Annotated in this window: 52 protein-coding genes and 1 pseudogene (2 of these 53 only partly in view); 29 read left to right on the top strand and 24 right to left on the bottom strand. The window is 60.7% G+C overall.

All coding sequences use genetic code 11. From position 1 onward, the window contains the following. Positions 1-101: the 5' portion of a cytochrome-c oxidase, cbb3-type subunit I gene (gene ccoN / locus CER19_RS15500; protein ID WP_034128402.1), read on the bottom strand. 1324 nt of this gene lie to the left of the window's left edge; the window shows 101 of its 1425 coding nt (coding positions 1-101); its start codon is at positions 99-101; the stop codon falls past the left edge of the window. 79 nt (positions 102-180) lie between these two features. Here ccoN and CER19_RS15495 point away from each other — a divergent pair, with 79 nt between their 5' ends. Next, complete coding sequence (locus CER19_RS15495) at positions 181-876, top strand: alpha/beta family hydrolase (RefSeq protein ID WP_116667042.1); 696 nt, start codon at positions 181-183, stop codon at positions 874-876. A 104-nt stretch (positions 877-980) separates the two neighbouring features. Here CER19_RS15495 and CER19_RS15490 read toward each other — a convergent pair whose 3' ends face one another. Both CER19_RS15490 and CER19_RS15485 read right to left on the bottom strand, forming a co-directional pair. Beyond that, positions 981-2546, bottom strand: coding sequence for a PAS domain-containing methyl-accepting chemotaxis protein (locus CER19_RS15490; RefSeq protein ID WP_014719440.1), 1566 nt, complete (start codon positions 2544-2546; stop codon positions 981-983). A gap of 216 nt (positions 2547-2762) precedes the next feature. After that, a complete protein-coding gene (locus tag CER19_RS15485) occupies positions 2763-3554 on the bottom strand; it encodes a CPBP family intramembrane glutamic endopeptidase (RefSeq protein ID WP_116667041.1) in 792 nt (263 codons plus the stop codon). A 421-nt stretch (positions 3555-3975) separates the two neighbouring features. Between CER19_RS15485 and CER19_RS15480 the strand changes: the two genes are divergently transcribed. Beyond that, the gene (locus CER19_RS15480; protein ID WP_116667040.1) at positions 3976-4836 is read left to right on the top strand and encodes a DMT family transporter; all 861 of its coding nucleotides are present in this window, start codon (positions 3976-3978) and stop codon (positions 4834-4836) included. Between the two features lie 131 nt (positions 4837-4967). Here the strand turns inward: CER19_RS15480 and CER19_RS15475 are convergent, their stop codons facing one another. Then, positions 4968-5852: a DMT family transporter gene (locus tag CER19_RS15475; protein WP_116667039.1), complete on the bottom strand. Its 885-nt coding sequence runs from the start codon at positions 5850-5852 to the stop codon at positions 4968-4970. A gap of 161 nt (positions 5853-6013) precedes the next feature. Between CER19_RS15475 and aceK the strand changes: the two genes are divergently transcribed. The 5 genes from aceK (at position 6014) to CER19_RS15445 (ending at position 14236) form a co-directional block, all read left to right on the top strand. Beyond that, complete coding sequence (aceK, locus tag CER19_RS15470) at positions 6014-7723, top strand: bifunctional isocitrate dehydrogenase kinase/phosphatase (protein WP_116667038.1); 1710 nt, start codon at positions 6014-6016, stop codon at positions 7721-7723. A gap of 205 nt (positions 7724-7928) precedes the next feature. Next, a complete protein-coding gene (hrpA, locus tag CER19_RS15465) occupies positions 7929-11840 on the top strand; it encodes an ATP-dependent RNA helicase HrpA (protein WP_116667037.1) in 3912 nt (1303 codons plus the stop codon). A gap of 287 nt (positions 11841-12127) precedes the next feature. Then, the gene (locus CER19_RS15460) at positions 12128-13249 is read left to right on the top strand and encodes a beta-ketoacyl-ACP synthase III (RefSeq protein ID WP_116667036.1); all 1122 of its coding nucleotides are present in this window, start codon (positions 12128-12130) and stop codon (positions 13247-13249) included. Between the two features lie 145 nt (positions 13250-13394). Beyond that, positions 13395-14009, top strand: coding sequence for an RNA polymerase sigma factor (locus CER19_RS15450; RefSeq protein WP_116667034.1), 615 nt, complete (start codon positions 13395-13397; stop codon positions 14007-14009). Continuing rightward, complete coding sequence (locus CER19_RS15445; protein ID WP_116667033.1) at positions 14003-14236, top strand: anti-sigma factor; 234 nt, start codon at positions 14003-14005, stop codon at positions 14234-14236. Before CER19_RS15450 ends, CER19_RS15445 begins: the two co-directional genes overlap by 7 nt. A 118-nt stretch (positions 14237-14354) precedes the next feature. Here CER19_RS15445 and CER19_RS15440 read toward each other — a convergent pair whose 3' ends face one another. Next, entirely contained in the window at positions 14355-15677 is a 1323-nt protein-coding gene (locus CER19_RS15440) for a putative porin (protein ID WP_003193136.1), read from the bottom strand. 284 nt (positions 15678-15961) lie between these two features. Here CER19_RS15440 and CER19_RS15435 point away from each other — a divergent pair, with 284 nt between their 5' ends. Then, positions 15962-17095, top strand: coding sequence for a GNAT family N-acetyltransferase (locus CER19_RS15435; RefSeq protein WP_116667032.1), 1134 nt, complete (start codon positions 15962-15964; stop codon positions 17093-17095). Between the two features lie 120 nt (positions 17096-17215). Here CER19_RS15435 and aqpZ read toward each other — a convergent pair whose 3' ends face one another. The 5 genes from aqpZ to CER19_RS15410 form a co-directional block, all read right to left on the bottom strand. Further along, positions 17216-17917, bottom strand: a complete 702-nt coding sequence (aqpZ, locus tag CER19_RS15430) for an aquaporin Z (protein WP_116667031.1) — start codon at positions 17915-17917, stop codon at positions 17216-17218. A gap of 175 nt (positions 17918-18092) precedes the next feature. Further along, positions 18093-19925, bottom strand: a complete 1833-nt coding sequence (locus CER19_RS15425) for an ABC transporter ATP-binding protein (RefSeq protein WP_116667030.1) — start codon at positions 19923-19925, stop codon at positions 18093-18095. An 83-nt stretch (positions 19926-20008) separates the two neighbouring features. Continuing rightward, positions 20009-20572, bottom strand: a complete 564-nt coding sequence (locus CER19_RS15420) for a peptidylprolyl isomerase (protein WP_116667029.1) — start codon at positions 20570-20572, stop codon at positions 20009-20011. A gap of 3 nt (positions 20573-20575) precedes the next feature. Next, entirely contained in the window at positions 20576-21379 is an 804-nt protein-coding gene (locus CER19_RS15415; RefSeq protein ID WP_116667028.1) for an alpha/beta fold hydrolase, read from the bottom strand. Positions 21380-21393: 14 nt separating this feature from the next. Further along, entirely contained in the window at positions 21394-22317 is a 924-nt protein-coding gene (locus CER19_RS15410) for a LysR family transcriptional regulator (RefSeq protein WP_116667027.1), read from the bottom strand. A gap of 49 nt (positions 22318-22366) precedes the next feature. On the opposite strand from CER19_RS15410, the gene CER19_RS15405 reads away from it, so the two are divergent. The 3 genes from CER19_RS15405 to CER19_RS15395 all read left to right on the top strand — a co-directional run bounded on the left by CER19_RS15405 (position 22367) and on the right by CER19_RS15395 (position 24505). Beyond that, positions 22367-22681 carry a 3-phosphoglycerate kinase gene (locus tag CER19_RS15405; protein ID WP_116667026.1) on the top strand — a complete coding sequence of 105 codons (315 nt, stop codon included), beginning with the start codon at positions 22367-22369 and terminating at the stop codon, positions 22679-22681. Between the two features lie 151 nt (positions 22682-22832). Next, positions 22833-23432 (top strand): FMN-dependent NADH-azoreductase, encoded by a 600-nt coding sequence (locus tag CER19_RS15400; RefSeq protein ID WP_116667025.1) that lies wholly within the window; start codon positions 22833-22835, stop codon positions 23430-23432. 203 nt (positions 23433-23635) lie between these two features. Further along, the gene (locus tag CER19_RS15395; protein WP_034136149.1) at positions 23636-24505 is read left to right on the top strand and encodes a carboxylate/amino acid/amine transporter; all 870 of its coding nucleotides are present in this window, start codon (positions 23636-23638) and stop codon (positions 24503-24505) included. Here CER19_RS15395 and CER19_RS15390 read toward each other — a convergent pair. After that, the gene (locus CER19_RS15390) at positions 24462-25490 is read right to left on the bottom strand and encodes an NADP-dependent oxidoreductase (protein ID WP_116667024.1); all 1029 of its coding nucleotides are present in this window, start codon (positions 25488-25490) and stop codon (positions 24462-24464) included. The genes CER19_RS15395 and CER19_RS15390 overlap by 44 nt on opposite strands. Positions 25491-25552: 62 nt before the next feature. Further along, positions 25553-26340, bottom strand: a pseudogene (locus CER19_RS15385) (SDR family NAD(P)-dependent oxidoreductase). A gap of 125 nt (positions 26341-26465) precedes the next feature. Here CER19_RS15385 and CER19_RS15380 point away from each other — a divergent pair. Further along, entirely contained in the window at positions 26466-27032 is a 567-nt protein-coding gene (locus CER19_RS15380) for a TetR/AcrR family transcriptional regulator (protein WP_116667023.1), read from the top strand. A gap of 16 nt (positions 27033-27048) precedes the next feature. On the opposite strand, the gene CER19_RS15375 is transcribed toward CER19_RS15380, so the two are convergent. Beyond that, complete coding sequence (locus CER19_RS15375; RefSeq protein WP_014719419.1) at positions 27049-28341, bottom strand: mechanosensitive ion channel family protein; 1293 nt, start codon at positions 28339-28341, stop codon at positions 27049-27051. 192 nt (positions 28342-28533) lie between these two features. Here CER19_RS15375 and CER19_RS15370 point away from each other — a divergent pair, with 192 nt between their 5' ends. Beyond that, positions 28534-29880, top strand: a complete 1347-nt coding sequence (locus CER19_RS15370) for a DEAD/DEAH box helicase (protein ID WP_003193110.1) — start codon at positions 28534-28536, stop codon at positions 29878-29880. Between the two features lie 47 nt (positions 29881-29927). On the opposite strand, the gene CER19_RS15365 is transcribed toward CER19_RS15370, so the two are convergent. Continuing rightward, positions 29928-30203 (bottom strand): hypothetical protein, encoded by a 276-nt coding sequence (locus CER19_RS15365; RefSeq protein ID WP_116667022.1) that lies wholly within the window; start codon positions 30201-30203, stop codon positions 29928-29930. Between the two features lie 153 nt (positions 30204-30356). Between CER19_RS15365 and CER19_RS15360 the strand changes: the two genes are divergently transcribed. The 5 genes from CER19_RS15360 to copD all read left to right on the top strand — a co-directional run bounded on the left by CER19_RS15360 (position 30357) and on the right by copD (position 34741). After that, positions 30357-30746, top strand: coding sequence for a transcriptional regulator (locus tag CER19_RS15360; protein ID WP_116667021.1), 390 nt, complete (start codon positions 30357-30359; stop codon positions 30744-30746). A gap of 126 nt (positions 30747-30872) precedes the next feature. After that, complete coding sequence (locus CER19_RS15355) at positions 30873-32588, top strand: copper resistance system multicopper oxidase (protein ID WP_116667020.1); 1716 nt, start codon at positions 30873-30875, stop codon at positions 32586-32588. Positions 32589-32598: 10 nt separating this feature from the next. Next, positions 32599-33426 (top strand): copper resistance protein B, encoded by an 828-nt coding sequence (locus CER19_RS15350; RefSeq protein WP_116667019.1) that lies wholly within the window; start codon positions 32599-32601, stop codon positions 33424-33426. 50 nt (positions 33427-33476) lie between these two features. Further along, on the top strand, positions 33477-33863 hold the full coding sequence (gene copC / locus CER19_RS15345) for a copper homeostasis periplasmic binding protein CopC (RefSeq protein ID WP_116667018.1): 387 nt from the start codon (positions 33477-33479) through the stop codon (positions 33861-33863). Next, on the top strand, positions 33860-34741 hold the full coding sequence (gene copD / locus CER19_RS15340; protein ID WP_116667017.1) for a copper homeostasis membrane protein CopD: 882 nt from the start codon (positions 33860-33862) through the stop codon (positions 34739-34741). The genes copC and copD overlap by 4 nt, the downstream gene beginning before the upstream one ends. Here the strand turns inward: copD and CER19_RS15335 are convergent. The 3 genes from CER19_RS15335 to CER19_RS15325 form a co-directional block, all read right to left on the bottom strand. After that, positions 34738-35604 carry a DUF6279 family lipoprotein gene (locus CER19_RS15335; RefSeq protein WP_116667016.1) on the bottom strand — a complete coding sequence of 289 codons (867 nt, stop codon included), beginning with the start codon at positions 35602-35604 and terminating at the stop codon, positions 34738-34740. The genes copD and CER19_RS15335 overlap by 4 nt on opposite strands. Before the next feature lie 66 nt (positions 35605-35670). Continuing rightward, entirely contained in the window at positions 35671-36393 is a 723-nt protein-coding gene (locus tag CER19_RS15330; RefSeq protein ID WP_116667015.1) for a TorF family putative porin, read from the bottom strand. A 212-nt stretch (positions 36394-36605) separates the two neighbouring features. Further along, positions 36606-36785 (bottom strand): hypothetical protein, encoded by a 180-nt coding sequence (locus CER19_RS15325; protein WP_003193095.1) that lies wholly within the window; start codon positions 36783-36785, stop codon positions 36606-36608. A gap of 323 nt (positions 36786-37108) precedes the next feature. On the opposite strand from CER19_RS15325, the gene CER19_RS15320 reads away from it, so the two are divergent. Both CER19_RS15320 and CER19_RS15315 read left to right on the top strand, forming a co-directional pair. Next, a complete protein-coding gene (locus CER19_RS15320; RefSeq protein WP_116667014.1) occupies positions 37109-37945 on the top strand; it encodes a S1 RNA-binding domain-containing protein in 837 nt (278 codons plus the stop codon). A gap of 156 nt (positions 37946-38101) precedes the next feature. Next, complete coding sequence (locus CER19_RS15315; RefSeq protein ID WP_116667013.1) at positions 38102-38500, top strand: DUF2177 family protein; 399 nt, start codon at positions 38102-38104, stop codon at positions 38498-38500. Here CER19_RS15315 and CER19_RS15310 read toward each other — a convergent pair. After that, a complete protein-coding gene (locus CER19_RS15310; RefSeq protein WP_116667012.1) occupies positions 38444-39622 on the bottom strand; it encodes an MFS transporter in 1179 nt (392 codons plus the stop codon). The two genes, CER19_RS15315 and CER19_RS15310, sit on opposite strands and share 57 nt — an antisense overlap. Positions 39623-39726: 104 nt before the next feature. Here CER19_RS15310 and CER19_RS15305 point away from each other — a divergent pair, with 104 nt between their 5' ends. Next, positions 39727-40620, top strand: a complete 894-nt coding sequence (locus CER19_RS15305) for a LysR family transcriptional regulator (protein WP_116667011.1) — start codon at positions 39727-39729, stop codon at positions 40618-40620. A gap of 142 nt (positions 40621-40762) precedes the next feature. After that, positions 40763-40885, top strand: a complete 123-nt coding sequence (locus CER19_RS29085; protein WP_003193089.1) for a PA1414 family protein — start codon at positions 40763-40765, stop codon at positions 40883-40885. 206 nt (positions 40886-41091) lie between these two features. Here CER19_RS29085 and CER19_RS15295 read toward each other — a convergent pair whose 3' ends face one another. Then, positions 41092-42474: a sodium:solute symporter gene (locus tag CER19_RS15295; protein ID WP_116667010.1), complete on the bottom strand. Its 1383-nt coding sequence runs from the start codon at positions 42472-42474 to the stop codon at positions 41092-41094. A gap of 162 nt (positions 42475-42636) precedes the next feature. Further along, on the bottom strand, positions 42637-43587 hold the full coding sequence (speB, locus tag CER19_RS15290; protein WP_116667009.1) for an agmatinase: 951 nt from the start codon (positions 43585-43587) through the stop codon (positions 42637-42639). A 257-nt stretch (positions 43588-43844) separates the two neighbouring features. On the opposite strand from speB, the gene CER19_RS15285 reads away from it, so the two are divergent. From CER19_RS15285 to CER19_RS15255, 7 genes are all read left to right on the top strand, one after another. After that, positions 43845-44738, top strand: a complete 894-nt coding sequence (locus CER19_RS15285; protein WP_116667008.1) for a LysR family transcriptional regulator — start codon at positions 43845-43847, stop codon at positions 44736-44738. 7 nt (positions 44739-44745) lie between these two features. Continuing rightward, complete coding sequence (locus CER19_RS15280; RefSeq protein WP_116667007.1) at positions 44746-45345, top strand: tRNA-uridine aminocarboxypropyltransferase; 600 nt, start codon at positions 44746-44748, stop codon at positions 45343-45345. Between the two features lie 105 nt (positions 45346-45450). Continuing rightward, a complete protein-coding gene (gene cysM, locus CER19_RS15275; protein WP_003193080.1) occupies positions 45451-46353 on the top strand; it encodes a cysteine synthase CysM in 903 nt (300 codons plus the stop codon). Further along, positions 46353-47705: a 23S rRNA (uracil(1939)-C(5))-methyltransferase RlmD gene (gene rlmD / locus CER19_RS15270; protein ID WP_116667006.1), complete on the top strand. Its 1353-nt coding sequence runs from the start codon at positions 46353-46355 to the stop codon at positions 47703-47705. Before cysM ends, rlmD begins: the two co-directional genes overlap by 1 nt. A 121-nt stretch (positions 47706-47826) precedes the next feature. Continuing rightward, positions 47827-50070: a GTP diphosphokinase gene (gene relA / locus CER19_RS15265; protein ID WP_116667005.1), complete on the top strand. Its 2244-nt coding sequence runs from the start codon at positions 47827-47829 to the stop codon at positions 50068-50070. A gap of 153 nt (positions 50071-50223) precedes the next feature. Next, entirely contained in the window at positions 50224-51057 is an 834-nt protein-coding gene (mazG, locus tag CER19_RS15260) for a nucleoside triphosphate pyrophosphohydrolase (RefSeq protein ID WP_116667004.1), read from the top strand. Positions 51058-51082: 25 nt separating this feature from the next. Beyond that, the gene (locus CER19_RS15255) at positions 51083-51628 is read left to right on the top strand and encodes a DUF2058 domain-containing protein (RefSeq protein ID WP_014719402.1); all 546 of its coding nucleotides are present in this window, start codon (positions 51083-51085) and stop codon (positions 51626-51628) included. Positions 51629-51695: 67 nt separating this feature from the next. Here CER19_RS15255 and CER19_RS15250 read toward each other — a convergent pair whose 3' ends face one another. The 4 genes from CER19_RS15250 to CER19_RS15235 all read right to left on the bottom strand — a co-directional run. Then, positions 51696-53816, bottom strand: coding sequence for a TonB-dependent receptor (locus CER19_RS15250; protein ID WP_116667003.1), 2121 nt, complete (start codon positions 53814-53816; stop codon positions 51696-51698). A 2-nt stretch (positions 53817-53818) separates the two neighbouring features. After that, positions 53819-55039: an MFS transporter gene (locus tag CER19_RS15245; protein WP_116667002.1), complete on the bottom strand. Its 1221-nt coding sequence runs from the start codon at positions 55037-55039 to the stop codon at positions 53819-53821. Then, complete coding sequence (locus CER19_RS15240) at positions 55029-56954, bottom strand: IucA/IucC family siderophore biosynthesis protein (protein WP_116667001.1); 1926 nt, start codon at positions 56952-56954, stop codon at positions 55029-55031. Before CER19_RS15240 ends, CER19_RS15245 begins: the two co-directional genes overlap by 11 nt. Before the next feature lie 188 nt (positions 56955-57142). Continuing rightward, on the bottom strand, positions 57143-57295 hold the 3' portion of the coding sequence (locus CER19_RS15235) for a hypothetical protein (protein WP_003193064.1). Its footprint extends 36 nt past the window's final position; the window shows 153 of its 189 coding nt (coding positions 37-189); the start codon falls outside the window, past its right edge; it ends in the stop codon at positions 57143-57145.

Here is a 57295-nt window from a genome sequence, read left to right as displayed (position 1 = left end):
AAAACCCCGAGCCCCATGCCGACGATGCCCCACACCACCGTCATAATGGCGAATTGGCGGACCACCTTGTAGTTATAGGCGGTACTTAAAGTAGTGTTCATGGTTCCCCATCCACGGTTCAACCCAAGCAAGTGCGGCACTTGGGCTGGAGTTATAGGCAGACTAAAAAGCGAGGCAAGCATGGGCAAAGAGCACAAGGCCAGTATTGACGGGGATCAATGGGCGCAGTGTGTACGGGAACACGGCTGGTTGTGGGATGTCGCTGCGGGCACGACGTCGGGTGAGCCGGTCACGCTGATCCTGGCCCACGGCGCCGGCGCGCCGATGGACTCGGCGTTCATGAACGACATGGCTGCACGCCTTGCCGGGCATGGCGTGAGCGTATTGCGCTTCGAGTTTGCCTACATGGCCCAGCGCCGTATGGACGGCGGCAAACGCCCGCCGAATCCGGCACCGAAACTGCTGGAAGGCTGGCGCGAGGTACATGCCCAGGTGCGACGTCATGTCGCTGGGAAACTGGCGATTGGCGGCAAGTCCATGGGCGGGCGGATGGCGAGTCTTTTGGCTGATGAGTTGGGTGCTGACGGGCTGGGGTGCCTGGGTTATCCCTTCTATGCGGTGGGTAAACCGGAGAAACCACGGGTCGAGCATCTGGCCGGGCTGAAGGCGCCGACGTTGATTGTGCAGGGTGAGCGCGATGCGCTAGGCAATCGAGCGGCGGTTGAGGGGTATGACTTGTCGCCGAACATCGAGCTGATGTGGCTGGTGGCGGGGGATCATGATTTGAAGCCGTTGAAGGCGTCGGGATTTACCCATGAGCAGCATCTGGCGGCTGCGGCGGTGCAGGTGTCGAGTTTTTTGCTGAGTCTTGAATGAAACCTGTGGCGAGGGAGCTTGCTCCCGCTGGAGTGCGCAGCGGCCCCAAAAGTCTTGGGAGCGCTTCGCACTCCAGCGGGAGCAAGCTCCCTCGCCACAGTGGTTTATCGGTTAAAACGCTCCACCAGCGAATACTGGGTATTGGCGGTATGCGTCAACTCCTCACTCAACTGCGCCGAGTTCATCGCCTGCTCCGAGGTCTGGTCCGCCAACAGCGCAATGGTGCTGATGTTGCGGCTGATCTCCTCGGCCACCGCACTTTGCTCCTCGGTTGCGGCTGCGATCTGAGTGGTCATGTCGGTGATATTGGCCACCGCCTCACTGATGCCCACCAACGCCTGGTCCGCTTCCATCACCCGCGCTACACCTTCTTCAGCCTGGCGGTGCCCGGCGTCCATGGTTTGCACGGCCGCAGCTGCGGTGTGTTGCAGCTTGGCGATCAGGGTATGGATCTGCCCGGTGGATTCGGCCGTACGCTGCGCCAGTTGGCGCACTTCATCGGCGACCACTGCAAAACCACGGCCCATCTCACCGGCCCGCGCGGCTTCGATAGCGGCATTGAGTGCCAGCAGGTTGGTTTGGTCGGCAATGCCTTTGATCACGTCGACCACGCCGCCGATTTCATCGCTGTCCTTGGCCAGTTGCGTGACGGTCACACCGGTCTCCCCAACGGCTGCCGAAAGACGCTGAATCGCCTCGCGGGTTTCCCCGGCGATATCGCGGCCGCGCCCGGTCAGGCGGTTGGCTTCCTGGGTGGCGTCGGCGGTGCGCTGCACGTGGCTGGCCACTTCCTGGGTGGTCGCCGCCATCTGGTTTACCGCAGTGGCCACCTGTTCGGTTTCCACGCGCTGGCGTTCCAGGCCGCTGGAGCTGTTGTGCGCCAGGGTGTTGGACTGCGCGGCCTGGTCGTTGAGGTGCTCGGCGGTGTCCTGCAGGCGGGTAAGGCAGGTCTTCAGACGCGCTTCCTGGCTGAGGATCGACATTTCCAGGCGCGCCTGTGCGCCACGGCTGTCGGTGTACATCTGCGCGATCAACGGGTCGGATGTGGTCTGTTCGGCCAGGCGCAGCAAACGCTTGAGGCCGCGCTGCTGCCAGCTCAGGCCCAGCAGGCCCAATGGCACCGACAGCGCCGCTGCCAGGGCAAAACCCCATTGGGAGGTGAGGGTGGCGCCGATCATGAAGCTCAACTGGCTGACCAGGATAAACGGCAGCCAGTCCTGCAACACCGGCAGCCATTTGTCCCGCTGGGGAACGGCCGACTTGCCTTGGTTGATGCGTTGATAGAGCGCCTCGGCCCGGCGGATCTGCTCGGCGGTGGGCTTGATGCGCACCGATTCGTAGCCGATCACCTGGTTACCGTCAAAGACCGGCGTCACATAGGCGTTAACCCAATAGTGGTCACCGGTCTTGCAGCGATTCTTGACAATGCCCATCCATGGCAAGCCTTGTTTGAGCGTGGACCACATATGCGCGAACACGGCCGGAGGCACATCCGGGTGACGCACCAGGTTGTGTGGCGCGCGCACCAGTTCTTCGCGGGTGAACCCACTGATTTCGACAAAGGCGTCGTTGCAGTAGGTAATCACACCCTTGGCATCTGTGGTGGAGATCAACCGTTGCTGAGCGGGGAAGGTACGTTCGCGCTGGGTAACGGGTTGGTTATTACGCATGATTGTTCAATCCGCAAGGCTTTCAGGGGGTATCGGCCATGCGGGGCATTTATTTAACTTATTTTTGCAACAATCCTGCGAACAGTGGGCTGGCTGTGGCGAGGGAGCTTGCTCCCGCTCGGGTGCGTAGCGCCCGCAAGTTTTCTGGGGCCGCTTCGCAGCCCAGCGGGAGCAAGCTCCCTCGCCACAACAGCTCGCTCCTACAGTAAGAAATGCTCAGCCGGCGAGCATCGGGTAGGTAAACAACCCGAAGTGCAACAGATTCAAGCCAAAATGCGTGGCAATCGCCGCGCCTAGCCCGCCGAACCGATACGCCAGGCCGTAACCCACACCGGCAATACCCGCCAGCAGCATCCACTGCCACCCCGCAGCAAAATGCACCAGGCCAAATAACAGCGAGGCCAGCAGCAGCGCGAGGTTCTCGCCATAGGGCAGGTGTTTGAAGCGTTGGCTCAGACCGCCCTGGATATACCCGCGAAACAGCGCTTCTTCGACCAACGTCACCAGCAGCAGGTTGTTCAACACCCACAGCCACGCCTCGTCCGGCCACTTGGGCGCCCAACTGATCATCCCCAGCAGGGCCGCGCCACCCAAGGCGGCGATGGCGGCCAGGGTCAGGGCCACGGCCGTGACGCAGATCGACAGGCGCAATGAGCGTCGCGCCACGATCCACGGGCAGGCCAGCAACAGCCAGAAGCCGATCAGGGGTTTGTCCTGGTTCAGGTACATCGAGAAGGGCACTGAGTCGGGAGTAAAACGCTGGGGCGCAATACCGCGGCCGTTATAGAAACCCGGCAGCCAGTGCATCGCCAGGCCCAGGGCCAGGACAATAAACAAGCCGTGGCCCAGGTAGCGCGCCCAAGGGTTGCGTTGCTGGCGCACGGCGTACCCGGCCACCAGCAGCAGTGCGATGGATACCGCCGCCAGTACGCCCAGTTGGCCGTAGATCAAAGCCACGACATAGCCAATGGAAAGTAGGCTGAGGTACAGCCAGGGCAAAGCAATCATGTGAAATCCTTCGAAAAATCCGGGCAGCATTATAGCGAGTGGCCAGGTTCTAGGGCATGAAAACGCCTCCACGTACAAGGCAAGGGGGAAAGGATTGCAAAGTATGTTTGCGGCTGGTTATAGTCGTCGCGTCTTAATCCCTTCAAAAAAGATCAGCACATGCCAGCTTCCCAGCGCATAGCGGTAGTCGATTCAGCGGTCAACGCTGTGGTCGTGCCGTGCCGTGGCAAGCAGCCTGCGCAGATCAGTCATTACCCCCCACCTGTCAGTAGCACGCCGGTGCACGCAGTCGTAGCACCGCCGGGTGTTGGCATTTCGGGCTGATCAGCGATTCGCTGTTGCCCGTGCCTGCCTGAAAAAAACCTACTGAAATTCAGTTTTTTACTGAGTCGGCTTTTTTGCCTGATAACAGGTGGCAACCATGTCTGTGCTTTCAAAACAATCCGTGGCCGCGGCGGCCTCGACGAGCGTGTTTGTCTTGCTGTGGAGCAGCGGGGCGATCTTCTCCAAGTTAGGCCTTGCCCATGCTTCGCCCTTTGCCTTTCTGTTGATCCGGTTTGCCATCGCCCTGATGGGGTTGGTGGTACTGGTACCGATCCTCAAGTTGAAGCTGCCACGTCCCGGCAAGCCCCTGCTGTATGCGGCCGCGACGGGCCTGGTACTGCTAGGGGCCTACCAGATCTTCTATCTGCTGGCCCTGGACCTCAACGTCACCCCCGGGGTGATGGCGACCATCATGGGCGTGCAGCCGATCCTTACCGTGGTACTGATGGAGCGCCAACGCTCCTGGCGCCGGCTGTTCGGCCTGGGGTTGGGGTTGGCGGGCTTGATCATGGTGGTGTATCAGGGCATCGGGCTGGCGGGCATGTCCCTGGCGGGGATGCTGTTCGGGCTGCTGGCGCTGGCGAGCATGACGTTTGGCTCGATCATGCAAAAACGCATCACCGACAATCCCTTGGGCACGCTGCCACTGCAATACCTGGCCGGGTTGCTGCTGTGCGCGGTGTTCGTGCCGTTCCAGCCGTTCCACTTTGAACACAGTGCACGTTTTTACCTGCCGGTACTGTGGATGGGGCTGGTGGTGTCCGTGCTGGCGACGTTGTTGCTGTACCGCCTGATCGCCCGGGGCAACCTGGTGAATGTCACCAGTCTGTTCTATCTGGTGCCGGCGGTAACCGCGGTGATGGACTACCTGATCTTCGGCAATCGCCTGGCCCTGTTGAGCGTGCTGGGAATGACGTTGATCATCGTCGGTTTGATCTTCGTGTTCCGTAAGAACTAAAAACCACCCCCTGTAGGAGCGAGCTTGCTGTGGCGAGCAAGCTTGCTTGCGCTGGGGTGCGAAGCACCCCCAGGAGCTTGCGACTGCTACGCAGTCGAGCGGGAGCAAGCTCCCTCGCCACAGGGGCGCTCCTACAGTTTTTGCGGGCGCAGCACCAACCACAACGCCCCGGCAATCAACACCCCGCCATACAGATGGGCCATGGACAATGGCTCATCCAACAGCAGCGCCCCCCACAACACGCCGAACGGCGGGATCATAAAGGTCACGGTCATCGACTTGACCGGGCCAATGGATGACAGCAGGCGGAAGTACAGGATGTAGGCAAACGCCGTACACACCAGCCCCAACCCCAGCAGCGACGACCACACCTGCCAGCCGCCCCAGCTCGCCGGTGGATGGCTGATAGCGCTGTAGGCAAAGAACGGCAACAGGAACAACGTCGCCCCCAACATGCTGCCCAAGGCCGAGAGGCGGCTATCCAACCCGCCGCGCTGGTCCAGCCAACGCCGCGCCAGGAAACCGGCAAAGCCATAGCAGGTGGTTGCCAGCAGGCACGCCAATGCGCCCATCAATAATTCCAGATCAAAGGCCACCGGCCCCGCACGCGTGAGCACGGCAACGCCAAACAGCCCCAAGGCGACACCTGCGATTTTCGACGGCGTCAGGCGTTCGCTGAAAAACAATCCGCCAATCAGCACGCCCATCAGCGGTGTGGTGGCGTTGAAAATCGCCGAATAACCCGCCGGCAGTACCTGCGCCGCCACTGAATACATGGTCGCCGGAATCCCGGAGTTGATCACCCCCAGCAGCAAAACGGTTTTGAACTTGCCCTGGAAATCCCAGCTCACGCGCATCATCGCCAGGATCACCAATAAACCCGCGGCGGCAATCGACACGCGGAAAAACGCGGTGGGCACTGTGCCGCTTTCCGGCGCGATAATGCGCATGAACAGGAAACTCGCGCCCCAGATGGCAGCCAGCCCCAGCAGATACAGGGTGTCAACAGGTCTCACGGAAAACTCCTACGCCAATCGGGCGCAGAAGTGTTGCCCAGCGGGCAGGTCGGCACAATGGCTAATTGCAGTCAGTTCACCCCTGCGCAAAATCATTCTTCTCCTGCCTCGGTTCACTGGCTAAGCTCTGGGCTTCCAGATACCCGTTCGAGGTTTCCCGCATGTCGCAGTCCGCCCTCGCTATCGCCCGGATGATCCTCGACGGTTTCGACGATTACCGTGAGCACTTCCGCCAGATCACCGATGGCGCCCGTGAGCGTTTCGAGAAGGCCCAGTGGCAGCAGGGGCAGGCCGCGTCGGCCGCGCGCATCAACCTCTATGAAGAGAAAGTCGCTGAGGTCACGACCCGCCTGCGCGCCAGTTTTGACCCTGCGGCATTGCAGGACATCGGCCAGTGGCCCCTGGTAAAAAGCGCCTATATCGGCCTGATCGATCTGCGTTTTGACGATGAACTGTCCGAGACCTGGTACAACTCGATCTTCTGCGGCCTGTTCAGCCATGACCTGATCAGCGACGGCTGCATGTTCATTCACACCACCCGACCGAGCCTGCGCCGGGCGCGGGCGGCGCAAACCCGTATCTACACGCCGGCCGGTAAAATAGCGGACATGCTCGCGCAGGTTTTCTCTGACTACAGCTTCAGCGAGCCCTACGCCGACCTGCCCGCCGACCTGCGCCGTCTCGAAGCCCAGTTGCGGGAAAACCTGCCGGGTTGGGTGTGCAAGGACCCGGACCTCAAAGTCGAGTTGTTTTCCTCGGTGCTGTACCGCAACAAAGGCGCCTACCTCGTGGGGCGCATCTACACCCGCGACGAACAATGGCCGCTGGTGATTCCGCTGCTGCACCGCGAAGGGCGTGGCATCCAGATCGATGCGTTGATCACCGACGAAGCCGACGTGTCGATCATCTTCTCGTTCACCCGTTCCTATTTCATGGTCGACGTGCCCGTGCCAGCGGAGTTCATCGGCTTTCTCAAGCGCATCCTGCCGGGCAAGCACATTGCCGAGCTGTACACCTCCATCGGTTTCTACAAGCACGGTAAATCCGAGTTCTACCGCGCGCTGATCAACCACCTGGCCACCACTGATGACCAGTTCATCATGGCCCCCGGCGTGCGTGGCATGGTCATGAGCGTGTTCACGCTGCCGGGTTTCAATACGGTGTTCAAGATCATCAAGGACCGCTTCTCGCCGTCAAAAAACGTCAACCGCGCCACGGTGATCGAAAAGTACCGCCTGGTAAAAAGCGTCGACCGCGTAGGGCGCATGGCCGATACCCAGGAGTTCGCCGACTTCCGCTTCCCCTTGAGCAAGTTCGAGCCCGAGTGCCTGGCCGAGTTGCTGGAAGTCGCCGCCGGTACTGTGGAGGTAGAGGGCGACACCGTGCTTATCCGCCACTGCTGGACCGAGCGACGCATGACCCCGCTCAACCTCTACCTCGACAACGCCAACCCCGCCCAGGTGCGCGAAGCATTGGAGGATTACGGCCTGGCGATCAAGCAACTGGCGGCGGCGAATATCTTCCCCGGCGACATGCTGCTGAAGAACTTTGGCGTCACCCGCCACGGCCGCGTGGTGTTCTACGACTACGACGAAATCTGCTTTCTCACCGAAGCCAACTTCCGCCATATCCCCGCGCCGCGCACCCCCGAGGATGAAATGGCCTCCGAGCCCTGGTACTCCATCGGCCCGTTGGACGTGTTCCCCGAAGAGTTCCCGCCGTTCCTGTTTGCCGACGCCGGGCAACGCCGGTTGTTCGATGAGCTGCATGGCGAGCTGTACAACGCTGATTACTGGAAAGGCCTGCAGGACGCGATTCGTGCCGGTAAGGTGATCGACGTATTCCCCTACCGCCGCAAAGACCCGCTATAACCTATTGCCCCTGTGGGAGCGGGCTTGCTCGCGAATACGGTGGTTCAGTTGATACATCTGTGACTGACACACCGCTTTCGCGAGCAAGCCCGCTCCCACATTTTGGTTCGGTTTACACCCGTTGAAGCTCAACTGCCTGCCAGATGGGCTGCTTTTCTGCCACACTTGCCGGCCGTGCATAAATAGATGACCGTCGAAATAGCTGATGACAGACCAAGCACCCACCATCGACCAACTGCTCAAAACCCTCGATCACGCCATGCTCGCCGACCGCCACCGCTTGCGGCGCCAGTTGCTTGAGCTGCGCAAGAAACCCGACGAGGAGAAGCTGGCGCAGTGGGTGGCGCGCATGCAGGCATCGTGCGCGCAGGTCACGGCGCGGCGCGCCAGCCTGCCGGTGATTCGCTATGACGACAGCCTGCCGATTGCCGCCAAGCGCGATGAGATCAAGGACGCGCTCAATAAACACCAGGTGCTGATCATCGCCGGTGAGACCGGCTCGGGTAAAACCACGCAGTTGCCGAAAATCTGCCTGGAAATCGGCCGCGGCCAGTTCGGCCTGATCGGTCATACCCAGCCACGTCGGATCGCCGCGCGCAGTGTCGCCAGCCGCGTCGCTGAAGAACTGGCCACACCATTGGGCGCGTTGGTCGGCTATCAAGTGCGCTTTGAAGACCAGAGCGATGCCAACACCCTGATCAAGCTGATGACCGACGGCATTCTGCTGGCCGAAACCCAGAATGACCGTTACCTGGAACGCTACGATACGATCATCGTCGACGAAGCCCACGAACGCAGCCTGAACATCGACTTCCTGCTCGGCTACCTCAAGACCCTGTTGCCGCGCCGGCCCGACCTGAAAGTCATCATCACCTCGGCCACCATCGACCTGGAGCGCTTTTCCAAGCACTTCGACGATGCGCCGATCGTCGAGGTGTCGGGCCGTACCTTCCCGGTGGACACCTGGTATCGCCCACTCACCCTGGAACAGGACGAGGAGGGCAACCGCGTCGAGGACGACCTGACCGTCGACCAGGCGATCCTCGCCACCCTCGATGAAATCGCCGCCTATGAGCGCAGCGAACGGCGCAGCCCAGGCGATGTATTGGTGTTTTTACCCGGCGAGCGCGAGATTCGTGACGCGGCCGATATGCTGCGCAAGGCCCAGCTCAAGCACACCGAGATTTTGCCGTTGTACGCACGGCTGTCGCCGGCCGAGCAGCAGCGCATTTTCCAGTCCCACCCGGGCCGGCGCGTGGTACTGGCGACCAACGTCGCGGAAACCTCGCTGACGGTGCCGGGCATTCGCTATGTGATCGACAGCGGCACGGCGCGCATCAGCCGCTACAGCTATCGCGCCAAGGTACAGCGTTTGCCCATCGAGGCGATCTCACAGGCCAGCGCCAACCAGCGTAAAGGCCGTTGCGGCCGGGTTGAGCCGGGCATTTGCATTCGCTTGTACAGCGAAGAAGATTTTATCGGCCGCCCGGAATTTACCGACCCGGAGATCCTGCGCACCAACCTCGCCGCCGTGATCCTGCAGATGCTGCACCTGCGCCTGGGCGAGATCACCGATTTCCCGTTTATCGAACCGCCGGATGGCAAGGCCATCAGCGACGGTTTCAACCTGCTGCAAGAACTCTCGGCGGTGGACCGCAACAGCCAGCTCACCCCGCTGGGCCGCCAGCTCGCCCGCTTGCCGGTGGACCCGCGCATGGGTCGCATGTTGCTGGAAGCGGCCAAGCTCGGCAGTTTGCAGGAAGTGTTGATCGTCGCCAGCGCCATGTCGATCCAGGATCCGCGCGAGCGCCCACCAGAGCGTCAACAAGCGGCCGACCAGGCCCACGCGCAGTGGAAAGATCCGGATTCGGACTTCGCCGGGTTGGTCAACCTGTGGCGCGGTTTCGAGGAGCAGCGCCAGGAACTGACCGCCAGCCCGTTGCGCAACTGGTGCCGCAAAAACTTCCTCAACTACTTGCGCCTGCGCGAGTGGCGCGACTCCCATCGTCAATTGAGCCTGATCTGCCGCGACATGCAGCTGAGCCTCAACAAAGAGCCCGCCGACTATCCGAAGCTGCATAAAGCCGTGTTGTCCGGCCTGCTCAGCCAGATCGGCCAGAAGACCGAAGACGGCGATTACCTCGGAGCGCGCCAGCGTCGCTTCTGGATTCACCCGTCTTCGGGTATCGGCAAGAAGCGCCCGCAATGGCTGATGACTGCCGAACTGGTGGAGACCACCAAGCTCTATGCACGCATGGTGGCGAAAATCGACGCCGACTGGATCGAGCCGCTGGCCGGGCACCTGATCAAGAAAAACCACTTCGAACCCCATTGGGAGAAGAAGCGCGGCCAAGTGGTGGCCTTTGAACAGATCACCCTGTTCGGGCTGATCGTGGTCGGGCGCCGGCCGGTGCATTACGGGCCGATTGACCCGGTGGTGTCCCGCGAGCTGTTTATCCGTGAAGGCCTGGTGCGCGGCGAGATTCAGTCCCGTGCCAAGTGCCTGACGGCCAACCAGAAACTGCTGGAACAACTCGACGAGCTGGAAGCCAAGGCTCGCCGGCGCGACATCCTGGCCGACGAAGAAACCCTGTACGCCTTTTACGATGCGCGCCTGCCCGCAGAGATTCACCAGACCGCCACCTTTGACAGTTGGTACAAGGTCAACAGCCAGAAAGACCCGCAACTGCTGATCATGCGCGAAGAAGACGTACTGGCTCGCGAGGCCAGTGAAGTCACCGCCGCGCATTACCCGGACACCTTGCACTTGGGCGACCTGGCCCTGGCCTTGAGTTACCACTTCGAACCCAACCACCCCCGTGACGGCGTGACCCTGCGGGTGCCGGCGCCGTTGTTGCCGGCGTTGCCAGCCGAGCGCCTGGAGTGGCTAGTGCCGGGCTTGATCGAGGCTAAGTGCATCGCCCTGGTGCGCAACTTGCCCAAGGCGCTGCGCAAAAACTTCGTGCCGGTGCCGGACTTCGTCAAGGCCGCGCTGCAACGCATCGAGTTCGGCCAGGGCTCGTTGCCCCAGGCGCTGGGACGTGAATTGCTGCGCATGACCGGTGCGCGGGTCAGCGATGAGGCGTGGGCCGAGGCGGCGCAACAGGTGGAAAACCACCTGAAGATGAACCTGGAAGTGGTCGACGGCCAGGGCAAGTTCCTCGGCGAAGGCCGTGACCTGGCTGAGCTGACCGCACGGTTCGCCGAAGCCAGCCAGGCTGCCTTGGCCGTGCCGCAAACCGCGAAAAGCCAGCAGCCGGTGGAGGCCAAGGTGTTTGCGGCGGTGGCGGAAAAAACTCAGCAGAACATCGCCGGCCTATCGATGACGGTGTATCCGGCACTGGTGGAAGAGAACGGCACGGTCAAGGAGGGGCGTTTCTCTACCGCCGCCGAAGCCGAGTTCCAGCACCGTCGCGCCTTGCAGCGCCTGCTGATGCAGCAATTGGTGGAACCGGCGAAATTCCTGCGCGGCAAATTGCCGGGGCTGACCGAACTGGGCTTGATGTACCGCGAATTGGGGCGTATCGACGCGCTGGTGGAAGACATCCTGCTGGCCAGCCTCGACACCTGCGTACTCGAAGGCGAAGCCAGCCTGCCAAGGGATGGCGCTGGCCTGGCGGCCTTGGCTGAACGCAAGCGCGGCACTTGGACGGAGCACGCCGAACGCCTGGCGCGCCTGACCCTGGAGGTGCTGAAACTCTGGCACGGCCTGCAAAAACGCTTCAAGGGCAAGATCGACCTGGCCCAGGCCGTAGCCTTGAACGATATCAAGCAGCAACTGAGCAACCTGGTGTACCCAGGTTTTGTGCGGGAAACCCCGGCCCAGTGGTTCAAGGAACTGCCGCGTTTCCTCAAGGCCATCGAGCTGCGCCTGGAAAAACTGCCGAGCCAAGTGCAAAAGGACCGCGTGTGGAGCAGCGAATTGGGCGGCCTGTGGGCGCAGTACCAGAACCGCCTGAACAAACACACCCAGGAAGGCAAGCGCGACCCGCAACTGGAGCTGTACCGCTGGTGGCTGGAGGAATACCGAGTGTCGCTGTTTGCCCAGCAGTTGGGCACCAAGGTACCGATTTCCGATAAGCGCCTGAGCAAGCAATGGAGCCAGGTAGATCCCTGAAGCCCTTACCCACCTGTAGGAGCGAGCTTGCTCGCGAAAAACGTCAACGATAACGCGTGTTTCCTGGATAAACGCGGCGCCTATGAGTTTTTCGCGAGCGAGCTCGCCCCTACAGCTGGGTGTTTGTCTGGCCTATAGCGCCAAATCCCCAGTGTTGTGGCAAACTTCGCGGTTACAGATTGAATAAAAGCATTGCCAGTTTGATGCCCGCTGGATGACATCAAACCACTTTAAGTTTGGTACGACGGTACCAATATCTTCTGCCTGACAGATTTAGAGGAACGACCGTGCATAACGTCGTCATCAGCGGCACTGGCCTGTACACCCCGGCCAACAGCATTTCCAACGAAGAGCTGGTGGAGTCTTTCAATGCCTACGTACAACAGTTCAACGCCGACAACGCCGCCGCTATCGAACGTGGCGATGTGCAGGCGCTGACCGAGTCGAGCGCGGCATTCATTGAAAAGGCATCCGGCATCAAGAGCCGTTTTGTGATGGACAAGGACGGCATCCTCGATCCGCAGCGCATGGCTCCACGGCTGCCCGAGCGCAGCAACGACGAATGGTCGGTGCTTTGCCAGATGGCCATCGGTGCTGCCGAACAAGCCCTGCAGCGCGCCGGCAAGACCGCCGCCGACATCGACGGCGTCATCGTCGCCTGCTCCAACCTGCAACGCGCTTACCCGGCGATCGCCATCGAAGTCCAGGAAGCCCTGGGTATCCAGGGCTTCGGTTTCGACATGAACGTGGCGTGTTCCTCGGCCACCTTCGGCATCCAGAACGCGGCCAACAGCATCCAGTTGGGCCAGGCCCGGGCGATTCTGATGGTTAACCCGGAAGTCTGCACCGGCCACCTGAACTTTCGTGACCGTGACAGCCACTTCATCTTCGGTGATGCCGCCACGGCGGTGATCCTGGAGCGTGCTGACCTGGCGACGTCCGAGCATCAGTTCGACGTGGTGAGCACCAAGTTGCTGACCAAGTTTTCCAACAACATCCGCAACAACTTCGGCTTCCTCAACCGCACGGCGGAAGAGGGCATCGGCGCCCCCGACAAGCTGTTCGTGCAGGAAGGCCGCAAGGTGTTCCGTGATGTCTGCCCGATGGTGGCCGAATTGATCGGCGAGCACTTGGCAGAAAACCAGCTGAGTGTCACTGATGTGAAGCGTTTCTGGCTCCACCAGGCCAACCTGAGCATGAACCACCTGATCGTGAAGAAACTGCTGGGGCGCGACGCGTCGGTGGAAGAAGCGCCGGTGATCCTTGATACTTACGCCAATACCAGCTCGGCCGGCTCGGTGATTGCGTTCCACACTTATCAGGATGACCTGCCCAAGGGCGCGGTTGCCGTACTCAGCTCCTTTGGCGCCGGGTATTCGATTGGCAGTGTGATCCTGCGCAAACGCTGAGTGTGTGGCCGGACGCGGTCAACTGTGGGAGCTGGCTTGCCTGCGAAGGCATCGGCTCGGTGTGCCTGAATCACCGAGTTGTCTGGATCGCAGGCAAGCCAGCTCCCACATTGACCGTATTTCCACGGCAAGATTGAGGTAAACGATGGCAGCAGCGGACGACGCGCACCTGCTTGAACGCCTGCTCAAGGGTGAGCAGCGGGCTTATAAGGAATTGGTCAACACCTACCAGAGTGCAATGCGGGCAGTGGCCTATGCCATCGTCGGCCAGCGCCACGCCGACGAAGTGGTGCAAGATGCCTGGCTTTCGGTGGTGCGCAACCTGGCCAAGTTCGAAGGGCGATCGAGCCTCAAGACCTGGCTGTTGACCATCACCGCCAATTCCGCAAAGAGCCGTTACAAACAAAATCGTCGGGAAGTGCTGCTCGACGATTTGCCCTCACCCCACGGCACTATTGGCGATGACCGCTTCAGCCCGGATGATGGCCATTGGGCTGTTGCCCCTTACGCTTGGCACCAAGACACCCCGGAGGCGCTGCTGACCGAAGATGAACTGCGCAAATGCCTGGAGCATACGATTCTGAGTTTGTCTGAACTACAAAGCAGTGTGCTGGTATTGCGTGAGCGCCAGGGCCTGGAACTGGAAGAAATCTGTAATCTTCTGACCCTTTCACTCTCCAACGTCCGTGTGCTGTTGCATCGAGCACGGCTTAAAGTCTTCGCCACGGTGGAGCATTTTGAGGAAACGGGCGAATGTTGACCTGTAAAGAGCAAGTAGCGCGTTCCAGTGACTACCTCGATGGGCAATTGACCTTTCGGGAGCGTCTGCTGGTGCGTCATCACTTGATGTTCTGCCCGAACTGCCGGCGTTTTATCCGTCAGATGCGCTTGCTGCAGGCGACGCTCAAGCGTATGCCGCAGGAGCCGGTGGAGGGTGTTGATGCGCTGGCTGAACAACTGGCGGCCGAGCGGCGTAGAGACATGTAGGAGCGAGCTTGCTCGCGAAAAACGTCAACGGTAACGCGGGTAACCTGGATAAACGCGTTGCCTGTGGGTTCTTCGCGAGCAAGAACTAGGCGTCCCCCTCGCTCCTACATGTTAAGCATTAGAACTTGGCTTCAGCATCCAGCTGCAAGGTGTTGGTATCGGCATCCCGCTGAGTCCGGCTGGCGAAGTCAGCCTTGGTCAGGAAGTAGGTGGCGCCGATGGCGAAGTTCTTGTCGATGTCGTAGCTCACTTTCATCTTATGACCGCGCGAACCGGTGGTGCCGTTGGCGAAGTCCGAATCGGTGAAGGCGCCTACGACGGCATTACGTTGAACGTCGCGGTAGTTGTAGTCCAGGTTCAAGCCGAACACCTTGGACTTGGCACCCAGCAACCAGGCGGTGTCCTGGTCGGTCACCGCATCGTTGTTTTTCACGTACTGGCCGTAGAACGACAGCGGCACGGCCAGGCCGCCAATGTCTGCTTGCGCAAAGCCTTCGTACAGGCGGAATTCATTGTTGGCCGAGTTGCCGTTGACCGCCAGTGCGCAAGGCGTGGTGGTGGTTGTGCAGCGGCTGTCTTCGTCATTCTTGTAGGCGTAGATGCTGCCGCCCAAGGTCATTTTCAGGTTGTCGGTAACCGAGAAACGCGTGCCCAACTGGCCGGACGTCAGGCGCAGGTCATGGCGAAATTGCACGCCGTCACCGTCCACGTTGTCCTTGAGGTTGTAGTTACCCAGGCTACCGAACAGCTCAGCGCTGCTACCCAGTGGGTATTTGTAGGTGACGGCCAGGCCTTCAGGGTTGATGTCGCTATCCCAGATCACATCGCCCATGTTCACCCACGGCTGCAGCATCTTGCCGCCGATCACGTGCAGGTTCTTGATCTGGTCCGGGTGGTAGTCGATGTAGCCGAGGTCCAGCCAGATCGACTTCTTATCGAAGTAACCATCCTGGTCCTGGTTGGTGGAGCGAGCATCGTCGCCGCCGCCGGTGGCAATACGGATACCGGTGTCCACCTGCGGGTTGATTTCGGTGTAGGCACCCAGGCGGGCACGGATACGTTGACGGTCCTTGTCACGCCCACCGTTGTTGGGCTCGCCGTCGATCTTGATGGTTTCCTGGCGGAAGCGCACATCGCCCTTGAACTGGGTCTTGGCTGCCCATGCCAATTTCTGGTCGAAGCTGCTCAGCTCGTTGGTTTTTTTCGCAGTGGCCGCGATCTGCTCGTTGGTCTCTTGTTGAGCTTGGCGTGCGATCTGCTGTTCTTTCTGATCCCTGGCCAGTTCCATTTGCAGTTCGGTGTACTGCGCCGCGGTGATCTGGCCGTTGGCCTTGAGCATGTCGAGCAATTTAGCGTCGACTGCAGCGCTGGCTGGAACGCTCAGTGCCAGCAACAGGCCGCCACACAGGACCGCCGCAGTTTTAGTGGAAGCAAGACGCATATCAATCTCCGAAAGTGAGGAGGGATGGCAACACCCTCCAGGACACAACCGACCCATGACGGACGGAAAAATGTCGCCCGGTAGACCCGGACGCTCTAAAAACTGGCGTCAGTATCGCGACCGTTTATGACGGAGTAGTGGCTAAGTGATTTCATCTAGATGACAAATCGTTGCGCTACGGAACTAAGGGTTTTGGCGCCTGTCGGCGTGTTTTGAGGATGTGCGCGCGGCTGTGATCAGCGATACTCGCCAGGTTTTCATGCCAAGAAACAATGAGGATGCCGATGCCGCTGCAACGCCTGGACAGCCTGTCCGATATCGCTGCGCACACGTGGGATGCCCTGATGCCACAGGCCCAGCCGTTTATGCAGCATGGGTTTCTCAGTGCGCTGGAAGACAGCGCCAGTGTCGGCCCGCATTCGGGCTGGCAGACGGAGCACTTGCTGCACTGGGAAGGCGACCGGTTGATGGCGGCATTGCCGGGTTATCGCAAATGGCATTCGTATGGCGAGTACGTGTTCGATCACGGCTGGGCCGATGCCTGTGAGCGCGCCGGCATCGACTATTACCCCAAGTTGCTGACGGCCGTGCCGTTCAGCCCGGTCGGTGGGCCGCGTGTGTTGGCTGCCAGTGCCGCAGACGCTTTCGAATTGCTCAATAGCCTGCCGGGGTATCTGGAGGTCGAAGGCCTGTCGAGCGCCCATATCAACTTTACCGATGCCCTGGCCGACGAAGCCATGGCCCAACACTCCGGCTGGTTGCAACGCTTGGGTTGCCAGTTTCATTGGCAGAACCGAGGCTACCGCGACTTTCAGGATTTTCTCGACGCCCTGAGTTCACGCAAGCGCAAACAGATGCGCAAAGAACGTGAACAAGTGGCAGGGCAGGGTATCGAGTTCGAGTGGTTGCAAGGCCATGAGCTGAGCGAAGCGCAATGGGACTTTGTCTATGCCTGCTATGCCAACACCTACGCGGTGCGCCGGCAATCGCCCTACCTGACCCGCGCTTTTTTCAGCCTGCTGGCTGAACGCATGCCCGCGGCCATCCGCGTAGTGCTGGCCAAACAAGGCACGCGGCCGGTGGCGATGGCCTTCAGCCTGCTCGGTGGCGACAGCTTCTATGGCCGCTACTGGGGTTGCCTGGCGGAATTCGACCGCCTGCATTTCGAGACCTGTTTCTACCAAGGCATGGACTACGCCATCGCCCACGGCCTGCAACGCTTCGATGCGGGTGCCCAGGGGGAGCACAAATTGATTCGCGGGTTTGAGCCGGTGATTACGCGGTCCTGGCACTACCTGCGCCACCCGGGGTTGAAGAACGCTGTGGAAGATTTTCTTGAGCGCGAACGGGTGGGGGTTCTGGCGTATGCCGAAGAGGCGAGGGCGGCCCTGCCTTATCGGCACTCTGACGGAACGTGAAACACCTTGTAGGAGCGAGCTTGCTCGCGAAGAACGTGCAGACGACGCGGGATTACAGCTGTAAGCACTGCGTCATCGTTAGTGTTTTTCGCGAGCAAGCTCGCTCCTACAGGGATTGGGTCAAGCGGGTTTTTCTTCACCCAACCATCGGTAGGTAATGCCGCCGATCACCGCGCCGAGGATCGGCGCGAGCCAGAACAACCACAACTGCTGGAGTGCCCAGCCGCCGACAATCAACGCAGGCCCCGTGCTGCGGGCCGGGTTGACCGAGGTGTTGGTCACCGGGATGGAGATAAGGTGGATCAGCGTCAGCCCCAGGCCAATGGCGATGGGCGCGAAGCCTGCAGGGGCTCGACGGTCGGTAGCGCCAAGGATGATCAGCACGAACATCGCAGTCATCACCAGCTCGCAGACAAAGCCTGCCGCCATTGAATAACCACCGGGTGAGTGTTCGCCATAACCGTTGCTTGCCAGCCCGGACGCTAGCTCGAACCCTGGTTTGCCACTGGCGATGAAGTACAGCAGTGCGGCGGCGATGGCGCCACCGATCACTTGCGACACGATGTAGGCCGGCAACTCTCTGGCCGGAAATCTGCCGCCCACCACCAACCCCACCGAGACGGCCGGGTTAAGGTGGCAGCCGCTGATATGCCCGATGGCAAACGCCATGGTCAGTACCGTGAGTCCGAAAGCCAGGGATACGCCGAGCAGGCCGATGCCGACGTTGGGGAACGCTGCGGCCAACACGGCACTCCCGCAGCCACCCAACACCAGCCAAAACGTACCCAGTCCTTCCGTTACGGAACGTTTGAACAGTGACATGAACACTTCCTTAGATTGCTCTATCTGATTAACGGTCTGTGTGGCTTCCCTTCCGCCTTAAATCAGGGCCCTCCTGGGGCCTGATTGCAGTACAGCAGGATTGTGTCGCAAGACCAGCCAGATAGAGAAAGCTGTCAGAATTGTTCGGAATTGAGCGGGGCTTTACCCAGCGAAATCAGTCTATGCCGACAAAACCCCCGGTCTGATGCTGCCATAACCGCGAATAAAGCCCGCCGTATGCCAGCAACTCGGAATGGCTGCCGCTCTCGGCGATCTGGCCTTTTTCCAGCACCACCAGGCGGTCCATTCGTGCGATGGTCGACAACCGGTGTGCAATCGCAATCACCGTCTTGCCCTGCATCAAGGTTTCCAGGCTCTCCTGGATCGCCGCTTCCACTTCAGAGTCCAGCGCAGAGGTGGCTTCGTCCATGATCAGGATCGGCGCGTCCTTGAGCAGCACGCGGGCGATAGCGATACGCTGGCGTTGCCCGCCGGAGAGTTTCACCCCGCGCTCACCCACATGAGCATCCAGCCCGGTGCGGCCCTCGGAATCCGACAGCAGCGGGATGAACTCATCGGCGCGGGCCTTGTGCACCGCCGCCCACAGTTCCTCGTCAGTCGCGTCGGGCTTGCCATACAGCAGGTTGTCGCGGATCGAGCGGTGCAGCAACGAGGGGTCTTGGGTGATCATGCCGATTTGCGCGCGCAGGCTTTCCTGGGCGACCTCGGCGATGTTCTGGCCGTCGATGAGGATGCGCCCGCCCTGCAGGTCGTAAAGGCGCAGCAGCAGGTTGACTAGCGTCGACTTGCCCGCGCCGGATGGGCCGATCAAGCCGATCTTTTCCCCGGCCTTGATCTCGAGGTTGAGGCCGCCAATGATTCCGCTCTGCTTGCCGTAGTGGAAGTCCACCTGCTCGAAGCGCACCTGGCCGTGGGGCACCGTCAGGCGCGGAGCGTTTTCACGATCGACCACGGCCAGTGGCTGGGCGATGGTCTTCAGGCCGTCCTGCACGATACCGATGTTTTCGAAGATGCCGTTGACCACCCACATGATCCAGCCGGACATGTTGACGATGCGGATCACCAGGCCGGTGGCCAGGGCAATCGCGCCCACGGAAATCAGCGACTGGGTCCACAGCCACAGGGCCAGGCCAGTAGTGGTGACAATCAGCAGGCCGTTCAAAATACAGATCACGGTGTCCATGCTGGTGAGTACGCGGGCGGCCAGTTGGGTTTTTTCGGTCTGCTCGATGATCGCTTGCTTGGCGTATTCCTGTTCATTCTGCGTATGGGCGAACAGCTTCAAGGTGGTGATATTGGTATAGCCGTCGACAATCCGGCCCATCAACTTGGAGCGCGCCTCCGAGGAGACCACCGAGCGCTCTTTCACGCGAGGTACGAAGTAACGCAGGGCCAGGCTGTAGCAAACGATCCAGGTGATCAGCGGAATCATCAGCCGCCAGTCAGCCTCGGCAAACAACACCAGGGCACTGATGGCGTAGATCGACACGTGCCAGATAGCCTCTGCGGTCGCCACCGCCGAGTCACGCAAGGAATTGCCGGTTTGCATGATCCGCTGGGCGATGCGCCCGGCAAAATCGTTCTGGAAGAAATTCAGGCTCTGCTTGAGCACGTAGCTGTGGTTTTGCCAGCGAATCAGGCTGGTCATGCCGGGGTTGATGGTCTGGTGCACCAGCAAGTCATGCAGGCCGTTGAAGAGGGGGCGCAACAACAGGGCGACCACGGCCATCCAGATCAGCTCGGCGCTGTGGATCTGGAAGAAGTTCGCCGGTGGCGTGCCCTGGGCCAGGTCGATGATGCGGCTCAGGTAGCTGAACAACGCGACTTCGATCAGGGCGCCGACCAGCCCCACCACCAGCAGCGCGGCAAAGCACGGCCACACCTGGCGCAGGTAATAGAGATAGAAGGGCAGGACTTTTTCGGGAGGGGCCGCGCTGGGGGCGTCGCGGAAAATATCGATCAGTTGTTCAAAACGACGATAGAGCATTAGGTTTGACGCCCGCCGGGCGGGCTCTCCTTTCAAAGGTGCACGGTGCCGTGGGGGGCGCCGTGCAAAGCTGCCTGCGGACCTCAGTCGATGCGCTTGGCCGACTTGATGATCACAGGATCGATAGGCACGTTCTGCATGCCTTGCTTGGTGGTGGTCTGGGAGTTGACGATGACGTCGACGACGTCCATGCCCTTGACCACTTTGGCGAACACGGCATAACCGGCATCGCGGCCCGGGTCGAGGAAGGCATTGTCAGCCACGTTGATGAAGAATTGGCTGGTGGCCGAGTTCGGGTCATTGGTGCGAGCCATGGACAAGGTGCCACGCACGTTATGCAGGCCATTGCTGGCTTCGTTCTTGATCGGTGCTTCGGTCGGCTTTTGTGACATTTGCTGGGTGAACCCGCCGCCCTGGACCATGAAGCCCGGGATCACGCGGTGAAAGATCGTATTGGTGTAGAAGCCCTTGTCGACATAGGCCAGGAAGTTCTTGGTGCTGATCGGAGCCTTGACCGGGTCCAGTTCGATTTCAATCTGGCCGTTGGTGGTGTCGAGCAAAACATGTGGCGCCTTGGCCGGCTCAGCTGCCATCAGGTTGGCAGCGAACAAGGCGGAACCGGCAAAGAAGGCGATTTTTTTTAGCATGGGTCAGTGATCCTGGGTAGTGGTTTCGACGGTCTTTAGAAAATCGAGCAAGGTCGCGTTAAAGACCTCGGGTTGATCCAAGGGCGTGGCATGGCGGGAATCTTCGATCACCACCAGCCGCGCATCGGGCAGCAGTTTTACATAGATTTCTTTCTGCGCCACGGGGGTGTAGTCATGGTCAGCGCTGATGACCAGGGTTGGACAGGCAATTCTCGACAGTTGTTCCTGCACGCCCCAGCCCACAATGGCGTCGAAGCTGGCGAGATAAGCACGTTTGTCGTTTTTTACCCAGCGTTCGGCCATCTTGCGGCGCAGGTCGGCTTGCTCAGGTTTTGGGAACAGCCGATCGCCCAAGGCCTTGCCGATGGTGCCCAGGCTGAGCACGCGGGCCAGGGTCCAGCGTTTGGCCCATTGCCAATAGTCATCGGCACTGCGCACCTTGACCTCAGGCGCGCTGTTGACGATGCACAGGCTCTTGACCCGCAGGGGTTCATCCACTGCCAGTTGGAAGGCGATCATGCCGCCCATGGACAAACCCACCACGTGGGCCGCTGGCAGGTCCAGGTGTTCGATCAGGGCGATCAGGTCGAAGGTAAACCCCTTGATGCTGTAGCGCTCCCGGGGTTTGTCCGAGCGACCATGGCCACGCACGTCAACCACGATCAGGTGGTAGTGTCGGGCGAGTACCGGTACTTGCAGTTCCCAATCCTGGCTGCTGGAGCCCAGGCCGTGGATCAGGATCAGCGGGTTGCCATGGCCATATTCCTCGTAATGCAGGCTGCAGCCTTCATGGTCGAACCAGGCCATGGATGAACTCCGTTTCAGGCTTGTTGGGGGGCGGCAAAGGGCGCGTCCAGGGGAGCGGTGTCAAAGGTGCGCAGCAATTCCACGAGGATCTGCGTGGCGGGCCCCAAGGGTTTGTCTTTGTTGGAGTACAGGTAAAACGTCGGGTTGCGACTGCCGCCTTTTTCCAGGGGCAGTTGCTTGAGCACGCCTTCCTTGAGTTCGCGCTCGATCATGTGCCGGGGCAGCCAGGCAAAGCCCAGGCCGCTGGCGACGAAGGTGGCCGCGGTAGCGAGGCTGCCGACAGTCCAGCGCTGTTCAGCGCCGAGCCAGCCGACGTCGCGCGGTTGCTGGCGGCCGGAGTCACGGATCACCACCTGCATCTGGCTCTCCAGGTCGTGGAAACTCAGCTCACGGTTGAGGCGATGCAGCGAGTGATCGGGGTGGGCCACGGCGATGAACTCCACATCGCTCATTTCCGTGCCCAGGTAGCCCGGGATGATAAACCCGCAAATGGCCAGGTCCGCCATGCCGTCGAGCAGCAATTCTTCGACGCCGGACAGCACTTCTTCGCGCAGGCGCACCCGGCAGCCACGGCTTTGCGGCATAAAGGCGGTTAATGCGCGAACGAGACGTGCGCTGGGGTAGGCGGCATCCACCACCAGACGCACTTCGGCTTCCCAGCCCTGTTCCATGTGATGGGCGAGGTCTTCCAGCTGGCTGGCGTTTTTCACCAGTTGGCGGGAGCGGCGCAGCAGCACTTCACCGGCCTCGGTCAGCACCGCCTTGCGCCCGTCGATACGCAGCAAGGGGACACCGAGTTGGTCCTGCATGCGCGCCACGGTGTAGCTCACTGAAGATTGCGAACGGTGCAGCGCTTCGGCGGCCTGGGCAAAGCCGCCATGGTCGACCACGGCTTGCAAGGTGCGCCATTGATCGAGGGTAACGCGGGGCGCTTTCAAGATGAGCTCCTCTTGTCCTAAGCTGGCGGTCCTTATTGGAGACTGCCGAATGAGAAAATTGTGTTGTGTGTTGCTGGCGCTGCTGCCGATGAGCGCGTTTGCCTACCCCATCGATGTGACGAAGAAGATCAACGGCGTAAGCGTTGACTACACAGCGTCCGATGTGGACGCCGACATCAGTTCGATCCAGCTAAGTAACTACGGCACCAACGACGCGGTATGTTCGGTAACCTTCACCAACGGCCCGGAATCGCCACGCCGTCGTACCGTGACCGTGCCTGCTGGCAAAAGCACTAACACCACGGTCAAGTTCAATCGCTCCATCATCAAGATGCGTATTGCTCTGAACTGCGCGCCAAAATAAAGCAACAGCGGAGCATGCCCACAGGAATACTCCGCTTATAAACAAATTTCTAGATGGGTTGTAGCAGTTTTTTGCGCTTTTTTATCGAACGGGCCCTGGTTAACCTTCTCTCCATCGACTTACAGCAATTACCGATGGAGCCTACGAAGCCATGTCCAATGTTCTGATCATCGAAAGCAGTGCGCGCCAGCAGGATTCCATTTCCCGTCAGCTCACCCAACAGTTCATCAGCCAATGGCAAGTCGCCCATCCGGCAGACCGCATCACCGTGCGCGACGTTGCGCTCAATCCGGTACCCCACCTGGATGCCAACCTGCTGGGTGGCTGGATGAAGCCGGCGGAGCAGCGTAACGACGACGAACAGGTGTCCCTGGACCGCTCCAACGAGTTGACTGACGAACTGCTGGCCGCCGACGTGTTGGTGAGGGCCGCGCCGATGTACAACTTCGCCATTCCGAGCACCCTTAAAGCCTGGCGGGATCACGTGTGGCGGGCGGGTGTGCCCTTCAAGTACACCGCCACTGGGCCCCAGGGTTTGTTGACCGGCAAGCGCGCCATCGTGCTCACCGCACGCGGTGGTATCCACACCGGCGCCACCTCGGATCATCAGGAACCGTACCTGCGTCAGGTCATGGCATTTATCGGCATTCATGACGTCACCTTCATTCACGCCGAAGGCGTCAACCTGGGCGGCGACTTCCAGGAGAAGGGCGTCAATCACGCCAAGGCGCAGCTGGCTCAGGTGGCCTGAGGCGTTAATCGTCAGATAATCCCGTGCTGCTTATATAGCCCCACGCTAACCCTTCAAGTACGCGTATCGAACCTCCCTTTGCACTTTTTGCTCCTGAGTGCTCCCGCCCGACTGCCGCTTTAGCGAGGTCGGGTTTTTTTTGCGCCGAGTTTCTTCAACCCCCAAAAAGCTTTAATGTCGCGCCCATTCGAAACGAGGCGCGCATGGGCTATCTACTGGTTGTCACCCTGATTCAGGCATTTTCCTTCAGCTTGATCGGCGAATACCTCGCCGGTCACGTCGACAGCTACTTTGCGGTGCTGGTGCGCGTGGTGCTGGCCGGGCTGATCTTTATTCCGCTGACCCGCTGGCGCTCGGTAGAGCCCGCGTTCATGCGCGGCATGTTGGTGATCGGTGCATTGCAGTTCGGCGTGACCTACGTATGCCTGTACCTGAGCTTTCGTGTGCTGACGGTGCCGGAAGTGCTGCTGTTCACCATCCTCACACCGCTGCATGTGACCCTGATCGAGGACGCGCTTAATCGCCGCTTCAATCCCTGGGCGCTGGTGGCGGCCCTGGTGGCGGTGGGCGGTGCGGCAGTGATTCGTTTCGATCAGATCACCCCGCACTTCCTGATGGGGTTCTTGCTGCTGCAATTGGCCAACTTCACCTATGCCGCCGGGCAAGTCATGTACAAGCACCTGGTGGCGCGTTATCCCAGTGACCAGCCGCACTTCCGGCGTTTCGGTTATTTCTACCTGGGCGCCTTGTTGGTGGTGTTGCCGGCGTTCCTGCTGTTCGGCAAGGCTGATTTCCTGCCGCAAGCGCCGCTGCAATGGGGCGTGCTGGTGTTCCTCGGGTTGGTCAGCACTGCGCTGGGCATGTACTGGTGGAACAAGGGCGCCTGCCTGGTCAATGGCGGCACCCTGGCGGTGATGAACAACCTGCATGTGCCGGTGGGGCTGTTGCTGAACTTGTTGATCTGGAACCAGCACGAACCGCTGGGCCGTTTGGCCCTGGGCGGTCTGGTGATTCTGGGGGCGGTTTGGATCAGCCGGCTGGGTGTGCGTCGGGCGGTGCCGTCCCCATCGTGATCACCACCTTGCCTTTGGCGCGGCCTTGTTCGACATAGTCCAGGGCCGCCGCTGTGGATTCGAAAGGAAAGGTACGGTCGATGACCGGCCGGATACTGCCGGACTCGACCAGCGCGGTGATTTCATCCAGTTGTGCGCCACTGGCACGCATGAAGACAAACTCATAGCTCACGCCTTGCTTGCGTGCTTTCCTGCGGATACCGCTGCTCAACAGGCCCATGACCAGGCCTAATAGCCATGGCAGGTTCTGGGCGCTGGCGAAGGCGGGAGTCGGCGGCCCGGAGATGGAGATGAGCTGGCCGCCGGGCTTGAGAATCTTCAGTGACTTGGCCAGCGCATCCGGGCCAAGGCTGTTCAGCACCACATCGTAATCCCGCAGCACGGCCTCGAAAGCTTGCTGTTTGTAGTCGATCACTACATCCGCGCCCAATGCCTTGACCCACTCCACATTGGCAGTGCTGGTGGTGGTGGCGACAAAAGCGCCCAAATGCTTGGCCAACTGAATGGCGATACTGCCCACCCCGCCTGAGCCCGCATGAATGAACACCTTCTGGCCTTTCTTCAGCTTCGCGGTTTCCACCAGCACCTGCCACGCCGTCAGCGCGACCAGGGGCAAGGACGCGGCTTGCTCCATGCTGATGTTGCCGGGTTTGCGCGCCAGTGCGTCTTCGTGCACGGCAATCCGCTCGGCGAAGGTGCCGATACGTTGCTGGGGCGGGCGGCCGTAGACTTCGTCCCCCGGCTTGAAGCGTCGCACCGCAGCGCCGACGCTGAGCACCACGCCGGCCAGGTCATTGCCCAGTGTCAACGGCAACGCATAGGGCAGGATCAGTTTGAATTCGCCCTTGGCGATCTTTGCATCCAGCACATTGACGCTGCTGGCCCGCACCTGAACCAGCACGTCATGCTCGCCCACGACAGGCGCGGGGGCCTCGATGAGGCGGCCGGGCTGCTTGCCGTACCGTTCAATGGAAAATGCCTTCATGGTTCAACGCTCGTTGCTTCGATGAGAAGGGGCAGGCGCGTAGCGCGCCTGCTACCGGTTGATCAGGCGTTCGCCAGGTAACGTTCGGCAACCTGGGACTGCTTGATCTGCGCCAGCAAGCCTTGCCGCGCAGCCTGCAACGCGTCCCAACGGGCGCCGTCCTGCAACGGCGGAATGGTCACAGGCTCGCGGCGATCGAAACCGACCAGCGCCGCGTCCACCAGATCACCCACTTCCATCACGTCTGTGAGGGTGTTGATATCAATGCCCGCACGCTCCCAGATCTCGGTACGCGTGGCAGCGGGCAGCACGGCTTGCACGTACACGCCTTTGGGCGCCAGCTCCAGGCTCATGCCCTGGGACAGGAACAGCACGAACGCCTTGGTCGCGCCGTACACCGTCATGCCGAATTCCGGGGCCAGGCCCACTACCGAGCCAATGTTGATGATAGCGCCGTTGCCGGCTGCCGCCAGGCGCGGGGCGATGGCACTGGCCAGGCGTACCAGCGCCGTGGTGTTGAGGGCGACCAACTGCGCGACGCTGTCGGTGGACTGTTCGATAAAACCGCCAGACTGCGCGGAGCCTGCATTGTTGACCAGAGTGCCAATGCTGGCGTCGTCGCGCAGGCGCGCTTCAACTGCGGCCAGGTCAGCGCTCTGGGTCAGGTCGGCGGGGAGGATATCAACGCTGACGGCATGCTGTTCACGCAGTCGGGCGGCGAGCGCTTCCAGGCGCGTGATATCACGGGCGACCAGTACGAGGTCATGGCCGCGTGCGGCAAAACGTTCGGCGTAGGCGGCGCCAATGCGGTCGAAGCGCCAGTGATCAGAACGGTGTTGGAAGTGCTCATGGTGTGATGCTCTGTGAGTACGAGGAGGTTTTATGATGTCGATCATAATCAAAGCTGTCAACGGTTTTGATTATGATCGACATCATAGTAATATGCCTATCTCGCAAGCTGGCAGGACCACAGACATGAAGATCACCAAGGCGCAGTCACAGAGCAATCGGGCCCATATCGTCGCGACAGCTTCCGAGCTGTTCCGCGAGCGGGGTTTCGATGGGGTGGGCGTGGCCGAGTTGATGGCTGCGGCCGGTTTTACCCAAGGCGGCTTTTACAAGCACTTCGGTTCCAAGGCGGACTTGATGGCGGAAGCGGCCGCCAACAGCCTGGCGCAGTCACTGGCTGATAGCGCGGAGATGGAGGTGGAGCAGTTTTTCGAGGTTTACCTGTCCAGGCAGCACCGCGACCATCGCGGCGGCGGATGCACATTGGCGGCGTTGTGTGCCGATGCTGCTCGTCAATCGGACACGCTGAAGGCGACCTTTGCCAACGGCTTGGAAAACACCCTGCAGGCCTTGGAAGCAAAGTACAACGCGGCTAATGACGGGCCACAGGAAGACGTGCGGGCGAAAATGCTCGACAGCATGGCCCATGCCATCGGCGCAATCATGCTGTCGCGCGCATGCCCGGATGATTCCGCCCTGGCCGATGAAGTGCTTGAGGTGTGCCGCAAGGAGATTACGGCGTCACTGCCGTAATCCCGTTCGCATCACCTCATGCCGTTTCGGCGACGGGTACCTGCGTGGCCCCAGCCAATGCCGGCAGCACACCAGCGCGCAGGTCATTACCGCTTGGCTGCTGATACAGGCTCAGCCCGAACTCCGGCAACACCGCCAACAGATAATCAAAAATATCCCCCTGGATCCGCTCGTAATCGCCCCACGCGGTGGTGCGGGTAAAGCAGTAGATCTCCAGCGGCACGCCCTGGGCGGTGGTTTGCATCTGGCGCACCATGCAGGTCATGTTCGGCTGGATGTCCGGGTGGCTTTGCAGGTACGCCAGGGCGTAGGCGCGGAAGGTGCCGAGGTTGGTCATGCGCCGACGGTTGGCCGACAGTTGCGCGCTGTGGCCCTGGGCCTCGTTCCAGGCCTTGAGTTCGGCCTGTTTGCGGCTGATATAGCCGCTGAGCAAGTGCACCTGGGTCATGCGCACTTCTTCCTCATCGTTCAGGAAGCGTACGCCGCTGGCGTCGATGTACAGGCTGCGCTTGATACGGCGCCCACCGGAGGCCTGCATGCCACGCCAGTTCTTGAACGACTCGGACATCAGGCGCCAGGTGGGGATAGAAACGATGGTCTTGTCGAAGTTCTGCACCTTCACCGTGTGCAGGGTGATATCGACCACATCGCCATCGGCACCGACCTGGGGCATTTCGATCCAGTCACCGACGCGCAGCATGTCGTTGCTGGTCAATTGCACGCTGGCGACGAACGACAGCAGGGTGTCCTTGTACACCAACAGAATCACCGCCGACATCGCACCCAGGCCTGAGAGCAGCAACAGCGGCGAGCGGTCGATCAGGGTGGCGACGATGATGATCGCGCCGAACACGAACAGCACCATTTTCGCCAGTTGCACATAGCCTTTGATCGAACGGGTGCGTGCGTGTTCGGTGCGTGCGTAAATATCCAGCAGCGCGTTGAGCAGGGCACTCATGGCCAAAACCATGAACAAGATGCTGATCGCCAGGGCCACGTTGCCGATGAACAGGATGGCGGTCTTGCTCAGGTCCGGCACCAGGTACAGGCCGAACTGGACCACCAGCGACGGCGTCATCTGCGCCAGGCGATGGAAGACTTTGTTATGCCGTAGGTCGTTCAGCCAGTGCAGGGCCGGCTGCCGGCCGAGCAATTTGACCGCGTGCAGGATGAGGTAACGGGCGACCCGTCCCACCACCAATGCCACCACCAGCAACACCAGCAAGCCGAGGCTGGAATGCAGGACCGGGTGTTCATCGAGGGCGCCCCAAAGGTCTTGGACGTTGAGCCAGAGCTGTTTGATATCCATGAGTGAACCGATTCTTCTGTAAGACAACACGGGGCGATTAGAGCATTTAAGTGCAATAAAGTTGACGCTCTGGACAAAATCGCTGACAAAAAAGCAGCTGATTGGCCCCGTTCGCGTAAAGAAACTCGGTTTGGGCGCCCGAAACCGGTAACCTATGCAGCTGATATTTTGTATTTCTTCGAGGTAGCACCCGTGTTTTCCCAATTCGCCCTGCACGAACGCCTGCTCAAAGCCGTGGCCGAGCTTAAATTTGTCGAGCCTACGCCTGTGCAAGCAGCGGCCATCCCGCTCGCGCTCCAAGGGCGTGACCTGCGGGTGACGGCTCAAACCGGCAGCGGCAAGACCGCCGCTTTCGTCCTGCCGGTGCTTAACCGCCTGATCGGCCCGGCCAAAGTGCGCGTCAGCATCAAGACCCTGATCCTGCTGCCGACCCGCGAGCTGGCTCAGCAGACCCTGAAGGAAGTCGAGCGCTTCTCGCAGTTCACCTTCATCAAGTCCGGCATCATTACCGGTGGCGAAGACTTCAAGGTCCAGGCCGCGATGCTACGCAAGGTGCCGGACATCCTGATCGGCACCCCAGGGCGCATGATCGAGCAGCTCAACGCTGGCAACCTCGACCTCAAGGAAGTCGAGGTGCTGGTGCTCGACGAAGCCGACCGCATGCTCGACATGGGCTTTGCCGATGATGTGCAACGTCTGGTCGGCGAGTGCGTCAACCGTCAGCAGACCATGCTGTTCTCCGCCACCACCGGTGGTTCGACCCTGCGCGACATGGTCGCGAAGGTGCTGAACAACCCTGAGCACTTGCAGGTCAACAACGTCAGCGACCTGAACGCCACCACGCGCCAGCAGATCGTCACCGCTGACCATAACGTGCACAAAGAACAGATCCTCAACTGGTTGCTGGCCAACGAGACCTACCAAAAGGCCATCGTGTTCACCAACACCCGTGCCGCCGCCGACCGTATCTACGGGCGCCTGGTTGCGCAGGAATACAAGGCGTTCGTGCTGCACGGCGAGAAAGACCAGAAGGACCGCAAGCTGGCCATCGACCGTCTCAAGGCGGGCGGCGTGAAGATTCTGGTGGCCACCGACGTCGCCGCACGCGGCCTCGACGTGGACGGCCTGGACCTGGTGATCAACTTCGACATGCCACGCAGCGGCGACGAATACGTGCACCGTATCGGCCGTACCGGACGGGCCGGCAACGATGGCCTGGCCATCTCGCTGATCTGCCACGGCGACTGGAACCTGATGTCGAGCATCGAACGCTACCTCAAGCAGTCGTTCGAGCGCCGCACCATCAAGGAAGTCAAAGGCACTTACACCGGGCCGAAGAAGGTCAAGGCGTCGGGCAAGGCCGTTGGCGTGAAGAAGAAAAAGACCGACGCCAAGGGCGACAAGAAGAAAACCGGCGCCAAGTCACCGACCAAGCGCAAGATCGCCAACCGGCCGAAGACCGACAACCTGTCGCTCGTCAGCAAGGACGGCATGGCGCCGCTCAAGCGCCGCAAGCCAGAAGCACCGGCTGCCGAATAAGCAGGCGGGCATAAAAAAACCGGACGATGTCCGGTTTTTTTTCGCCATCAGTTGTTGGTTTTGGCGGCCGCTTCCTTGAGCTCCTTGAGCCGCGCATCGATCAACTGGCACTTGTCGGGAAACTCGGCGCTTTCGGTATCCAGGTCCATCTTCTGCAGCTCGGCATTTATCTGCTTGGCCTTGGTCGGGTTCTGTTCTGTGAGCTTGGTCACTTCCTTGGCCAGCGCTTCACGCTTGGCCGTTGCCTCCTCGGGCGTGCAGGCCCAGGCGGGCAGGGCGCTTAACAGCGTGGCGGCGAGAGTCAGCTTCATCAAGGTTTTCATGGTCGGACTTCCTTGGCAGTGATGTGCAGTTGAGGTGGCGAACCTCTGGAAAGTTCAGAGAAATGACGCCCGTCTGTTCAGTTGAACGGCCAGTGCCAGGACATGTCACTCCCTTAGACGGGCTAACTCCATCGGCCTGCAGGAGGAATCAGGATGACGACTTACAATTGGGATCTGATCGAACGTCTGCTGCATGAAGTGCAGAACGGCGAGGGCAGCTTTGCGCCGCGCAAATACGCCGAACAGGAAGCGGCCGAGAAGGCGACGGCCGGCGAGGCCACTGGCAACCTGGACGCACTGAAGAAGACCGCTGCCGATTACGAGGCGCTGCTGTTCAAGCGTGGCTTTATTGAATCGCGGCCAGAAGAAGAGGGCGGCAATGGCGAGAATTTCATTCTGACGGCGCTGGGTGCGCAATTGCTGGCGCTGATCGACAGCTCGATTCCGGGCAATGATCATCCGCGTCAGGTGTTGGATGAACAAGCGGATGCGCTTGATCCGGCAACGTTCGCTGAAGTGGCCTCCAAAGCCCAGATCGCCTGATCCTGTTATGCCCCGGCGCCCCTGAGGGTGCCGGGTGAACCTGTCGAATCGGTAATCTGCCGCTAAGGTTGCTGACAGCCGGCGACTCCTAATCTGCTGCCATTCAACTCACGGACTTGAATCGGCATGCACTCCACAACCTCCAGACGCACATTCGTCAAAGGCCTGGCCGCAGGCGGCCTGCTGGGCGGGCTCGGGCTTTGGCGCCCGCCTGTGTGGGCACTGACCAGCCCCGGCCAGCCCACGGTGCTCGCCGGCAGCGAGTTTGACCTGTTTATTGACCAGACCCCCGTCAACCTGACAGGCCAACCGCGCACCGCGTTGACCGTCAACGGCAGCCTGCCCGGCCCGCTGTTACGCTGGCGGGAGGGCGACACCGTGACCCTGCGCGTGAAAAACCGCCTTGGCGAGCCCACCTCGATCCACTGGCACGGCATTCTGTTGCCATCGACCATGGACGGCGTGCCCGGCCTGAGCTTCAAGGGCATCGAACCGGGCGCCCTTTACGTTTACCAGTTCAAGGTCAAGCAGCACGGCACCTACTGGTACCACAGCCATTCCGGGCTTCAGGAGCAGCAGGGTGTGTACGGTCCGCTGGTCATCGACCCCAAGGAACCCGAGCCGTATACCTACCAGCGCGATTACGTGGTGATGCTGTCGGACTGGACCGATGAAGACCCCGTCGCCCTGATGAAGACCCTCAAGAAGCAGTCCGATTACTACAACCTGCACAAACCCACCCTGGGCGATTTTATCCGGGATGTGGGCAAGCAGGGCTGGTCGGCGACCGCTGCCGACCGGCTGATGTGGGCGCAAATGAAGATGAACCCCACCGACCTTGCGGACGTCAGCGGCGAGACCTACACCTACTTGCTCAACGGCCATCCGCCTGGGCAGAACTGGAGCGGGGTGTTCAAGGCGGGGGAAACCATTCGCCTGCGTTTTATCAATGGTTCGGCGATGACCTATTTTGATGTGCGCATTCCCGGGCTGAAGATGACCGTCATCGCCGCGGATGGTCAGCCGGTGAAGCCGGTAAGCGTCGACGAGTTCCGTATCGCCGTGGCGGAAACCTACGATGTGCTGGTCGAGCCCGTGGCAGACGCTTACACCCTGTTTGCCCAGTCCATGGACCGCACAGGCTATGCCCGTGGCACCCTCGCCCGGCAGGTGGGGGCGACGGCCTTGGTACCGCCGCTTGATCCGCGCCCGTGGCTGACCATGGAGGACATGGGCATGGGCGGCATGGACCACGGCGCCATGGCCGATATGCCGGGCATGGAAGGCATGGATCACAGCGCCATGGGCGCGATGGCGATGCAGAAACACCCCGCCAGCGAGCAGAACAACCCGCTGGTAGACATGCAGGCGATGAGCCCGGTGCCCAAGCTGGACGACCCTGGAATCGGCCTGCGCAACAATGGCCGCCGGGTGCTCACCTATGCCGACCTGCGCAGTACCTTCGAAGACCCCGATGGCCGCGACCCCTCGCGCACCGTCGAATTGCATCTCACCGGGCATATGGAAAAGTTCGCCTGGTCGTTCAACGGCGTGAAGTTTTCCGATGCCGAGCCTCTGCAACTGACCTATGGCGAGCGCGTGCGGGTGGTGTTGGTCAACGACACCATGATGGCCCATCCGATTCACCTGCATGGATTATGGAGCGATCTGGAGGACGAAAACGGCCAGTTCCAGGTGCGCAAACACACCATCGACATGCCACCGGGCTCCCGGCGCAGTTACCGCGTCACCGCTGATGCCTTGGGGCGCTGGGCCTATCACTGCCACCTGCTGTACCACATGGAAATGGGCATGTTCCGTGAGGTGCGCGTGCATGAATAAGGAAGCGAGCATGAACCGTTGCGTCTCGTCCCTTTGCATCGCTTTCGCCACGCTGGGGTTCGCCCCATGGGCGTTGGCGGCCGAGGATGAATTTCAGGGCATGAGCCCGGCGACGCCGGCGCTGACGCAAAGCCGTACGCCGATTCCGGCGCTGACCGACGCAGACCGCGCAGCGGTGTACAACGCGCCGGGAGGGCATCAGGTGCACGACAGCGGCGTCAACTCGATGCTGCTGGTCAACCAGTTGGAATGGCGGGGCGGCGACGGCAACACGCAGAGTTGGGACATCAAGGGTTGGGTCGGCGGTGACATCGACCGGTTGTGGCTACGCAGTGAAGGCGAACGCAGCGCCGGCCGCACTGAAAGCGCCGAAGCCCAAGCGTTATGGGGGCACGCAATCAGCCCGTGGTGGGATGTGGTCGGCGGCGTGCGCCAGGACTTCAAGCCTGGTGCCAGCCAGACCTGGGCGGCCTTTGGCCTACAAGGCATGGCGCTCTACAACTTCGAGGCCGAAGCCACGTTGTTTGTCGGCGAATCGGGGCATACCGCCGCACGCCTTGAGGGTGACTACGACATTCTGCTCACCAATCGCCTGATCCTGCAGCCCACCGCAGAGCTCAATTTTTATGCGCAGAACGATCCGCAACGCGGCGTTGGTTCGGGCTTGGCGGAAAGTGACCTGGGCCTGCGCTTGCGCTACGAAGTTCGCCGCGAGTTTGCGCCCTACGTTGGGGTCAGTTGGAACCGGGCTTATGGCCAGACCGCGCAATACGCACGGGACGAGGGCGAAGACATCCATCAACTGCGCTGGGTGGTCGGCGTGCGGTTGTGGTTCTGAAAGGTTTCCCTTTTTTATCATTCGCCGCCTCGCGCGGCCTGGAGTCTTGCATGTCTATGTTGAACACCACGCTGCTGGGTGCTGCGCTGTGGGTAGGCTTAAGTCTTAGCCTGCCAGCTTCGGCCCATCCAAAGCTGCTGTCGTCGCTTCCGGCGACAGGTGCACAGGGCGCTGCGCCTGCAGTCATTGAATTGCACTTCTCGGAAAATCTGTTGACTCAGTTTTCCGGGGCCAAGCTGACCATGACCGACATGCCGGGCATGCCCGATTCTCCGATGCCGGTGAAGGCCGCCGTGTCGGCGAGCAGCGACCCCAAGGTGATGTTGATCAAGCCGGTCTCCGCACTCACCACCGGCAGCTATCGGGTGGATTGGCGTGCCGTGTCGTCTGATACGCATCCGATCACGGGTAATGTGGTGTTCAGCGTGCAGCCATGAGTGAGCTGATCCCCATCGCATTGCGCTTCGCGCTCTATCTCGACCTGATGATGCTATTTGGACTGGGGCTGTTCGGCCTTTATGGTCTGCACGCTGAGCAACGCAGACGGCTCAATCTAAGGGCATGGATGGGATTGACGGGCGGCTTGGGGCTGGCGTTTTCGGTGGCGTCGCTATTGGTCATGACCCAATCGATGAGCGGAGCCACGGATTGGCAGGCGCTGTGGCCGCATGTACAGATGATGCTGTGGCAGACTGACCTGGGGCTGACGTGGTGGGTGCGTGTCGCGGCGCTGGTGCTGGCGGCACTGAGCACTCACCTGGCGCTGGCCACGCTGTCGGCTGGCGTGGCGTTGGTCACCCTGGTGTGGACAGGGCACGGCGTGATGCACGAAGGTGTGCAAGGTGTGTGGCACATCGTCAGCGACGGTGCACACCTGTTGGCGGCGGCAGGTTGGGTGGGGGCGCTGGCGGCATTTGGTCTGCTGCTGATGCCTGCGTCGTTGCCACGGGGCGATCGGGTCCAGGTTCTCGCCAGGGCGTTGGCGGGTTTCGAGCATATGGGCGCGGGATTTGTCTTGGTGCTGGTCGGCACTGGTGTGGCCAATTATCTGTTCGTCGTCGGACCAAACCTGGGGGGCATCACCGGTGGAGTCTACGCGGTGCTGCTTTGCCTGAAGCTGGGGTTGTTTGGCCTGATGCTGGCCTTGGCGGCCCTCAATCGCTTTCATCTGACGCCGCTTCTACATCGATCTATCGCGGCGGGCGACTATAGCGTGGCGATCCGTGCGTTACGGCGCAGCATGGTTATGGAGTTTGGTGCGGTGGTGCTCATCCTTGGCTTGGTGGCCTGGCTGGGCACCTTGGCGCCAGACTAAGACTGCGCGCTTTTCAGGCATTTGAGCGCCTGGAAGTCGCTGCGGACCTTGTCGATTTTCTGGGTGAGTTTCAGGCGCTGCGCTGGGGAGCTTTGGGCCATCACGTCGACGAGCAAGCTGCGCGCGGCGGCTTCGGTCTGTGCGTAGGCGGCGCGGTATTGCGGGGTCCACAGGCTTTCGCGATCCACCAGCAGTTGCTGGATTTTCTGCGGGAAATCGGCAGTGTGGCGTTGTTGCAGCGCCTCGATAAATTGCGCCTGCCAATGGGCGCGGTTGCCGATCCACGCTTGGTTTTGCGCGCCCAACTCGGCAGACCAGGCCGTCACGCGGTTTTGCTGGCCGGGGCTCAATGGGCCGATCCAGGCGTCCAGTCGCTTGCTCATGCGTTCGGCGCGTTCCTTGATTTGCTGGGCCAGCGGCGGCTTGAGGTATTCGTCCTGGCGTTTGCGCAGGTCCTTGGCCAGGGCGTCGCTCATGTCCTTGACCTGCTGATCGTCCAGGCCTTGCAGCAATTGCACGGCTGAGGGGGTGATTTCCCGCGCAATCTCGGCAATTGCCTGTTTGGCCTCGACAGTACGAGTTTGCAACGCGGCGTCGGTGACCTGGTTGCTGTCGACCATCTGCTGCAGGCGGTCGAGCCAGTCCAGGTAGCCAGGCAATTGCGTGGTGCAGTGCCAGGCCAGGTGCTCCTTGAGAGTGTCGTTGAACCAGCTCTTCTGCCCGGCATTCATGTCCAGGTAATCGTTGAGGGTCCAGGGGATGATCACGTCGAGGTTACGGTAGGCCAGGCCCACGCGATTGCAGCCGGCGAGCACCAGGCTCAGGGTCAGCAGTACCATCAGGAGTTTGAGCCGGCGCAACATGGGCAGGTCCTTGCATGGAGGGCGTTAATGCATGTGAACCTGCGCGGGGTGCGACAGTTCAGCCCATCAATAAAACGACCGCGCGGCCTTCAAGGTCAACAGCCCATCACATTGCGAGTTGTGTCCGGAGTAGGCCGAGCAGTCACTGCCGCTGAGGCTGGAGCCGCTGTAGATCAGGTCTAGGTCAATGCCTTTCCAGGCCCGGGAAAACTGCACCGACCAATCGCTGAAACTGCTGATGGCGCCGTTCTCTACCGAGACCGGCGTGCCCAGTTGATGGGTGGTGTACTTCATGCTGACACCGATGCCGAAAGGCTGGGTGCCGCCCAGGTCGGCAAACAGGGTGCTGTCCTGGCGGTCGGGGTCGTTGCTGAAAGACACGCCAAAGCGGTTGCCCAACAGGTTCAGCCCGCCGTAGAACTCCTGGCTGTCGAGGGGGCTGACCTTGGGGTAGCTGTAGTGGATCAAGCCGACTTCGTAGCCCAGGGTCTGGTCGAACGGACGCTTGAAGCCCATGTAGGAGTCGACTTCAAGGTTATTGGCCGACGACAGGCCCATGTTCGGGGAAAACTGGCCGAAATACAGGCCGCTGTCGTGGGTAAGGTCCAGGCCACCGTGGAACGAGTCGCTGCCAGGGGCGGTCGGCTTGACCAGGCCCTGGGCCATGGTGCGGCTGGGGGTGGTGCCTAATTTCAGGTCGAAGTCACCCAGTTCACGCTGGAAGATATGCGCTTGGGCCAAAGGGCTGGCGACCAGGATGCTGACCACGAAAATACAGCGTTTAAGCATGCTTCACTCCATGAAAAGCGAGGAGCAGTAACGGAAAGATTCAGGCGGATGCCCGTGCTAGACGTGTGCAAGGATACCGGCGAATGCCAGGCGTTGAGGCCCGTTCGTCGATTAGCTGCGTATTGAATGTATCGGGAGGGGGTGGCAACTCTAGTCCTAGCGCCTCGAAGGCAAGACGCTTAGGGACCAGATGCAGTGCGCGGGTATGACTATTACTTCTTGCCCAGGCTGATCTGCTTGGATGGGCCGAAAGTCTGGCCGCTCACGCCCTTGGCAATTTGCTGGATTTCGCCGCCGGACTTGAGGAACGCAGCGATCTGGCTGTTGATCGATTCGCTGGTTTCAACGGCGGGAGCTGGCTTTGCTTTGCTGTTGGATGCTTTTACACGCATGGCGGCCACTAACCTGTAGAAAATTAACTTGGCCAGGCATCGTACAGGAAATACTTGACAATTGCTTGGCAAATATCCCTCAGAAATAAGACGCAGCGCTGGAAATAACCGAAGTTCAGCGCTGAAATAAAGCGCTAACTTACTGTTTTAGCTGGAAACCACAGGCTGGTGGGCACGCTGATGGCCTGCTCAAAGTGAACCGAACGATCAGACGAGTGGGGCGGTGCCACTGGAACGCCATGCCAGCCCGCGATTTTTCAGGCGTGTGCGCGTGCAGGGCACAACTCGGGTAGAATGCCGCCCACGCAATGAGGGTATTGGAAATGGCTTTAGTCGGGCGCTACAACAGCTTGCAAGTAGTCAAGCACACTAACTTTGGTTTGTACCTCGATGGTGCGCAAGAGGGGGAAATCCTCTTGCCTAATCGGTATATCCCTAAAGATATTCCCAGTGAAGATGAAGACTGGCTCAACGTTTTCATTTATCTGGACAGCGATGACAAACTTATCGCCACCACCGAAAAGCCCAAAGTTCAAGTCGGTGAATTTGCCAGTTTGAAAGTTGTGGAAGTCAACAGTATCGGGGTGTTCCTTGACTGGGGTTTGCCCAAGGACTTGCTGCTGCCGTACTCGGAAGAAAAACGCCAGCTGACCGCGGGCGAATACTGCGTGGTGCACGTTTACCTCGACAAGCACACCAAGCGCATCACCGCCACCGCTCGCCTTGACCGTTATCTGGACAAAACGCCGGCGAACTATCAGGTGGGTCAGGAAGTCGACCTGCTGGTGGCCGAAGCCACCGACATGGGCTTCAAGGCGATCATCAACAACAAGCACTGGGGCCTGATCCACAAGAACGAAGTGTTCAAGTTCCTGCGCCCGGGCAAGGAAGAGAAGGGCTTTATCAAAGAGATCCGCGCCGATGGCAACATCAGCCTGAGCCTGCAGCCGGTGGGCCAGGAAGCGGCCTCCAGCCTGAACTCGAAGATCCTCGCCAAGTTGCGCGATAACAATGGCAGCCTGCCGGTCAGCGACAAAAGCGACCCGGCGGTGATCAGCAACTTGTTCGGGGTGAGCAAGGGCAACTTCAAGAAGGCCATTGGTGCGCTTTATAAGCAGGGCCAGATCGTGATTCATGCGGACCGCATTGAACTAAGCTGAGTACAGGCTGCTCTCCTGTAGGAGCGAGCTTGTTGTGGCGAGGGAGCTTGCTCCCGCTCGACTGCGCAGCAGTCGCGAGCTTTTGGGGGCGCTTCGCACCCCAGCGCAAGCAAGCTTGCTCGCCACAACAAGCTCGCTCCTACAAAGGCTCGTGTCATGTCCAAGAGAACGCTCTTCGCCTACCTCGGTACCTTGCTCGCCTTCCTGGTCCTCGACGGCCTTTGGCTTGGCGTGCTCATGGGCTCCACCTACAAATCCCTGCTTGGCGCGCTGATGCTTGATCAGCCACGCCTGTTGCCTGCGGTATTGTTCTATCTCCTGTATGTCCTTGGCTGCGTAGTGTTGGTGGTCTTGCCCTGCGCCAGTTGGCAGCGCGCTGCGCGTTTGGGCGCCTTGCTTGGCCTGGTGGCCTATGGCACCTATGACCTGAGCAACTGGGCCACGCTTCAAGGCTGGTCCGCTGGGTTGGCGCTGATGGACATGGCGTGGGGCACGTGCCTAACAGCGATTAGCTGCACCGTTGGCCACTTGTGTGCAAATCGGCTGCGGCGGTAGAGGGCGGTTGATCAGTACTGAACCGGCTAATAACAACCCGGTACCGGCAACGACCAACGCCGGTTGCAGGCTGCCACTGAGGTGGCTGCTGACCGACGCCAACAGTGGCCCGCTCAATTGGCCGACGGCGAAGCTGGCGGTCAGTAACCCCGTGCTGCGTTGGTAGCCATGGGGCGCGACCTCCCGTAATCGCGCCATCACCAACTGCATGCAGGCCAGAAAGGGCGCACCGCACAGCAACACGCCCAGCGCCAAGCCCCAGCCATTGCCAAGCAGGCAGGCAAATACCCCGGCCGCTTGCAGCCATAAAGTCGCCATCAGCCAGCGACGGGTGGTGTTCGGGTGCTTGCGGCGCAGGCTTGCAACCCCCACTCCCAGCGCGGCCGCCAGGCCAAAGCAGGGCCAGAACAAGTCGGCCTGCCAGGCCCCGTGGAATTGAGCGCTGGCCATCTGCGACAGAAAAGTCGCCGGGATGATATAGCCCAGGCCATACAGGAAATAAATCCAGCATAGGTGCGCGATACTGCCGTTGTTTCCCGCGCTGGTGGCCTGTGTAACCGTCAGGGCCGGCTTGGGTAGAAACGGTAGGATCGCCAACAACATCACCAGCGCCACCGCCCCGTAGAGCAACCACAGCGTGGCAGAGCTTTGCCCCGATAGGTTCGACACCAGCGCCAGCAGCCCCGTCAACACAATCCCCAACCCCGGCCCTGCAAACACCAGCGCACCCAGGCGTGGACGACCGGCGGCAATCGCCAGTGGTTGGCTCAGGCTGGTAATCATCACCAGAGCCCACGCACTGGCGACCCCGGTGCCGAAGCGCAGCAGCACATGCGGCCAGAACCCGTGGGCCCAGTAGGACGCCAGGGTCAGCAATACGCACAACCACAGCCCGCCGTATAGGCGCCCGCGCACATGCTGATGGCTGCGGGCAAAGATCGAGTCCACCGCGCCGACAAAATAGCCCAGGTAATTGGCGGCTGCGATCAGGCCGGCGCCGGTCAGGTTGATCTGGCCTTCACTGAGCAAATGCGGCATTTGCGGAGTCAGGGCGAAGCGGCCAATGCCCACGGCCATCATCAGGGCGACGAAGCTGGCGAGTAAGCGAATCAGCGGGGACATGTTCAGGTTTCCTGCAAAGAAGCGAATGCCTTGCAGGCTAAGACGGATTGACTTTCTGTAAAATTGAATAATAGTGAGTAACTTGTTCAGTTTTGGAGAAAGTAATGGAGTTCAGTCAATTGCGCATTTTCCAGGCCGTGGCGGAAGAGGGCTCCATCACCCGCGCCGCTGAGCGCCTGCACCGCGTGCCCTCAAACCTGTCGACCCGGCTTAAACAAATGGAAGATCAACTGGGCGTCGATCTGTTCGTGCGCGAGCGCCAACGTTTGCAGCTTTCTCCGGCAGGCAAGGTACTGCTGGACTACAGCACCCGCCTGCTGGCGCTGCACGACGAAGCCCACGGCGCCGTACAAGGCGGGCAGCCGGCCGGTGATTTCGTCTTGGGCCGCATGTACAGCACCGCCGCGGTTCATTTGCCGAAGCTGCTGGCGCGCTATCACAAGACTTACCCCATGGTGAACCTTCAGGTGCAGTCGGCGCCCAGTGGGGAGTTGTTGGAAGGGCTGATCACCGGGCGCCTGGACGCGGCCTTCGTCGACGGCCCGCTGACCATCGCCACCCTGGATGGCGTACCGCTGTGCGAAGAGCGCCTGGTGCTGATTTGCGAGGCCGATCACCCGCCGGTGCGTGGCCCCCAGGATGTGACGGGCCGTGCGGTGTTCACGTTTCGGCGCAGTTGCGCCTACCGCACGCGCCTGGAAACCTGGTTTTCCCATGAGCGTGTGGCGATGGGGCGGGCGATCGAGATCGAGTCCTACCAAGGCATGCTCGCCTGTGTGATTGCCGGTTCGGGGGTGGCGTTGATGTCTGAGTCAATGCTCGAAAGCCTGCCCGGCAAGGACAGCGTGTCCGTTCATCCGCTGACCGGGCCTTTTGCCACTGCGACCACCTGGCTGATGTGGCGAAAGGGTATGCTCGGCGCTAATCTCAATGCATGGATCGACCTGCAGCAAGACGGCAACCCACGATGCGTGCAAGACACGCGCGCGATTGCTTGAACGATCCGTCAGGATTTGGATCAATTCAGTAATAGTTCGTTGTGGTTTCCTTCAAGCATTACCTAGGACTTAGGGCTACTATCACTGTAGGAAACGGCGACAGAACTCACGCCGGCCAGCACTACCCTCAAAGGGGGCAATCATGAAAGAGAAAATCCAAAACTGGCTCCACGACCTTGGCGTTGCGTTGGGCTTGATCGAGCCTCCGCTGCAACCAGTGCCGATCCGCACGGATGACGAGCAGCGTCGGCCACGTCGCCGCTAATCACGCGGTCTAAAAAATGTGGGAGCGGCGGTGCGACGATTCGACTTGCTCGCGAAAGCGGTGTGTCAGGCAACGAAAAGGTTGAATGACACACCGCTTTCGCGAGCAAGCCCGCTCCCACAGTTGTTTTTCACCAGGCAAAAAAAAACGGGCGCGACCCCCGACGCCGCCCCCGCTGAAGAAAATATCCCCGTCCCTGTTATAGCTCAAACCCCCGCAGCCGCCACTTTGTCGGGGCGACGCGACAGCAAACTCACCAGCACAAAGCTCACCAGCGCCACCGCCAGGCTGTAGTAGATCGGCGTGTTTGCATCCAACCCATCCTTGAACATAAACACCAGCGCGGTCACGAAACCCAGGCTCATGGACGTGATTGCGCCCGAGGTCGTCGCGCGCTTCCAGAAGATCGCGCCGATCAAGGGCACCAACATACCGCCCACCAACAGGTTATAGGCCAGGGTCAGGGCGCTGATCACATCGTTCACCACCAAGGCGATACCCAGCACGGCAATGCCGGTCAACAGGGTAAACAGGCGATTGATGCGCAGGCTCGACGCCTTGCCGCCGCGCAGGCGGGGCAGCAGGGCTTCGGGCAACACGGTGGAGGCGGCGAGCAGGCCGGCGCTGGCGGTGGACATCATGGCGGCCAGCGCGGCCGCGATGACCAGGCCGCGAATGCCTTCCGGCAGCGAGGCTTTGACGATCGCGGCGAAGGCATTGTTGACGTTGTCCAGGTCCGGGATCAGCACATGGGCAGCCATGCCGATCAGCGCACAGGCCAAGCCGTACAGGATGCAATAGAAACCGGCGAAAGTGCCCGCGTACTGGGCGACCTTTTCATCTCGGGCAGTGAACACTCGTTGCCAGATATCCTGACCGATCAGGATGCCGAAGAAGTAGATCATGAAGTAGGTGATGATCGTGTCCCAGCCGATTGCGGTAAAGCTGAAGTTCGACGCCGGCAGCTTAGCCACCAGCTCATCCCAGCCACCGACGCGGTACAGGCAGATCGGTAACAGGATGAACATCAGGCCGACGGTCTTGATCACGAATTGCACAATGTCGGTGAGGGTCAGCGACCACATGCCACCGATGGTCGAATACACCACCACCACGCCGCCGCCCACCAGTACCGACAACCAGAACGGCAGGTCGAACAGCACTTGCAGCACGGTGCCGATGGCCAGGATCGAGGTCACGCCGATCATTAGCGCGTAGGCCAGCATGATCACCGCGCTGGCCTGGCGGGCCATGGGGTTGTAGCGTTTTTCCAGGACCTGGGTGACGGTGAAGATTTTCAGCTTCAACAGGGGCTTGGCCAAGAACAGGTTCAGGGCAATGATGCCCGCGCCCAGCGCGGCGCACAGCCAGAAACCAGAAATACCATGCACATACCCCAGGCGCACGGTGCCGACGGTGGACGCACCGCCCAGCACCGTGGCGGCCATGGTGCCCATGTACAGCGATGGGCCGAGGTTGCGGCCGGCGACCAGGTAGTCTTCGTGGGTTTTGGCGCGACGCATGCCGTAGTAGCCGAGCACCAGCATGCCGGCGGCGTAGATGAGTACGACGAATAAATCCAAAGCCATGACGGCGGTTCTCCGATTATATTTTTTATGGGCGATCAGGCGGCAGCTGGCTCGGTAAACACGCGAGCGAAGGTCAGGTACATCGTTGTCGGGGATCTGTGCGACCCCCTTGGTTGTGAGTGTGAAGACGCGGTTTTTATCGTTCTCAGTGCGTTCGCCTTATCAGCGATGCGCGACGCCAGGCAATACGCAGAGCATTTCGTACAGCAAGTTGGCGCCCAACAACGAGGTATTGCCGGTGGTGTCGTAAGGCGGCGAAACTTCTACCAGGTCGCAACCAATCAGATCGAGGCCCTGGCAGCCACGGATGATTTCGATGGCCTGGATGGTGGTCAGCCCGCCAATTTCCGGGGTGCCGGTGCCGGGCGCCCAGGCGGGGTCGATGCCATCGATGTCGAAGCTCAGGTACACCGGGCCGTCGCCGACTTTTTCCCGCACTTCGGCCATCAGCGGCGCGAGGGAGTGATGCCAGCATTCTTCGGCCTGGACCACACGGAAGCCTTGCTTGCGGCTCCAGTTGAAGTCTTCGGCGGTATAACCCTGGGCGCGCAGGCCGATCTGCACCACGCGGTCGCAATCGAGCAAGCCTTCTTCCACGGCGCGGCGGAAGGTGGTGCCGTGGGCAATTTTCTCGCCGAACATATGGTCGTTGACGTCGGCGTGGGCATCGATGTGCACCAGCCCGACCTTGCCATGTTTTTTGTGGATCGCTCGCAGGATCGGCAGGGTGATGGTGTGATCGCCGCCCAGGGTCAGAGGGATGACGTCGTGCTCGAGGATCTCGTCGTAGGCCTCTTCGATGATGCGCACCGCGTCGAGCAGGTTGAAGGTATTGATCGCCACGTCGCCGATATCGGCCACCGACAATGAGTCGAAGGGGGCAGCGCCGGTGGCCATGTTATAGGGGCGGATCATCACCGACTCGGCGCGGATTTCCCGTGGGCCAAAGCGTGTACCGGCGCGCAGCGAGGTGCCGATATCCAGGGGCACGCCGATAAAGGCGGCGTCCAGGCCCTTGGCGGTTTGCAGGTGGGGAAGACGCATCATGGTGGCGATGCCGGCGAAGCGCGGCATTTCGTTGCCGCCCAGTGGTTGGTGGAAAATCTTGTCCACGGGATTGCCTCATCGTTGTTTTGTTTATTGATGGCCGATTCTGCGAAAAGCCTGGCTTAGGAAGAATCGGCAGAGGCAAATACTTAGTTCAGATTTTTCTAAACTAAAGTCTGGGGTAAACTCCATGGTCTCTGTAGGAGCGAGCTTGCTCGCGAAAAACGTCAACGATGATGCGCACGTCCAGAATGTACGCGGCGTTCTCAGGTTTTTCGCGAGCAAGCTCGCTCCTACAGTTAGTTGAAGTTTATGGAGCCCCCATGGCCAACGCCTTGCCCGACCTGAAACTCCTGCGCATCTTCGTCAGCGTCGTGCGCCATCAAGGGTTTGCCAATGCCCAGCACGAGCTCAACCTGTCGACGTCGGCCATCAGCACCTACATGAGCCAACTCGAGTCAGCCTTGGGGCTTGTGCTGTGCCATCGTGGCCGTGGCGGCTTCAGCCTGACCAGCAAGGGCGAGCTGTTTCATCAGGAAACCCTGCGCCTGCTGGGCGAGCTCGAAGGTTTCGAGCAATACGCTGCCGCGTTGAAAGGCGAGTTGCGCGGCACCCTCAAGCTTGGGGTGCTCGACTCCACCGTCAGCGACAAGGCCTTGCCGTTCGCCGAAGTGATTGGCGCCTACAGCCTGGAGCACCCGGCGGTGCATTTGCACCTGTCGGTGATGAGCCCCTACGAATTGCAACTGGGGGTCCAGGACAATCGCCTGGACCTGGCCATCGGTGCGTTTTCCAACCGCATGAGTGGGCTGATCTACATGCCGCTGTACCGCGAACAGCACTGGTTGTATTGCAGCACCCGACATCCTCTGTTCAACGAGCGGCGCATCCCGGAGCAAGTGATCACCCAGCAACGCATGGTCGGGCGAGGTTACTGGAGCCAGGCCGAACTGGCGCGCCACGGCTTCAAGCACAGCGCTGCCACGGTGGAAAGTATGGAAGCGCAACTGATTCTGGTGCTGTCGGGCGCTTATGTTGGCTACCTGCCAGAGCACTACGCCCAGGCCTGGGCTGACAAGGGCGACCTGCGCGTTTTGCTGCCGGCCACCTTCGGCTATCAGGCACCGTTTTCGATGATCATGCGCCGTGGCCGTAGCCGCGAGCCCCTGATCCAGACCTTTCGCGATTTGCTCAAGACCCAGCTCAACCAGGCCTGAACACACCATGTCCCGACCCCACTGCCCGCGCTGCCTGCGCCCGACCACGCACTGCCTCTGTGCGCTGATCCCCCACCTCGACAGCCGCACCCGCGTGTTGCTGTTGCAGCACCCGAGCGAGGTCGGCCATGCGCTCAATACTGCGCGGTTGGCGGCGTTGGGCCTGAACAACGCGCAGTTGGTGGTGGGGGAGGTCTTTGATGACCTCGCGACGCTATTGAGCCCGCCTGGCTATCGGGCACGTCTGTTGTTTCCGGCGGATGACGCCGAGCCGCTGCACGCCTACGCACCTGACGATCAGCCACTGCTGTTGGTGGTTCCCGATGGCACCTGGCGCAAGGCGCGCAAACTGTTGCACCTCAACCCCTTGCTGGCGGCGTTGCCCCGGGTGACATTGGCCGAAGGTGGCGTTTCCCGCTATCGCTTGCGCAAGGCGCCGGGGCCTGGCGCCTTGTCGACGGTCGAAGCGATCATGCAAGCGTTGCAGGTATTGGAAGCGCCGACGTCGTTTGAGCCACTGCTCAAACCCTTTGAAGCGCTGATCGAAGGGCAGATTGCTGCGATGGGCGCTGAAGTATTCCAGCGCAACCATGGCGACCCGACGTAAACCCGGCTTATGCCTTTAAGCCATAAGGACCACACTTTGCGTGATATGGCCCGCCGGCCTTTCCCGGTATGATGTGCGCCCCGCAGTCTGGATTGCGAATACGCCATGACCTTGCAGTACCCAACAATCGCCGATTGTGTCGGCAACACGCCCCTGGTCCGCTTGCAACGCATGGCGGGTGAAACCAGCAATACCCTGTTGCTCAAACTCGAGGGCAACAACCCGGCCGGTTCCGTCAAAGACCGCCCGGCACTGTCGATGATCGCCCGCGCCGAGTTGCGTGGGCAGATCAAACCCGGCGACACCCTGATCGAAGCCACCTCGGGTAACACCGGGATCGCCCTGGCCATGGCCGCAGCGATCAAGGGTTACAAGATGGTGCTGATCATGCCTGACAACGGCAGCGCCGAGCGCAAGGCGGCGATGACCGCCTATGGCGCCCAACTGATCCTGGTTACCCAGGAAGAAGGCATGGAAGGCGCCCGCGATCTTGCCGAGCGCATGGCCGCCGAAGGCCGTGGCGTGGTGCTCGATCAGTTCGCCAACGGCGACAACCCCGAGGCGCACTACACCAGCACCGGCCCGGAGATCTGGCGCCAGACCCAGGGCACCATCACCCACTTCGTCAGCTCCATGGGCACCACCGGTACCATTATGGGCAACTCGCGCTACCTCAAGGAGCAGAACCCGGCGATCCAGATCGTCGGCCTGCAACCGATGGAAGGCGCGGCCATCCCGGGTATTCGTCGTTGGCCCGAAGAGTATTTGCCGAAGATCTACAACGCCACGCGCGTAGACCGCATCATCGACATGGCCCAGCGCGAAGCCGAAGACACCACGCGCCGCCTGGCCCGTGAAGAAGGCATCTTCTGCGGCGTGTCCTCCGGTGGCGCCGTGGCCGGTATGTTGCGCTTGTCCAAAGAAGTGGAAAACGCGGTGATCGTCGCGATCATCTGTGACCGAGGCGACCGTTACCTGTCGACCGGCATTTTCGACGAACCCAACTGATGGCCAAGCACGAGAGAGGCCTGCGCTTCCAACCGACGGGCGGCAGCCGGGCCCCACAGATACCCGTGGGCAAGAAACAGCGCCTGACCATCGAGCGCCTGGCCAATGACGGCCGGGGCATCGTGTTCTTTGAAGGCCGCACCTGGTTTGTAAATGGTGCGTTGGCCGGCGAAGAGGTGGAAGCACGGGTGTTGGGCGCCCATGGCAAAGTGGTCGAGGCACGCACCGAGCGGGTGTTCCAGGCCAGCGAGTTGCGTCGCCCGGCACCCTGCGCCCATGTTGGCCGCTGCGGCGGTTGCAGCGTGCAGCACCTACCCCATGAAGAACAACTTGCCCTGAAACAGCGCATGCTTGCCGAGCAATTGTCCCGGGTAGCCGGCGTCGAGCCACAGGAGTGGGCAGCGCCGTTGAGCGGGCCGGAATTCGGTTACCGGCGCCGCGCCCGCGTAGCCGTGCGTTGGGACGCCAAGGCGAAGCAACTCGAAGTGGGTTTTCGCGCCGTGGCCAGCCAGGACATCGTCGCTATCGATGATTGCCCGGTGCTGGTACAGGCCTTGCAGCCGATCATGCAGCGTTTGCCCACGATGCTGCGTCGTTTGAGCAAACCGCAGGCGTTGGGGCATGTCGAGTTGTTCAGCGGCTCGTCCATCGCGGGGTTGCTGCGGCATATGGCGCCGTTGTCCGAGACTGACCTGCAGGTCCTGAAGGAATTCTGCGCCTTCCATGACGCCCAATTGTGGCTGCACGGGGAAGGGCAGCCGGAGCCTGTCGAACCGGGTCAGGCCCTCGGCTTCCGTTTGGAGGCGTGGGATCTGGAGCTGGCGTACCGTCCGGGCGACTTTGTGCAGGTCAACGCCGGGGTCAACCAGGCGATGGTCGCCCAAGCCCTGCAATGGCTGGCGCCACAAGCCGACGAACGGGTACTGGACCTGTTTTGCGGCCTGGGCAACTTTGCCCTGCCACTGGCTCGCCACGTACGCGAAGTGGTGGCGGTGGAGGGCGTACAGGCCATGGTGGACCGTGCGGCCCTCAATGCCGTCAGCAACCATTTGCATAACGCACAGTTTTTTCAGGCCGATTTGTCCCAGCCTTTGACCGACGCAGAATGGGCCAAACAGGGCTTTTCTGCGGTACTCTTGGACCCACCCCGCGATGGTGCCCTGGAGGTTGTGCGCAAACTTGCCGCCTTGGGGGCCAAGCGCCTGGTGTATGTGTCTTGCAACCCAGCCACGCTGGCGCGGGACACGGTTGAGTTGGTCAAGCAAGGCTACCGGCTAAAGCGTGCCGGGATCCTCGACATGTTTCCGCAGACCGCGCATGTCGAGGCCATGGCGTTATTTGAAGCGGGCTAGGATGCCCGTTTAATCCGACTGGCCTGCGTTCTCCAGGGCCTGAACACTGCCACGGAGTTCGCAGTAAAAGTCGGCGATGATTTTGGCGCATCGAAGGTGCGTCGTAGGGAAGGTAAGCAAGATGGTACAGGTGAGAGCACACCAGCCGATCAACACCGACGGCAGTATCAATCTCGAGGCATGGCTGGATCATGCCGTCAGTGTCGACCCGGCACTGGACCGTGAAGCCTTGAAAGCAGCCTGCGAGTTCGCTCGTGAGTCTGAACAGCAAGACAATGCGGCCAAGAACCTGTGGGCCGAAGGCACTTCAAGTTTTCGCACTGGCCTGGAAATCGCCGAGATCCTGGCCGATCTCAAGCTGGACCAGGATTCGCTGATCGCCGCCGTGCTCTATCGCGGCGTGCGCGAAGGGCACATTGCGTTGCCGCTGGTCAGCCAGCGTTTCGGCGCGGTGGTGGCCAAGCTGATCGACGGCGTGCTGCGCATGGCGGCCATCAGCGCCAGCCTCAGCCCGCGCCAGTCGATGGTGTTGGGCACCCAGGGCCAGGTAGAGAATCTGCGCAAAATGCTGGTAGCGATGGTCGACGACGTACGCGTCGCCCTGATCAAGCTGGCCGAGCGTCCCTGCGCGATCCGTGCGGTGAAGACCGCCGATGACGAAAAGCGCAACCGTGTGGCCCGCGAAGTTTTCGATATCTACGCGCCGCTGGCCCATCGCCTGGGCATCGGCCACATCAAGTGGGAGCTGGAGGATTTGTCCTTCCGCTACCTGGAACCCGACCAGTACAAACAAATCGCCACGCTGCTGCATGAGCGGCGCCTGGACCGCGAGCGCTTTATCAGCGACGTGATGGGCCAGTTGCGTTCGGAGCTGCAGGCCACCGGCGTGGACGCCGACATTAGCGGCCGCGCCAAGCACATCTATTCCATCTGGCGCAAAATGCAGCGCAAGGGCCTGGCCTTCAGCCAGATCTACGACGTGCGTGCGGTGCGCGTGCTGGTGCCGGAAATGCGCGACTGCTACACCGCGCTGGGCATCGTCCACACCCTGTGGCGGCACATTCCCAAGGAATTCGACGACTACATCGCCAACCCCAAGGAAAACGGCTACCGCTCGCTGCACACGGCGGTAATCGGCCCTGAAGGCAAGGTGCTGGAAGTGCAGATCCGCACCCACGCCATGCACGAAGAGGCCGAGCTGGGGGTGTGCGCGCATTGGCGCTACAAGGGCACCGACGTCAAGGCCGGGTCCAACCAGTACGAAGAGAAAATTTCCTGGCTGCGCCAAGTGCTGGAATGGCACGAAGAACTCGGCGACATCGGCGGCCTGGCCGAGCAACTGCGGGTGGATATCGAGCCGGACCGGGTCTATATCTTCACGCCTGACGGCCACGCCATCGACTTACCCAAGGGCGCCACACCGCTGGACTTTGCCTACCGCGTGCACACCGAAATCGGGCATAACTGCCGCGGCGCCAAGATCAACGGGCGCATCGTGCCGCTCAACTACAGCCTGCAAACCGGTGAACAGGTCGAGATCATCACCAGCAAGCACGGCACGCCGAGCCGCGATTGGCTGAACCCGAACCTGGGCTACATCACGACCTCGCGAGCGCGGGCGAAGATCGTCCACTGGTTCAAGCTGCAGGCGCGTGACCAGAACGTCGCCGCCGGCAAGACCTTGCTTGAACGCGAACTGGCGCGCCTGGGCCTGCCTCAGGTGGACTTCGACAAGTTGGCCGAAAAGGCCAACATGAAGATCGCCGAAGACATGTTCGCCGCCCTCGGCGCGGGCGACCTGCGCCTCGCGCAACTGGTCAACCTGGCCCAGCAACTGGTCGAGCCGGAGCGCGGCAACGAACAGCTGGAGCTGATCCCGCGCAAAGCCACTGGCTACAAGCCGGGCAAGCGTGGCGATATCCAGATCCAGGGCGTGGGCAACCTGATGACGCAAATGGCCGGCTGCTGCCAGCCGTTGCCGGGCGACGCCATTGTCGGCTACATCACCCAGGGCCGTGGCGTGAGCATTCACCGCCAGGACTGCGCCTCGGTGTTGCAGCTGGGCGGGCGCGAGCCGGAGCGGATCATCCAGGTCAGTTGGGGGCCGGTGCCGGTGCTCACTTACCCGGTGGACATCATCATCCGTGCCTACGATCGTTCCGGCTTGCTGCGTGACGTCTCGCAAGTGCTGCTCAACGAGCGGATCAACGTGCTGGCGGTCAACACCCGTTCGAACAAGGAAGACAACACTGCGTTGATGTCCCTGACCATCGAGATTCCGGGGTTGGACGCACTGGGACGGTTGCTGGGGCGGATTTCCCAGTTGCCGAACATCATCGAAACCCGGCGCAACCGCACCCCATGAAAATCTGAATGAACGCGCAGTAATCTGTGGGAGCGGGCTTGCTCGCGAATGCGGTTTGTCAGTGCCGGATGTGTTGACTGGCCCACCGCTTTCGCGAGCAAGCCCGCTCCCTCATTGGATTTTCAGTGTTTTCACTCCAGCGGAAAGAGACTGATGTATTCACTCGAAGACCTGCTGCACCTGATGAACCGCCTGCGCGACCCGCAATACGGCTGCCCATGGGACATCAAGCAAACCTACGCGACCATCGTCCCGCACACCTTGGAAGAAGCCTATGAAGTGGCCGACGCCATCGAGCGCGGCGACTTTGACCATCTGCAAGGCGAGTTGGGCGATCTGCTGTTCCAGGTGGTGTATTACAGCCAACTGGCGCGGGAAGAAGGGCGCTTCGAATTTGCCGGCGTGATCGACAGCATCACCCGTAAGTTGATTCGCCGGCATCCTCATGTGTTTCCAACCGGCGACCTGTACGCACCGCTGGATATCCCGCAGTTGAGCGAAGAACAGGTCAAGGAACGCTGGGAGCAGATCAAAGCTGAGGAGCGCGCAGAAAAGTCCGAGGCTCCCGAGCAACTCTCCCTGCTCGATGATGTGCCCACCGCCTTACCGTCGTTGTCCCGTGCGGCCAAATTGCAAAAGCGCGCCAGCCAGGTCGGTTTCGACTGGCCGTCCGCGTTGCCGGTGGTGGATAACGTGCGCGAAGAGTTGGACGAAGTGCTCGAAGCCATGGCCGATAACGACGCGGTGGCCATCGCCGATGAAGTCGGCGACCTGCTGTTTGCCGCGGTCAACCTGGCGCGTCACCTCAAGGTCGACCCGGAAACCGCCTTGCGCGGTGCCAATGCCAAGTTCGAACGACGTTTCCGATTTATCGAACAGGCATTGCGCGATACGCACCAACCCATAGAAGATTGCACCCTCGAAGAGTTGGACGCCCTCTGGGGCGAAGCCAAACGCCAAGAAAAGAATGTGTCCAGCTGCGGTTGAGCAGTTGCCTAAGTGAGTAAGCACCATGAGCCTTTCCCTTCGCGACCAGTTGCTCAAAGCAGGTCTGGTCAACCAAAAGCAGGCCAAGCAGGTCGGCAAAGAGAAACAGAAGCAGCAGCGCCTGGTCCACAAAGGCCAGGCCGAAGTCGATGACACCCAGGCGCGCCTGGCCGCTGAGGCACACGCCGAGAAGGTCAAGCGTGACCAGGAACTCAACCGCCAGCAGCAGGAAAAAGCCGAGGCCAAGGCGCGTACCGCCCAGGTCAAGCAACTGATCGAAACCTCGCGTCTGCCCAAGCTGACCACCGAGGACTACTACAACTTCGTGGATGACAAGAAGGTCAAGCGCCTGTCCGTCAACACGCTGATGCGCAACAAGCTGAGCAACGGTTCCCTGGCCATCGTGCACCACGGCGGCGGCTACGAGGTGATCCCTCGCGAAGCGGCGCTGAAGATCCAGGAGCGCGCGCCGGAGCGTATCGTGCAGCTCAACATCCTCACCGAAAGCCAGGTGCCGGACGAGGATGATCCGTACGCCGCTTACCAGATCCCTGATGATCTGATGTGGTAAGCCGCAAAAAACGACAACCCCCGCCATAAGGCGGGGTTTGTATTTTTAAACGTGCAGCACCAGGCTGTTACCAATCCACTGCGTAACTCAGGCTGAAGGTACGACCCTCGGCATTCGGGTACGGTGCGCGGGCGTTGGCCTGGGCGAACATGTTCTGGTAGTTGCGGTTGGTGAGGTTGTACACCGCACCTTCGAGGCGGCCTACCGGTAGCCTTACCGAGCCCAGCAGGTCGACCAGGGTGTAGCCCTGGATATCGCGACCGTTGTTGTCCTTGGCCGCAGCGTCATAATTGGCCAGGCGCATACCCTGTAAGCGCAGGCTGTAGTCGTCACGCTCATAGCCGACAAAGGCTGTGGTCTTGGCGGGGGAGATGCGGGTGGCAGGCAGGTCGATCCACTTGCCGTTCTGCTGGGTCTCGCCTTTGGCGTAAGCGTAAGTACCGCCGACGGACCATTGGTCGGTGATGTTATAGGTCAGGCCGGTTTCGACGCCACGCACGCGTTCTTTCTGATTGATCAGGCGCAGCACACGATCATTGGCATCATAGAACTGCGTGACATCCGAGGTGTTTTCGTACGCGGTGACACTGGCCTGCCACTTGTCCCAGTCGCCACGCCAGCCCAGCTCGTAGCTGTCGACTTTCAAGGCCTGGGCATTGAGATCCTGGATATCGTATTTGCTGTTCACGTCACGCAGGAAGCGCTGGATATCCGGCAGGGAAAAGCCCTGGCTGAAATTGACGAACACATCCTGGTTGTCGGTCAGGTGGTACACCGCACCGAGGTTATACAGCGTGTCATCGTATTTGAGCGTGCCACCGGGCAGTGTCGCGCGGTTGCCGGTCTGTACGATTTCGCCATACGCGATGCTGTCGGAGACCTTGCTCTCAATCCATTCGCGACGTACGCCACCGCGCAAGGTCCAGTTGTCGATGTCGTAGGAGAGCTGGCCAAAGATGGCTTTGGTGGTGGTCTCGATATCTGGACCCAGTTCGAACGTGGTACCGGTTTTCGTGTAGGTCAGGCCATTGACCCGGTATTGGTCGCCACGCTGGCGTGAGGTTTCATGGTCGTAGTCCGCGCCCCATACCAGGTTGCCCGTTGCCGGCCCGATGTCCGGCATCTGGGTGTCGATCGCCGCACGCAGGCCGTAGACGTCCTGCACGCTGTTGTTATCTGACACGCCTGCCCGGCCTCGGGACAGGTCTGGAAAGAACAGGGCGTCGGCCCGCCGCCAGTAGCTTTCGACCTGCAGGCCCTGGCCGTAGAAATCCTTGTCGGCGTAGTTGAGGTTGACCGCCTGGTTGTGGGTGTAGGGTTGGTCGCCCAGGTCCAGGCCTTTTACGGCGACTGCGTTGCTGGTGATGCGGGGGTTCTTGGTGTAGCGGGTGTCTTGTTCGTCCTTGTAGTCTTGCAGCGACAGGCTGATCTTCTTGTCGTCATCAAGCTCATAGCCGAAGCGACCTTGCAGGTCGTAGGTATCGGTGTCCATGTTGCTGCCCTGGGACGTGTCCTGGGGGATGCGCTTGCCATTACCGTCGAACTGATCGTTGCGCTGCACGGTGTTGCCCGAGAGGTACCAGTCCACCGGGCCCTTGCGGCCGGTGGCGCTTTGGAAGGCCTGGTAAGCGAACCCCTTGTGGCTGAGGTTGTTGCCGGCGGTCATGCCGATCTTGCTGCTGAACGCCAGGTCCTCACCTTGGTTGCGTTTGGTGATGATGTTGATGATGCCGCCCGATGCGCCTGCGCCGTAGACACTGCTGGCGCCGGAGATCACTTCGATACGCTCGATGCTTTCTGGCGCCACGCTGTTGAGTTGGCGGAAGTTATCACGCGTGGCGTTTTGCGAAACCCCGTCGATCAGGATCAGGGTATTACGCCCGCGAAGCGTCTGGCCGAAGTTGCTCATGCCGCCGCTGGAAGGGGCAATGCCAGGCACCAGTTGGCCGAGGATATCTGCAACCCGACGTCCTGCCCCCGTCTGCTGGCGGATTTGCGCTTCATTGATCACCTGCACTGAGCCTGGAATCTGCGCAATGCTGGTTTCGCTGCGCGTGGCCGATACCACTGTTGCCTGTAATTGCAGGCTGGTCGGCGCTGCCTGTGTCTGTTCTGTCTGATCGGCCCAGGCAGGGGCACTTATTGACCCAAGAAGTGGCAGCAGTACTGCCAATTGCGATGTGTTCATGATCATGTCTCAGAGTTATTAGAAGTATTGACAGAAAAATCGGATGTCTCAGGCGCTCGGGCAAACGAACGGATGGCGCGGATACTCACGGCGGCCAAGGCGTAGGTCAGTGCGACCAGCCAGAAGCTGTGCGCCAGGCCCACCCACCCCATGCCGATACCGCCCAACAGTGCGCCGCACAGTGCACCTGCTTTGGCGGCGCTGTTGCCCATGCCCAGGGCAAAACCCTGCTGGCTGTGCGCTACGGTAGTGGCGATCAGTGTGTAGGCCACGGGCAACAAAGCACCCTGCCACACGCCCCACAGCAGCCGACTGGCGATAAACCCCGACCATTCACCGGCCAGCGCCGTGCAGGCCAGCGTGAAGGCGCAGGCCCACGTGACCCACTCGATGATGCGCAGCGTATGTGCTGGCTGATGTCGATCGAACAGGCGGCCCCACAACGGTGCGGACAGTGCCAGGGTCAGGGCGCTGGCGCCATAGCTGGCGCCGATCAGCCACGCGGGCGCGTGCAACACCTGGGCGACATATAAGGCGTAAAACGGTTGCGGCATCATCCTGGCTGCCTGGATCAATACGATGATCCCCAGCATCGCGCCAATCCAGCCTTTGGGGAGTGCGGCAGGCTTGGACGTGCGGGCAGGTCTCGATCGTGGTGAGTCACTGGGTAAAAACGCGCTGATTATCGCGCACAGCAGGCAGACGGCGGTGGCGCTGTAGCACAGCAATGCGAAACCGGATATGTCCATCAACCAGCCGCCCAACACCGGTCCGGCCAGGGAGCCTACGGCAGTGGCTGATTGCAGCCGGGCAAGAATGTGCCCCCGTCCGCCGTCGCCGCAGCGGGCCAGTGCGTAAGCTTGGGCTGCGGCGATGAAACCGGCCAATGCGCCTTGTACCACGCGGATGGCCACCAGCCACCATGGATCAGGCGTAATCGCAGCCAGCGCCTGGCACACCGCCAACGCCAGCAGCGCGCGGATAATCATGAGCTTATGGCCGGTACGGTCGCCGAGTCTTCCCCACAGGGGCGTGAGAATCATCGCCGCCATCATCGGCCCGGCATACACCAGCGAAGACAGCAGGCCGGTGTACTGGGCATTTGCAGTGCCCAGCAGCTTCTGGATTTGCAGCGGCCAGAACGGGCCGCTCATTTCCATCGCCCCCATCGACACCAACTGAATCACCACCAGCAGCCTTAGCGCTGTGTTGTTAGTCGGCATTGGCGGCCGCGCTCAACGGGTTAGGCAACCGCCCGACGATATCGGCATGACTCTCCAGCAGGCGCATGCGCATGAACGACTTGGCCGGCCACGCGTGCTCCAGCAGTGCTTCGCGCTCGGTGGCCCAGCGCTGCGGATCAACCTGCGAGCGCAGGTCGTCAAAACACTGGTTGACCTGAGCCGACAGTTCATTCCAGAGCAGCGCCTGGGGGATGTCGAAGTGGCGCGCGGCAAGCAGGATGAGCTCGCCCAGATGGCACATGAATACGGTGTGCAGCAGCTTGTCCCGTACGAAACCAGCGTCGTCGTACAGCGTCATCTTCGGGTCGTGCAGTTCAATGTCCAGGCCGTGGGCGTGCAAGGTCTTGCGGTCGATTCGAATATCGCCGAAGTCGCGCAACAGGAGGCGGCTTAATTGTCCGTCTGCGGCCATCACCATGAAGGAGTTCTGTTGATGGGCCTCAAAAGCGATGCCGTAGCGCAAATACATGCCCAGCAGCGCCGGCACACTGATCGCCGCGTAATCATGGAAGAAGGCGAGCATGGCCGCCGCGTCATCCTTGCCTTGGCTCAGGCGCACCCATTGGCGCAGTAGCGGCTGGCCGTGTTGATCAATGGCAAACAGGCTGCCCACCGGCACCGCCATTTCGTCCGGCTGGAGCTGGCTCTGGGGATTGTCGCGATAGAGCACCGCCAGGTGGCGAGAGTGCTCATCATTGGCCGGTTGTGGCTGGAAATGCACACCGATCCGCTCGGGCACGATGTTCAGGAGTTGTTGAATCGCAGGCTCGCGGTCCAGGATGCTCAGCAGCAGATGGCTGATCCGTGGGCCCATGCGTGCTGAACGCGGCGATACGGTGCGCTGTACGCTGGTCAGGCGCAGTGACACTGGCAGTTTGACCATCGGCGCATTGCGACGGCCTTCAGGCAACACGGTTCTGAATGACATGGTGGGGTGGGCGGTAAACGCGACGATATCGGTCAGCACCAGCAGTTTGTCGCCGATTTCGTTGGCGAACAGTTCAGGCAGCTCCTGATGGGCCTGCCAAGGATGGGCAGGCAACGGCAGATAATCGCTTGCCTGAAGGCCGTGTGCTTGCAGGGCTGCGGTCAATTGCTGTGCCGTTTGTGGAAAGTGCTCGCTCCACCACTGCCAGTAATCTGCGGTGCCGCCCAAGCGTTCGACATGGGCAAACTGGCGATGTAACGCGCACAGCAGCACCGGGAAGCGTGCTTCGAACTCAGGCGAATAGTCGATGACTTGTGCGGTATTCAGGCCCAGCTTGGTCTTGTAGTTGGGGTGCCATGGGTGACCCAATGTTCCCCACTGTTCAAGCACGGAAGTCGGGTTGATAACGCTCGGGCTGTTCTTGAGATGACTCAGCAGATTGTCTTGATGCACCGGGCCCATGGACGCATGCAGCTTGAGCGTCCATTGCTCATGGAAGGCGAGGCACAAGGTGTCGTTGATGAAGCTGTCGTCGATCTCGACGTTGAGGCGGTTGAGCACTTCCCGGGCGGCAGGCGGCTCAAGGCTGGCGTTAAGCAACGTCAACAACTGTGATGGGAACTGGATTTTCTGTTCGGGCTGGCCTTCGCGCAACAGGATGACTTTGCCACGCAGGTCCCAGCTTGCCATGCGGCCAGGACGCAAATGATCAAAACGTAGGTGAGCCTGGCAAGGCAGTGTCAGCGAGCATTGCCCATGTTCGTCATAAATGAGGGTGCTGGGGTCCAGCAGGCTTTCACGAAACAATGCCTGGATCAGGCGTTGGAAGCTGCGTTCGGCGGCGGGGGCCAGCGTATTGATCAGGGCGTCGAGGCTGATGTGGCTGGCCTGAAATTGCGCAGTGGCAAGCGCTTCACTCCAGCGTTCCAGCAACGCGTTTTCTGGCTTCCTGCTATTTCCGTGCATCAAATTGATTCCCTAAACGTGAGCCTGAATGAAAGGCGCACGAATGATATCGAGAATCATTATTTGTGTGTGCTTTTGTTACATTAATTTATACCGAATCTTTGACAAAAAAACCGCGCTCGAATGGCGCGGTTTTTGATGTAGACGGCCCGGCTGCGTGGGCCGGGCGTCAACATGATTTCAGAGCTTCAGGAGCTTTTTGCCTGGCGTTGCAGTTCGAGAGTTTCCAGCTCGTTTTTATAATTGTGGGCGTCGCTCTCGTTGTGAAACATGCCGACCAATACGTCTTGCTGATGGACATCCCAGATGTGAATCCCGTGGCCTACTGCTTCATGGGACAT

The sequence above is a fragment of the Pseudomonas sp. GL93 genome (genome assembly GCF_003408955.1).
Lineage (GTDB): Bacteria > Pseudomonadota > Gammaproteobacteria > Pseudomonadales > Pseudomonadaceae > Aquipseudomonas > Aquipseudomonas paracarnis.
Note: the sequence above shows the minus strand (reverse complement) of the source record. Positions and strands in the feature narration are given on the sequence as shown.

Coding starts and splice junctions, on each gene's coding strand:
- CER19_RS15495 (WP_116667042.1), top strand. CDS start 181: ATGGGCAAAGAGCACAAGGCCAGTATTGACGGGGATCAATGGGCGCAG.
- CER19_RS15490 (WP_014719440.1), bottom strand. CDS start 2,546: ATGCGTAATAACCAACCCGTTACCCAGCGCGAACGTACCTTCCCCGCT.
- CER19_RS15485 (WP_116667041.1), bottom strand. CDS start 3,554: ATGATTGCTTTGCCCTGGCTGTACCTCAGCCTACTTTCCATTGGCTAT.
- CER19_RS15480 (WP_116667040.1), top strand. CDS start 3,976: ATGTCTGTGCTTTCAAAACAATCCGTGGCCGCGGCGGCCTCGACGAGC.
- aceK (WP_116667038.1), top strand. CDS start 6,014: ATGTCGCAGTCCGCCCTCGCTATCGCCCGGATGATCCTCGACGGTTTC.
- hrpA (WP_116667037.1), top strand. CDS start 7,929: ATGACAGACCAAGCACCCACCATCGACCAACTGCTCAAAACCCTCGAT.
- CER19_RS15450 (WP_116667034.1), top strand. CDS start 13,395: ATGGCAGCAGCGGACGACGCGCACCTGCTTGAACGCCTGCTCAAGGGT.
- CER19_RS15445 (WP_116667033.1), top strand. CDS start 14,003: ATGTTGACCTGTAAAGAGCAAGTAGCGCGTTCCAGTGACTACCTCGAT.
- CER19_RS15440 (WP_003193136.1), bottom strand. CDS start 15,677: ATGCGTCTTGCTTCCACTAAAACTGCGGCGGTCCTGTGTGGCGGCCTG.
- CER19_RS15435 (WP_116667032.1), top strand. CDS start 15,962: ATGCCGCTGCAACGCCTGGACAGCCTGTCCGATATCGCTGCGCACACG.
- aqpZ (WP_116667031.1), bottom strand. CDS start 17,917: ATGTCACTGTTCAAACGTTCCGTAACGGAAGGACTGGGTACGTTTTGG.
- CER19_RS15425 (WP_116667030.1), bottom strand. CDS start 19,925: ATGCTCTATCGTCGTTTTGAACAACTGATCGATATTTTCCGCGACGCC.
- CER19_RS15420 (WP_116667029.1), bottom strand. CDS start 20,572: ATGCTAAAAAAAATCGCCTTCTTTGCCGGTTCCGCCTTGTTCGCTGCC.
- CER19_RS15415 (WP_116667028.1), bottom strand. CDS start 21,379: ATGGCCTGGTTCGACCATGAAGGCTGCAGCCTGCATTACGAGGAATAT.
- CER19_RS15405 (WP_116667026.1), top strand. CDS start 22,367: ATGAGAAAATTGTGTTGTGTGTTGCTGGCGCTGCTGCCGATGAGCGCG.
- CER19_RS15400 (WP_116667025.1), top strand. CDS start 22,833: ATGTCCAATGTTCTGATCATCGAAAGCAGTGCGCGCCAGCAGGATTCC.
- CER19_RS15395 (WP_034136149.1), top strand. CDS start 23,636: ATGGGCTATCTACTGGTTGTCACCCTGATTCAGGCATTTTCCTTCAGC.
- CER19_RS15390 (WP_116667024.1), bottom strand. CDS start 25,490: ATGAAGGCATTTTCCATTGAACGGTACGGCAAGCAGCCCGGCCGCCTC.
- CER19_RS15380 (WP_116667023.1), top strand. CDS start 26,466: ATGAAGATCACCAAGGCGCAGTCACAGAGCAATCGGGCCCATATCGTC.
- CER19_RS15375 (WP_014719419.1), bottom strand. CDS start 28,341: ATGGATATCAAACAGCTCTGGCTCAACGTCCAAGACCTTTGGGGCGCC.
- CER19_RS15365 (WP_116667022.1), bottom strand. CDS start 30,203: ATGAAAACCTTGATGAAGCTGACTCTCGCCGCCACGCTGTTAAGCGCC.
- CER19_RS15360 (WP_116667021.1), top strand. CDS start 30,357: ATGACGACTTACAATTGGGATCTGATCGAACGTCTGCTGCATGAAGTG.
- CER19_RS15355 (WP_116667020.1), top strand. CDS start 30,873: ATGCACTCCACAACCTCCAGACGCACATTCGTCAAAGGCCTGGCCGCA.
- CER19_RS15350 (WP_116667019.1), top strand. CDS start 32,599: ATGAACCGTTGCGTCTCGTCCCTTTGCATCGCTTTCGCCACGCTGGGG.
- copC (WP_116667018.1), top strand. CDS start 33,477: ATGTCTATGTTGAACACCACGCTGCTGGGTGCTGCGCTGTGGGTAGGC.
- copD (WP_116667017.1), top strand. CDS start 33,860: ATGAGTGAGCTGATCCCCATCGCATTGCGCTTCGCGCTCTATCTCGAC.
- CER19_RS15335 (WP_116667016.1), bottom strand. CDS start 35,604: ATGTTGCGCCGGCTCAAACTCCTGATGGTACTGCTGACCCTGAGCCTG.
- CER19_RS15330 (WP_116667015.1), bottom strand. CDS start 36,393: ATGCTTAAACGCTGTATTTTCGTGGTCAGCATCCTGGTCGCCAGCCCT.
- CER19_RS15325 (WP_003193095.1), bottom strand. CDS start 36,785: ATGCGTGTAAAAGCATCCAACAGCAAAGCAAAGCCAGCTCCCGCCGTT.
- CER19_RS15320 (WP_116667014.1), top strand. CDS start 37,109: ATGGCTTTAGTCGGGCGCTACAACAGCTTGCAAGTAGTCAAGCACACT.
- CER19_RS15315 (WP_116667013.1), top strand. CDS start 38,102: ATGTCCAAGAGAACGCTCTTCGCCTACCTCGGTACCTTGCTCGCCTTC.
- CER19_RS15310 (WP_116667012.1), bottom strand. CDS start 39,622: ATGTCCCCGCTGATTCGCTTACTCGCCAGCTTCGTCGCCCTGATGATG.
- CER19_RS15305 (WP_116667011.1), top strand. CDS start 39,727: ATGGAGTTCAGTCAATTGCGCATTTTCCAGGCCGTGGCGGAAGAGGGC.
- CER19_RS29085 (WP_003193089.1), top strand. CDS start 40,763: ATGAAAGAGAAAATCCAAAACTGGCTCCACGACCTTGGCGTTGCGTTG.
- CER19_RS15295 (WP_116667010.1), bottom strand. CDS start 42,474: ATGGCTTTGGATTTATTCGTCGTACTCATCTACGCCGCCGGCATGCTG.
- CER19_RS15285 (WP_116667008.1), top strand. CDS start 43,845: ATGGCCAACGCCTTGCCCGACCTGAAACTCCTGCGCATCTTCGTCAGC.
- CER19_RS15280 (WP_116667007.1), top strand. CDS start 44,746: ATGTCCCGACCCCACTGCCCGCGCTGCCTGCGCCCGACCACGCACTGC.
- cysM (WP_003193080.1), top strand. CDS start 45,451: ATGACCTTGCAGTACCCAACAATCGCCGATTGTGTCGGCAACACGCCC.
- rlmD (WP_116667006.1), top strand. CDS start 46,353: ATGGCCAAGCACGAGAGAGGCCTGCGCTTCCAACCGACGGGCGGCAGC.
- relA (WP_116667005.1), top strand. CDS start 47,827: ATGGTACAGGTGAGAGCACACCAGCCGATCAACACCGACGGCAGTATC.
- mazG (WP_116667004.1), top strand. CDS start 50,224: ATGTATTCACTCGAAGACCTGCTGCACCTGATGAACCGCCTGCGCGAC.
- CER19_RS15255 (WP_014719402.1), top strand. CDS start 51,083: ATGAGCCTTTCCCTTCGCGACCAGTTGCTCAAAGCAGGTCTGGTCAAC.
- CER19_RS15250 (WP_116667003.1), bottom strand. CDS start 53,816: ATGAACACATCGCAATTGGCAGTACTGCTGCCACTTCTTGGGTCAATA.
- CER19_RS15245 (WP_116667002.1), bottom strand. CDS start 55,039: ATGCCGACTAACAACACAGCGCTAAGGCTGCTGGTGGTGATTCAGTTG.
- CER19_RS15240 (WP_116667001.1), bottom strand. CDS start 56,954: ATGCACGGAAATAGCAGGAAGCCAGAAAACGCGTTGCTGGAACGCTGG.